A 57,671-nucleotide genomic window follows, 5' to 3' on the forward strand; every position below is an offset into this window, starting at 1 on the left:
ATCGGGGTGCCGGGGGTGAGGTCCATGTACTCGAGCGCCCGTTCGGCGCCTGCACGGGCGTTGGCGTCGGCGAAGTCGGCCGGCGAGGGCACGGTCGCCGACAGCGAGACGCCCTGACCGGGGTTCGTCCCCCACGTCACGAACGGCTCGAGCTCGTCGGCGTCGATGAACACCTCGGCGTCGAACACGGCGTCGTCGTCCGTCGCCAGCGTGTCCCAGTAGGCGACGGCGTCGTCCCAGTCCTGCCCGCTCGGGGCGTGCGCCCGTCCGCGGAGGTAGTCGTAGGTCGTCTGGTCGGGTGCGACCATCCCGGCGCGTGCACCGGCTTCGATCGACATGTTGCAGATCGTCATCCGGCCTTCCATCGAGAGCGCCCGGATCGCGCTGCCGCGGTACTCGAGGACGTAGCCCTGACCACCGCCGGTGCCGATCTGCGCGATCACGGCGAGGATGACGTCCTTCGCCGTGACACCGGGGCGCAGCGTCCCCTCGACGGTGATCGCCATGGTCTTGAAGGGCTTGAGCGGCAGCGTCTGGGTGGCGAGGACGTGCTCGACCTCGCTCGTGCCGATCCCGAACGCCATGGCCCCGAAGGCGCCGTGGGTCGAGGTGTGCGAGTCGCCGCACACGACGGTGATGCCGGGCATGGTGAGGCCGAGCTGCGGTCCGACGACGTGCACGATCCCCTGCTCGGCGTCCCCGAGCGGGTGCAGCCGGACACCGAACTCCGCGCAGTTGCGCCGCAGGGTCTCGATCTGCGTCCGGCTCGTCGGGTCGGCGATCGGACGGTCGATCGCGAGCGTCGGCGTGTTGTGGTCCTCGGTGGCGATGGTGAGGTCGGGGCGGCGGACGGGCCTCCCGGCTTGGCGGAGGCCGTCGAACGCCTGCGGACTCGTGACCTCGTGCACGAGGTGGAGGTCGATGTAGAGGAGGTCGGGGGTGCCGTCCTCGCCCTTGACCACGACGTGGTCGTCCCACACCTTCTCGGCGAGCGTCCTGCCCATGACCTCGTGCCTCCCATGCGTGTGGTCGCCTGTCCTGTCGGACGGCGACCGGGTCGTCCGCGCACCCCGAGCGAGGTGCGCGTCCCGCGTGTCGCGGGCCCGGCGGGCGCCGGGTCCAGCGAGTCTACGCTCGCGTCCGGGCCCTCCGAGGCCCGTGGATGCCCGCAACCACGGGCCTCGAACGTCCATTCCCGGTCCGATCCGCATGCTGGCGCGGAGTGGTATACCAGCAGGACGACACCTGTCGTTCTTCTCCGTCTCGCGCGTCGTCCGGCCGTCCTCCCCCAGCACGCCCGGTGGGATGATGGACAGGACATGACGACGACCGAACGACCGCCCCACTCCGCCCGCACGATCAACATCGAGGGAGCGGCACGGGCCGCCGTGGCCGGCGGGGTCCCGCTCGCCGTGCTCATCGGTTCCGGTCTGTCGGGCTACGCCGCCTTCGCGCTCTTCGCCGGGTTCGCCGCGATCCCGGGCGCGCGGGAGCCCTACGGACGACGCGTCGTCACCGTCACCACCGCGGGCCTGCTGCAGGCCGCGTGCATGCTCGCCGGCGTCGCGATGAGCATGACCGGGGCGCCGCTCTGGGCCGACGCGGTCGGACTCGCGGTCGTCCTCGTGGTGGCCGTCGGCACGCTCTCGGTCCTCCAGGCGATCCCCGCGCAGCCCATCTTCCCCGTGTTCGCGTTCGTCGTCTGCTCGCTCGTACCGGTGACCCCGGCCCAGCTGCCGGGCGTGGTCGGGATCGTCCTCGGCGCCGTGGCGTTCGCCTGGGTGGTGTCGATGGGCGGGTTCCTCGCCCGGGCCGTGTGGGGCGAGTCGATGCGCCACCTGTTCCGACCCTTCGTCGAGCCACGACGCCGGTCCTTCGCCGTGCTGCGGAATCCCGCCCTGTGGGAGACCGTCGGCCTCAACCTGGTCGGCGCGCTCGTCGCCGGCGCGGTCGGCGAGGCAACGGGGCTGGGACACCCGTACTGGGCGGTGGTGGCGGTCGTGTCGACGCTCCCCGCGCTCCGGCAGCGGCACACGATCCAGCGCGCTGTGCAGCGGGTGGTCGGCACCATCGGCGGCACCGTGGTCGCCGTCGGCGTCCTGCTCCTGCACCCGACGGACTGGTGGATCGTCCTCATCGCGGTGCTCGGCCAGTTCTGGGCCGAGATCTTCGTCGCGCGGAACTACGCGGTCTGCCTGCTGTTCCTCACGCCGCTCGCCCTCGCCGTCTCGTGGCTCAGCCTCCCCGAGGCACCCGAGCGTCTCGCGGTCGAGCGGATCGTGCAGACCGCGCTCGGGGCGGCCGTGAGCGTCCTCCTGCTCCTGGCCGGGCGCGCCGTCGAGCGTCGCCGTGGCCGGCCCCTCGGTGCGACGAGCGCGATCCGCACCGTCTGACGGCCGGGAGCCGTCCGACGGCTGGGAGGGCCGGGGAACGACAGCGCGGCACTCCCGGCACCGGGGCCGACGGTTCGACGGCCGGGAGGGACGGTCCGCTCCGTCCCTCCCGGCCGTCGGGCCTATCCCGGCTGGACGTTCCAGTGGTCGATCACCGGGCGGCCGTGTTCGTAGCCGAGCACGCTGACCGAGGCGGTCGAGAGCGCGAGGACTGCGCCGTCCTGCGGCGCGAGTCGGATCCAGGCCGCACCGATCGCGCGGAGCACGTGCCCGTGCGCGACGAAGATCGCGTCCTGCCCCTCGGCGAGCACCGGTCGCGCCCGGTCGAGCACCCGTTCGGCCCGGACCCGGACCTCGGCGGCGTTCTCACCAGGGGTGTCGCCGGCGGGGACGCCGTCGGTCCAGAGGTCCCAGGGCCCGTGCCGCTGCACCTTGATCTGCGGCGTGGTCAGTCCCTCGTACGCGCCGTAGTCCCACTCGAACAGGTCCTCGTCCGGCTCGGCGTCGACGCCGACGAGCCGCGCGGTCTCGCGCGCTCGCTCGAGCGGGCTCGACAGCGCGAGGGCGAAGTCGCGATCGGCGAGGAACCGCCCCGCGCGCTTCGCCTGTTCGATGCCGTTCTCCGTCAGGGGGATGTCCGTCCTACCGGTGTGCTGGCCGCTCTTCGACCACGCGGTCTCTCCGTGGCGGACGAGGACGAGTTCACCGGGGCGTTCCGAGGTCATGTGTTCCTTCCGAGGAGGAGGCCGAGCGCTGCGGCGCCGACCGAGACGACGAGCATGCCGATCCCGTTCAGCAGCGCGAGCCACGGATGACCGGCACGCACGAGCTGGACCGTCTCGACACTCGCCGTCGAGAACGTCGTGTACCCGCCCATCATGCCCGTCCCGAGCGTCGCGACGACCAGGCTCGGGAGCAGCCCGGCCGTTCCGAGTCCGGTGACGTACCCGAGGACGAGCGATCCGCTCACGTTGATGACGATCGTCCCGAGGGGAAGTGAGCGCGGCCAATGCGCTCTGACGGCGCCGTCGAGGACGAAGCGGAGCACGGCGCCGACGCCACCGCCGGCCGCGACGAGCACGAGTTCGACCGTGCTCACCGACGTGCTCCCCTGGCGTCGGGGCGCGTCACCGCCGCGACCACCAGACCCACGACGACCGCGACGAGCCCCGCGACGACCGAGAGGAGGCCGTACCCCACCGCGGTGCCCGCGTGGCCGGTCCGGAGCAGCGTGGCCGCGTCGACCGCGAGCGTGCTGTAGGTCGTGAAGCCCCCGAGCACGCCCGTCCCGAACAGGAGCCGTAGGGATCGGCGGCGCCCCTCGTCGGAACCGCGGCGCGTCAACGCCTCGAGCAGGAGCCCGAGGCAGAACGCGCCGAGGACGTTGATGCCGAGGACCGGCCACGAGGCGGGACCGGACGGCAGGGCCGAGGTGATCAGCGCTCGCGCAGCCGTCCCGACCGCTCCGCCGAGCGCCACGAGGCCGATGGACGGCCAGCGGAGATGCGGCGGACGGGTCGGCGCACCGCTCGCGGTGTCGTCGACCTCGACGTCAGGGTCGGACGGCAGGCTGCCACCGCTCGACGCGGGGGCGGCGCTCGGTCCGCCGGACGCGTTGGTCATGGTGCTCCCATCTGCTGGGCGCGTCGAGGACGCGCGATCGGAGACAGGGACCGTCGTCGCTCGACCGGCCGGTCGGCGAGGTTCGGGTCCGGCAGGCCCCACTGCCGGGTCGGAGACCCCTGGAGCGTACCAAGCCGGAACGACGGAATCCCCCGCCCGCGGGCGAGGGATTCCATGCGGCTGCCGTGCTGGTTCTGCAGTCACTGTGCGCGTGACCCCAGCGGGATTCGAACCCGCGTTACCGCCGTGAGAGGGCGGCGTACTAGGCCACTATACGATGGGGCCGTTCCGGCAACCAGAAGAGTATGACACAGGTCCGGGTCACGACGCAAAACGAGCGGCCGTCGGTGTGTCGGCCCGGCGCCGGGGCATACCGTGGGGCGATGCCCGACCCCGACGACCGCGCCGAGTCCATCGAGGGCGAAGGGCGCATCGGGGGCGCCGCCATCATCGGGGGCACCGACCGTCGCGCGCTCGCCCGGTCCGCCGGCGCCCCTCCGACGGGCGCCGTCGCCCGCGTCGGGCTCTCCGGGTGGCAGTACGACGGCTGGCGGGGCGACTTCTACCCGCAGCGCCTCGCCAAGCGCCGCTGGCTCGAGTACGTCGGCGATCGGTTCCCGACCGTGGAGCTCAACGGCTCGTTCTACTCGCTGCAGCGCCCCGAGCGGTACCAGGCGTGGCGGCACGCCGTCCCCGACGGCTTCGTCTTCGCCGTGAAGGGCGGGCGCTACCTCACCCACATGCTGCACCTGCGGAACGTGCACACGGCGCTCGCGAACTTCATGGCGTCGGGCGTCCTCGAGCTCGAGGACCGGCTCGGGCCCATCCTCTGGCAGCTCCCCGCGGCCTTCGCCCCCACCCCCGACGTCCTCGACGCATTCCTCGACCAGCTGCCCACGACCTTCGACGCCGCACGGGCGCTCGCCGACGACCACGACGCGAAGGTGCGCGCGTCGGACAGCGTGCTCGGTTCCGACGGCGACGGTGACGGTCGATCCGGGGACGGCACGCCGGGCGAGCGGGTCATCCGTCACGCGCTCGAGGTCCGCGCCCCCGCCGCCGTGACGCCGGACCACCTCGCGGTGCTCCGCCGGCACCGGGTGGCGTTGGTGGACAGCGACGCCGGTACGGCCTGGCCCCGCTTCGACGAGCCGACGACCGACTTCGCGTACCTGCGCCTGCACGGCAGTCCAGAGGTCTACCACAGCGGCTACGACGAGCACGCGACCGGGCAGTGGGCGCACCGGGTCGAGGAACACCTCCTCGCCGGGCGGGACACGTTCGTCTACTTCGACAACGACGCCGAGCGCCACGCACCCTGGGACGCGTTGGCGCTCGACGCGGCGCTCGCTGCGCGGGGTGCGGTCAGCCGGGAGGCACCGCACCGGCCCGGCGGCACCCTCGGGTCCTGACCGCGCGCGGTCGCGATCCGTCAGCCGCTCCCGCCGACGTCATGGGAGGCCTCCCGTCCGTCGTGCCCGCCGGTCCGGCGGACGAGCGCCGCGCGCCGATGCAGCAGAGCCGCGACGAGCGCGACGACGACGAGCAACGCGAGCGCCCATCCGAGCGCGGACCGCCCGGTGAGCTCGCATGTGATCGTCACGACGAGGAGGACCGCGCCGAAGAACCCACTGAACCCGATCAACGTGTCGGTCGTGTCCGTGGGCCGCGGCGGCCGCATGCGCGCCACGATCAGCCCTTGACGCCACCGGCCGTCAGACCGGCGACGATCCGACGCTGGAAGACGAGCACGAGGATCACGAGCGGGATCGTGACGATCGTGCCCGCGGCCATGACCGCCGTGTACGGCTCCTGGTGGGGCTGGCTGCCGGCGAAGCTCGCGATCGCCACCGTCACCGGCTGTGTCCGGTCGCTCGAGAGCTGACTCGAGATGAGGTACTCGTTCCACGACGAGATGAACGCCAGGATCGCCGTCGTGAAGACCGCGGGAGCGGCGAGCGGCAGGATGACCCGTCGGAACGCCTGGATCCGCGTGCAGCCGTCGATCCGCGCAGCCTCCTCGAGGTCCCACGGCATCTCGCGGAAGAACGAGGTGAGCGTGTAGACCGTCAGCGGCAGCACGAACGAGATGCTCGGCAGGATCAGGGCCTGGTAGGTGCCCATCCAACCGAGGTCCGTGAACAGCTGGAACAGGGGCGAGATGAGCGCCACGCCGGGGAACATGGACGCGGCCAGGATCGCGCCGGCGATCACCGACTTGCCGCGGAACTCGAGTCGGGCCAACGCGTAGCCGGCACTCGTCCCGACGAGCAACGCGATCACCGTCACGGTCCCACCGATGACGAGGCTGTTGCCGAGGGCGCGTCCCAGGTGGTTGCCGAGTCCGGTGGAGAACGCCGTCCGGTAGTTCTCCAGCGTCACGTGGGTGGGCCACGGCGTCGCGTCGAACGTGAAGCCGACGTCGCGGAACGACGTGACGACCATCCAGTAGAAGGGCAGGAGGCACCAGATGACGATCACGGCGGCGCTGATGCCCGTCCGGATCGCAGGACCTCGGTGCCGCTCGACCCGGATGGTCGAGGTGGTCGTGTCGCGATCGCGGACGGCGGCGCGGGCCCGTGGCGCTGCGATGGTCATCGGAGTTCACCCTTCTGCTGCGCGGCCTGCGTCTGCACGACGTTCGCACCGAGGAAGCGGACGAACAGGAACGCCACGGCGAAGATCACGAGGAACGTGATCGTCGACAGGGCCGACGCGGAGTTGAACCCCTGTCGGATCTGCTCGACGACGAGGATCGAGAGCGTCGTGGTGGCGTTCCCCGATCCCCCGCCGCCGCCCGTGAGGATCGCCGGGAGGTCGTACAGGCGCAGCGCGTCGAGCACCCGGAACAGCACGGCCACCATGAGGGCCGGGCGGACGAGGGGCAGCGTGATGTGGAGGAACCGCTGGACCGTCGTGGCACCGTCCACCTTGCCGGCCTCGTAGACCTCCTCGGGGATGAGCTGCAGGCCCGCGAGGATGAGCAGCGCCATGAACGGGGTCGTCTTCCACGTGTCGGCGATGACGATCGCGAACCGCGACGACCACTCCCCGCTCGTCCAAAGCACGTGGGTCCCGAGTACCTGGTTGAGAACGCCGTTGACGTCGAAGATGAAGTACCAGAGCTTGGCCGTCACGGCGGTCGGGATCGCCCACGGAACGAGCACCGCGGCCCGGACCAGCGCCCGCCCGGTGAACGGTCGGTTCATGATGATCGCCATCCACACCCCGATCACGGTCTCGAATACGACCGTCACCGCGGTGAAGAAGAACGTGTTGCCGAACGACGTCCAGAACGTCGCGCCGAGGCTGCCGGGCGGACACGCGACCGCGCTCCCACCGGTGCCGCACCGCTGTCCGAGCCAGTGCACGTAGTTGGCGACACCGGCGAAGCCGCCGCTGACGAACATCCCGGTCGCCTTGTCCAGGCCGGCGTCGTTCTGGAACGACTGCACGATCGCGCTCACCACCGGGTACCCGATGACGATCGCGAGCAGGAGCAGGGTCGGGCCGATGAGCCAGACGGCCCACCGGCCGTGCGCGGCGTTGAGACCGCTCCGTCCCCGACGTCGTGGTTCCATGCCCGACGGGGCCGGGATCGCGGCCGGGATCTCTGTTGCTGCTGACACGATGGCCTCCTCGCCTGGTGTCGCTTCGTACCGGTCTCCGGACGGAACGCACGGGAGGCGCGGCGCGGCTCCGTCACCGCGCCTCCCGTCCGTCGGTCGGGAGGACCTGGAGGGTCAGTTCGAGTTCGACGCCGACTTGACCGCGGCCTGCATGTCCTTGAGTGCCTGCTGCACCGACTTCGAGCCCTTGAGCGCGGCGTACGCGTTGTCCTGGATCGCCTTCGTGACCGCGGGGTAGTACGGCGTCACCGGACGGGGTTCGGCGCTCTTGATCGAGGTGAGCAGCGTGGGCAGGTACGGCAGCTTCGACGTCAGGGCCGGATCCGTGTAGAGGCTCCCGACGACGGGCGCGAGGGACCCCTGCGTCGCGAAGAACTTCTGGGTCTCGTTCGACTCGAGGAACTCGAGGAAGTCATGCGCGGTCGCCTTGTGCTTCGAGTACACGCTGATCGCGGCGTTGTGACCACCGAGCGTCGACGATCCGATGCCGTCCGCGCCCGGGATCGGCGCGATCCCGAACGTGTCCTTGACCGTCGACGAACCATCGGTCTTCGCGAGGTTGTACACGTACGGCCAGTTGCGCAGGAACAGCAGCTTGCCGGACTCGAACGCCTGGCGTCCCTGTTCCTCCTGGTACGTGATCGCCTCGGCGGGGATGTCGCCGTCCTTGAACGCGGTGACGAGGTTCTGCAGGCCTGCCCGGGCCTTCGCGGTGTCGAGCGTCGGTGTCGAACCGTCCTTCGCGAGCACCGATCCACCGGCACCGTTGATCGCCTCGGAGGTGTTCACCGTGAGACCCTCGTACTTGGCGAACTGACCCGCGTAGCACCCGATCCCGGCCCGCTCGGCGATCGAGCAGTCCTGCATCATGGCCGACCACGTCGTCGGCGGCGTCGTCACGAGGTCCTTGCGGTAGTACAGGAGCGCGCCGTCCGATGTCTGCGGTGCGGCGTACAGCGTGTTGTTGTACGTCGCCGTCTTCACCGTCGGTGCGAGCAGCTTCGAGGTGTCGATCCGCATCTTCCCCGTGAGCGGCGTCAGCCAGCCCTTCGCCGCGAACTCGGCCGTCCACACGACGTCGACGTCGACGACGTCGTACCCCGAGTCCTTCGCCTGGAAGTGCTGCACCAGGTCGTCGTGCTGCTGGTCGGCCTGGTCGGACTGCTCCTTGAACGTCACCTTCTCGTCCGGGTGCGCGGCATTCCACTTGGCGATGAGCGGGCGGACGACGTTCGAGTTGTCCTTGCCCTGCACGTACGTGATCGGCCCGCGGCTGGTCTGGCCCGAGGCCGCGTCGCCGCCACCCGAACTCGAGCCGGAACCGCCGCTCGAACACCCGGCCAACGTCAGTCCGATCACCGCGACGCCGGCCGCACAGACGATGCGCAGCTTCCCTCGTGTCCTGTCCACTGTCGTCTCCTCGTTGAGATCGCAGGCGACACGCCTGAGCAGGCCTCATTGCCCGCTGGTTCGGGACGGTACCCCCGGAAGGGGGAGGCGCGCACCCGCTCGGGGCGTCGCGACACCACATCGTTATCAACCCGCTGGACGCCGGCCCGACTCCGAGGACGAGGCTGGTGCGGGGTTGACTGAAGCGCTTCAGTCATCCACGCTCGGTCCACGGCGAAGAACACCGCCACCCACCCCACTCGACGAGGAGTGCCATGCGCAGGACCACCACCACCACCGGGACCCGCGGGACCGTCACCCCCAGGAGCACCAGGCGATGGTGCATCGGGGCCGCGGCCGCCATCACGCTTGCGGCCGTGCCGCTCGCACCGTCCGCTGCGGACGCGGCGACGGCAGGCCGTCCGGACCACGGACATCAGCAGCACCACGCCGTCAAGCACGGCCCGACCAGCGTCGCGTACGTCGAGGTCAACAACGACCAGCTCGCGAACGTCGGCCGCTACACGCTCGCCGACGGGGCGAACGCGTTCGACATCGGGATCATCTTCGCCGCGAACATCGACGACGACGGCACGAAGGCGCAGCTGTCGCTCAACGCCAACGTGCAGGCGACGCTCGACCAGGCCGCCACGCAGATCCGGCCCCTGCAGGCGAAGGGGATCAAGGTCGAGCTGTCCATCCTCGGCAACCACGAGGGCGCCGGCATCGCGAACTTCTCCACACCCGCCGCCGCCGCGGACTTCGCACGGCAGGTCCGCGACGTCGTCACGAAGTACCGGCTCGACGGCATCGACCTCGACGACGAGTACTCGGACTACGGCGTGAACGGCACGCCGCAGCCCAACGCGCAGTCGATCGGCTGGCTCATCTCGGCGCTCCGGGCGGACCTGCCGCACAAGCTGCTCTCGTTCTACGACATCGGCCCGGCATCGACCAGCCTCGACGCTTCGAGCCCGCGCATCGGCTCGAAGCTCGACTACGCCTGGAACCCCTACTACGGCACCTACAGCGCCCCGGCGACACCCGGCCTGCCGAAGTCGCGGCTCTCCCCCGCCGCCGTCGACATCCAGAGCACCCCGATCGCGACCGCGCAGGCGCTCGCACGACGGACCGAGGCTGAGCACTACGGCGTGTTCATGACGTACGACCTGCCCGACGGTGACGACAGCGCGTACGTGTCAGCACTCACGCAGAGCCTCTACGGACAGGGTGCGACGTACCGCTGACCGGAACGGCCGAGCGCGACGCCCGGCGCGGGAGGGACGGTGGCGGCACCGTCCCTCCCGCTCGCCCCAGGAGATCGTGCCGTCGACGGGCCGGCACGCCCGCCGGGCGCTCGCGACTGTTCCCCGGAAAAGCAGCAGGCCCCCGATCGCTCGGGGGCCTGCTCGCTGCTGGGGTACCTGGACTCGAACCAAGAACAACTGAACCAGAATCAGCCGTGTTGCCAATTACACCATACCCCACTGGTCACGAGGCAGCCTCGGACCCTGGTTCCGTGGTGTCCGGAACCGAGTGTCTACTGTACAGCATCCCGAGCAGGCCGAAGACCACGGACGAGGTCACGATGGACGGCAGCGGCCGTCACGGCGCCGGCGCCAGCCGCGACGATGAGCTGCTCGGGGCCGGGCGGGGTGACATCGCCCACGGCGTACAGTCCCGGGACACCCGTCCGGCCGTGCCGGTCGACCACGACGAACCCGTCCTCGTCGTGGTCCAGCCGCGTGTCGAGGAAGTCGAGGTCGACGTGCCACCGGGGTCGCACGAAGCCGGCGACGCGCGGGACCACGACGCCGTCGACGAGCCGGACGCCCGTCAGTCCATCACGTCCGCCCTCGAGGTCGGCGATCGCCCGGTCCTCCACACCCACCCCGGCGGCATGGAGGCGAGCGCGGTCGTCCTCCGACAGACGGCCCACGCCGTTCGTGAACACGACGAGGTCGTCCGTCCACGCCGCCAACACGAGCGCGCGCTCCGCCAGGTCGTCGGTCTCCCCGATCAACGCCAGCGGCTGCCCGGCCTTCTCGTACGCGTCGCACTCCACGCAGCTGTGCACGCTCGTCCCGTAGTACGCACGGAGGCTCGGGAGGCTCGGGAAGCTCTCGCGGAGTCCCGTCGCCACGACGACGGCCGCACCACGCGCCGCGAGGGGCGTTCCCCGCCAGGCGCCCGAGACCACCCAGCCGCCAGCGTCCGCGTGGACCTCATCCACCACCGCCTGCGTGACCGTCGCCTCGGGGTAGGCCTCGACCTCCTCGCGACCGAGCTTCCGGAGCTCGAGGGGCGACACACCGTCACGGGTGAGGAACCCGTGCGACCGCAGCGTCGCCGCGTTCCGCGGGCGGTTGGCGTCCACGAGCAGCACCCGCCTGCGCGCGCGCACGAGGTTGAGCGCGGCGCTGAGCCCGGCAGGGCCGGCCCCGATCACGACGACGTCGTAGTCGTCCGCGGGGGGCACGTCGTGGCCGTGCGGCGCCGCACGGGCGCTGCGCGGGGGCACCGCTCCCGCTCCGGACGAATCCGTCACCGGTCGCGGAGCCGGCGGAGCCGGGTGAGCGTCGACGGCTTTCCAAGGATCTCCATCGACTCGAACAGCGGCGGACTCACCCGTCGCCCGGAGACCGCGACCCGCAGCGGACCGAAGGCGACCCGGGGCTTCAGGCCGAGCCCGTCGATGAGCGCAGCGCGGAGCGCCGACTCGATGGGCTCCGCGCGGAAGTCCTCGGTCGCCTCGAGGGCGTCGATGGAGGCGTCGAGCACGGTCCGCGCGTCCTCCTTGAGGGTGGCGAGCGCGTCGTCCTCCATCGTGAGGTCGTCGTCCGCGACGAAGAGGAAACCGAGCATGCCCCGCGCATCGCTCAGGACGTTCATGCGCTCCTGCACGAGCGGCGCCGCGCGCTGCAGCACGGACCGCTCGTCCGCCGTCACCGGGTCGCTCAGCACGCCGTCGAGGTACGGGACCAGACGGTCCGTGAAGTCGTCGACGGCGAGGAGTCGGATGTGGTCGCCGTTGATCGACTCGGCCTTCTTGGGGTCGAACCGCGCCGGGTTCGGGTTGACGTCCACGACGTCGAACGCCGCCACCATCTCGTCGAGGGAGAACACGTCCTGGTCCGCCCGCAGCGACCAGCCGAGCAGCGCGAGGTAGTTCACCAGCCCCTCGGGGATGAACCCGTTCGCCCGGTGGTGGAACAGGTTCGACTCCGGGTCGCGCTTGGACAGCTTCTTGTTGCCCTCGCCCATCACGTAGGGCAGATGCCCGAACCGCGGCACGAACGAGGTCACGCCGATCTGCACCAGGGCCTCGTACAGCGCGATCTGCCGTGGCGTCGACGAGAGCAGGTCCTCGCCGCGGAGGACGTGCGTGATCCCCATGAGCGCGTCGTCGACCGGGTTCACGAAGGTGTACAACGGCTTGCCGTTCGGTCGGACGACCACGAAGTCCGAGAACGATCCGGCGGGGAACGTGATGTCGCCCCGGACGAGATCAGCGAACCCGAGATCGCGGTCCGGGACCCGGAGACGGAGCGCCGGCTGCCGACCCTCGGCCCGGTACCCCGCACGCTCGGCCTCGGTGAGGTCGCGCTCGAAGTTGTCGTACCCCTGCTTCGGATCACGGCCGTTCGCGAGGTTCCGGGCCTCCATCTCCTCCGGGGTCACGAACGACTCGTAGACGAGCCCCTCGGCCTTGAGGCGCTCGATGACGTCCACGTAGATGTCCGACCGCTCGGACTGCCGGTAGGGGCCGTGCGGACCGCCGACGTCGATGCCCTCGTCCCAGTCCAACCGCAGCCAGCGGAGCGCGTCGAGGATCTGCTCGTAGCTCTCCTCGCTGTCGCGAGCCGCGTCGGTGTCCTCGATCCGGAACACGAAGGTCCCGCCGGTGTGCCGCGCGTAGGCCCAGTTGAAAAGGGCCGTCCGGATCAGTCCGACGTGGGGCGTCCCGGTCGGGGACGGGCAGAAACGAACTCGGACGTCGGAGCCGGAGGCGGTGGTGAATGGCGCTGTCATGACGCCCCGATCCTACCGTGACGCCCGTCGACACCGACCGGATACGACGAAAAGCCCCTGATCAGCACGCTCCTCGAGCGAGTGATCAGGGGCTTCCCTGACGTTGAGTCCGGCGGTGTCCTACTCTCCCACAAGGTCCCCCTTGCAGTACCATCGGCGCTGAGAGGCTTAGCTTCCGGGTTCGGAATGTGACCGGGCGTTTCCCTCTCGCTATGACCACCGGAACACCATCGATATTCACGATCATGTTCCGCAGTTGCTGCGGATGATCCCCGATCGCATATCGGGAACCACAAAGTGGACGCGAGCCCCACCCGAACGGGTGGGAAGTGTAATCAAGTCATCGGCTTATTAGTACCGGTCAGCTCCACGGGTCGTTAGTCCCCGCTTCCACATCCGGCCTATCAACCCAGTCGTCTACTGGGAGCCTCTCACCCACAAGGGGCATGGAAATCTCATCTCGAAGACGGCTTCCCGCTTAGATGCTTTCAGCGGTTATCCGGTCCGAACGTAGCTAATCAGCGGTGCCCTTGGCAGAACAACTGACACACCAGAGGTTCGTCCATCCCGGTCCTCTCGTACTAGGGATAGATCTTCTCAAATTTCCTACGCGCGCAGCGGATAGGGACCGAACTGTCTCACGACGTTCTAAACCCAGCTCGCGTACCGCTTTAATGGGCGAACAGCCCAACCCTTGGGACCTACTCCAGCCCCAGGATGCGACGAGCCGACATCGAGGTGCCAAACCATGCCGTCGATATGGACTCTTGGGCAAGATCAGCCTGTTATCCCCGAGGTACCTTTTATCCGTTGAGCGACAGCGCTTCCACAAGCCACTGCCGGATCACTAGTCCCGACTTTCGTCCCTGCTCGACTTGTCAGTCTCACAGTCAAGCTCCCTTGTGCACTTACACTCGACACCTGATTGCCAACCAGGTTGAGGGAACCTTTGGGCGCCTCCGTTACTTTTTGGGAGGCAACCGCCCCAGTTAAACTACCCACCAGGCACTGTCCATGAACCCGATCAGGGTCCTACGTTAGACATCCAGAGTGACCAGAGTGGTATTTCAACAACGACTCCACGAACACTGGCGTGCCCGCTTCACAGTCTCCCACCTATCCTACACAAGCCACACCGAACACCAATACCAAGCTGTAGTAAAGGTCACGGGGTCTTTCCGTCCTGCTGCGCGTAACGAGCATCTTTACTCGTAGTGCAATTTCGCCGAGTTCGCGGTTGAGACAGCTGGGAAGTCGTTACGCCATTCGTGCAGGTCGGAACTTACCCGACAAGGAATTTCGCTACCTTAGGATGGTTATAGTTACCACCGCCGTTTACTGGGGCTTAAATTCTGAGCTTCGCCGTGAGGCTAACCCTTCCTCTTAACCTTCCAGCACCGGGCAGGCGTCAGTCCGTATACATCGTCTTGCGACTTCGCACGGACCTGTGTTTTTAGTAAACAGTCGCTTCCCACTGGTCTCTGCGGCCTTCCCCGCTCCCGGAGCAAGTCCGTTCACGGTTCCGGCCCCCCTTCTCCCGAAGTTACGGGGGCATTTTGCCGAGTTCCTTAACCACGATTCTCTCGATCTCCTTGGTATTCTCTACCTGACCACCTGAGTCGGTTTCGGGTACGGGCAGCTGCAACCTCGCGTCGATGCTTTTCTCGGCAGCATAGGATCACTGAATTCCCCATGACGGGTATGCATCGGATCTCAGGCATACAGACGACGGATTTGCCTATCGTCAGCCCTACATCCTTACACCAGGTTCACCTTACGGATACCATCGCCTGGCTCAGCTACCTTCCTGCGTCACACCTGTTAATACGCTAGCCGCACCAGCATGGGGTCGAGCGTTAGACCGGACGTCCATCACCCCGAAGGGATCAGGATCGAGCCGGGTTAGGACTCTTAGCACCACTGGATTGACTGGGACGGTTGTTCGCCGGTACGGGAATATCAACCCGTTGTCCATCGACTACGCCTGTCGGCCTCGCCTTAGGTCCCGACTTACCCAGGGCGGATTAGCCTGGCCCTGGAACCCTTGGTCTTTCGGAGGACGGGTTTCTCACCCGTCTTTCGCTACTCATGCCTGCATTCTCACTCGTGTGGCGTCCACGGCTGGATCACTCCGCCGCTTCACTCGCCACACGACGCTCTCCTACCACTCCGTACGACTGAACCACGAAGGCTTGTCTGGGTACGAAATCTACAACTTCGGCGGTGTGCTTGAGCCCCGTTACATTGTCGGCGCGGAATCACTTGACCAGTGAGCTATTACGCACTCTTTCAAGGGTGGCTGCTTCTAAGCCAACCTCCTGGTTGTCTGTGCAACTCCACATCCTTTCCCACTTAGCACACGCTTAGGGGCCTTAGTTGGTAGTCTGGGTTGTTTCCCTCTCGACGATGAAGCTTATCCCCCACCGTCTCACTGCTGCGCTCTCACTTACCGGCATTCGGAGTTTGGCTGACGTCAGTAACCTTGTAGGGCCCATCGGCCATCCAGTAGCTCTACCTCCGGCAAGAAACACGCAACGCTGCACCTAAATGCATTTCGGAGAGAACCAGCTATCACGAAGTTTGATTGGCCTTTCACCCCTATCCACAGCTCATCCCCTCCATTTTCAACTGAAGTGGGTTCGGGCCTCCACGACGTCTTACCGTCGCTTCACCCTGGCCATGGATAGATCACTTCGCTTCGGGTCTAGGACATGCGACTGAATCGCCCTATTCAGACTCGCTTTCGCTACGGCTACCCCACACGGGTTAACCTCGCCACATATCGCTAACTCGCAGGCTCATTCTTCAAAAGGCACGCTGTCACCCCAACAAGGAGGCTCCAACGGTTTGTAAGCAAACGGTTTCAGGTACTATTTCACTCCCCTCCCGGGGTACTTTTCACCTTTCCCTCACGGTACTTGTCCGCTATCGGTCATCTGGGAGTATTTAGGCTTATCAGGTGGTCCTGACAGATTCACACGGGATTTCTCGGGCCCCGTGCTACTTGGGATACACATCCGGCCATAACACCATTTCGTCTACGGGGCTGGCACCCACTACGGCCCGGCTTTCAAACCGGTTCGACTATGATGCGCTGTAACCGCCCCAGTCCGGCAGAACTGAGCGACGTGTCCCACAACCCCGACCATGCAACGCCCGCCGGCTATCACACATGATCGGTTTAGCCTCATCCGCTTTCGCTCGCCACTACTCACGGAATCACATGTTGTTTTCTCTTCCTGTGGGTACTGAGATGTTTCACTTCCCCACGTTCCCTCTACCCGCCCTATACATTCAGGCGGGAGTCACCAGGTCGCAAAACGCCTGGCGGGGTTTCCCCATTCGGAAATCCTCGGCTCACAGCTCGATTATCAGCTCCCCGAGGCTTATCGCAGATTTCTACGTCCTTCTTCGGCTCCAGATGCCAAGGCATCCACCGTTTGCTCTTAGAAACTTGACCACAAAGATTGCCGCGCACCGAAAACGATGCACGGCCTCAGTGTTGACTCGTCCCAACGCCAAACGACGTCAGGAGCGAATCGCACTCTTGTGACACCAGCCGACCCACCACCAACCACGAAAGCCGGCGACGAATCAGCAAGCGTCTAAGATGCTCGCGTCCACTGTGTAGTTCTCAACATACGATCGGCACCAGCCCGCCCCGACCAACCGGTCGACTTGGCACTGGCCCAACGAGGGGGCATCAAGCCCCAACCCCCACCACCACACAGGCAGCAGGGAAGCCTGGTCCCTCAGGACCCAACAACGTGCACGGCCCGAACCTCACCCACAGACCCGTTCCAACCGGCCGAAACCGACGTACTAGCATCCACGAGATCCATCCGGACCCACTGTCAATGTTCCACCCATGAGCTACCGGCGAGAACATTCGTCTCGATCCGGCGCCTGGACACCACCCCCAACCCGAACGGGCCAGGCCAGCAGTGCCAGATGCTCCTTAGAAAGGAGGTGATCCAGCCGCACCTTCCGGTACGGCTACCTTGTTACGACTTAGTCCTAATCACCGATCCCACCTTCGACGGCTCCTTCCACAAGGGTTAGGCCACCGGCTTCGGGTGTTACCGACTTTCATGACTTGACGGGCGGTGTGTACAAGGCCCGGGAACGTATTCACCGCAGCGTTGCTGATCTGCGATTACTAGCGACTCCGACTTCATGAGGTCGAGTTGCAGACCTCAATCCGAACTGAGACCGGCTTTTTGGGATTCGCTCCACCTTACGGTATCGCAGCCCTTTGTACCGGCCATTGTAGCATGCGTGAAGCCCAAGACATAAGGGGCATGATGATTTGACGTCATCCCCACCTTCCTCCGAGTTGACCCCGGCAGTCTCCTATGAGTCCCCGGCCGAACCGCTGGCAACATAGAACGAGGGTTGCGCTCGTTGCGGGACTTAACCCAACATCTCACGACACGAGCTGACGACAACCATGCACCACCTGTACACCGACCACAAGGGGGCGACCATCTCTGGCCGTTTCCGGTGTATGTCAAGCCTTGGTAAGGTTCTTCGCGTTGCATCGAATTAATCCGCATGCTCCGCCGCTTGTGCGGGCCCCCGTCAATTCCTTTGAGTTTTAGCCTTGCGGCCGTACTCCCCAGGCGGGGCGCTTAATGCGTTAGCTACGACACAGAAACCGTGGAAAGGTCCCTACATCTAGCGCCCAACGTTTACGGCGTGGACTACCAGGGTATCTAATCCTGTTCGCTCCCCACGCTTTCGCTCCTCAGCGTCAGTTACGGCCCAGAGATCTGCCTTCGCCATCGGTGTTCTTCCTGATATCTGCGCATTCCACCGCTACACCAGGAGTTCCAATCTCCCCTACCGCACTCTAGTCTGCCCGTACCCACTGCAAGCCCGAGGTTGAGCCTCGGGATTTCACAGCAGACGCGACAAACCGCCTACGAGCTCTTTACGCCCAATAATTCCGGACAACGCTTGCACCCTACGTATTACCGCGGCTGCTGGCACGTAGTTAGCCGGTGCTTTTTCTGCAGGTACCGTCACTTTCGCTTCTTCCCTACTAAAAGAGGTTTACAACCCGAAGGCCGTCATCCCTCACGCGGCGTTGCTGCATCAGGCTTTCGCCCATTGTGCAATATTCCCCACTGCTGCCTCCCGTAGGAGTCTGGGCCGTGTCTCAGTCCCAGTGTGGCCGGTCACCCTCTCAGGCCGGCTACCCGTCGTCGGCTTGGTGAGCCATTACCTCACCAACTACCTGATAGGCCGCGAGTCCATCCCCAACCAAAATTCTTTCCACGACCAGACCATGCGATCGGCCGTCATATCCAGTATTAGACGTCGTTTCCAACGCTTATCCCAGAGTCAGGGGCAGGTTACTCACGTGTTACTCACCCGTTCGCCACTAATCCGCCCAGCAAGCTGGGCATCATCGTTCGACTTGCATGTGTTAAGCACGCCGCCAGCGTTCGTCCTGAGCCAGGATCAAACTCTCCGTAAAAAACGTTCCCAACCACTCCGAAGAGCAGAAGGCGAATTTGATGCTGACTGAAAAGACTGTCTACTGACAATCATTCAATCCAAAGGAATTGTCCACGAACGCGCCAACCCGAAGGCCGACACGCACGGGGTCAATAAATTGGCATTGACAATGTGCACGCTGTTGAGTTCTCAAGGACCAGACGCATCCGCTCATCCACCCGGGAACCCCCGGACATCAGCAACGAAGCTGTGTTCTTGGTTGTGCAACCGATGTGCATCCCCCTACACGAGGTGGATGGCTCATCCCGAAGGAGAGGACCAGTTGCAGGTTTCACATCCTAAGCGTCGAAGCGATCAGGCGCAAGTCCCGATCAGAACCTCGGTGGAGGACGGTCCCGCTTGAGGCCGGCTCGCTCCGGGACACTGTCCCGGCCGCTCCGCCGCACCTTTGGGGTGACGAGTGATTACTTTACGCACCACCCCACCACCCAGCAAACCACCCCACATCCCGGGCGTGTCGCGAAGTTGTCCCATGCAACCGCCGGGCTGTCCGCTCCTGGTTCCGCGCCCCGATCGTGGTCTGCGGAGCCGCGAACGCCGCGACCCCGGCACCGTGGCGGTGTCGGGGTCGAGGGCCGGGTCGGCCGGCGTCGGGGCTCGGTTCGGCGGCGTCGGAGCTCGGTTCGGCGACGTCGGGGCTCGGTTCGGCGGCGTCGGTGCTCGGTTCGGCGGCGTCGGGTCAGCGTCGCGCGACGACCGGGTTGGTCAGCGAGCCGATGCCGGACACCGTGACCTCGACGATCTCGCCGTCGTTGATCGGGCCCACGCCCGCCGGGGTCCCGGTGAGGATGAGGTCCCCGGGCAGCAGGGTCCAGATCGAGGACACGAACTCGATGAGACTCGGGATGTCGTGGATCATCTCCGAGGTGGACGCCGCCTGCCGGATGTCGCCGTCCACGCGGGTCTCCAACCGGACGTCGGACGGATCGAGGTCCGTCTCGATGACCGGGCCGATCGGGCAGAACGTGTCGAAGCCCTTCGCCCGGGTCCACTGTCCGTCGCGGGCTTGGAGATCACGGGCGGTCACGTCGTTGGCCACGGTGTACCCGAGCACGACGTCCGCGAAGTCCTCGCGACGGACGTTCTTCGCCAGGGACCCGATCACGACGGCGAGTTCGCCCTCGTGGTCGACCCGCCCCACGTCCTGCGGCAAGCGGATCTGGTCGTTCGGACCGATGATGGCCGTGTTCGGCTTGAGGAACACGATCGGGTCCTCCCCCGCGCGCTCATCCATCTCGGACACGTGCTCGGCGTAGTTGAGCCCGACCCCGATGACCTTCGACCTCGGGATCACCGGAGCGAGGAGCGTCGCGGTCCGCAGGTCCACCCGCTCCCCCGTCGTCTCGAACCCCTGGTACAGCGGGTCGCCCGCCAGGACCACGAGCGCTCGCTCGTCGAGGATGCCGTAACGGGGGTCCTCCCCCGGAGTGCTGAACCGTGCGATCTTCACGTGTCGACCCTACTGAGCCGCTGCCTCGTCGGTCCCGGACTCCGCGGAGCGGAGGGCATCGTCGCCCGCGTCGCCGACGGACGCCGCGCCCGGTTCGGTGAGCTGCACCATCCACCCGTGCGGGTCGGGGCGTCGCCCGTACTGGATGTCGGTGAGCTCCTGTCGCAGGGACATCGTGAGCTCGCCGGCACCCTGGGTCGGGGACCCGATCGTGATGTCCTCGCCCCGCAACTCGGCGATCGGGGTCACGACGGCAGCCGTTCCGCACGCGAAGGCCTCGGTGATCGTGCCGTCGGCGACCCCGTCGCGCCACTCGTCGAGGGCGACGCGACGGCGCTCGACGCGCAGGCCGCGGTCCTCCGCGAGGTGCAGGATCGAGTCCCGCGTGATGCCCTCGAGGATGCTGTCGGAGTCCGGGGTGACGAGCGTGCCGTCGGACCGGACGAGCACGACGTTCATCCCGCCGAGTTCCTCGAGGTACCGCCCCTCGACCGAGTCCAGGAACATCACCTGCTGACAGCCGTGCGCGTAGGCCTCTTGCTGCGGCAGGAGCGACGACGCGTAGTTCCCACCGGTCTTCGCCGCTCCCGTGCCGCCCTTGCCCGCGCGGCCGTACTGCGTCGACAGCCAGATCGAGACCGGCTTGGGACCCGAGGTGAAGTACGCCCCGGCCGGCGAGGCGATCACGTGGAATTCCACCTGCTGCGCGGCGCGCACCCCGAGGAAGGCCTCGGTCGCGATCATGAACGGCCGGAGGTACAGGCTCGTCTCGTCCGCCGACGGCACCCACTCGACGTCCGTCGCGACGAGGTGCCGGATGGCCGACACGAAGTCCTCGACCGGGAGTTCCGGCAGCGCCAGGCGTTCGGCGGACCGCTGGAACCGACGAGCGTTCGCCTCGGGTCGGAACCCCCAGACGGAACCGTCGGCGTGCCGGTACGCCTTGAGGCCCTCGAAGATCTCTTGCGCGTAGTGGAGCACGCTCGCGCTCGGGTCGAGCACGAGGGGCCCGTACGGATGGACGCTCGCGTCGTGCCAGCCGGACTCCACCGACCAGTGGATGGTCGCCATGTGGTCCGTGAAGAACTTGCCGAACCCCGGGTCGGCGAGGATGGCCTCCCGTTCGGCCGCCGCGCGGCGGTCGGCGGAGGGGACCGTCCGGAACGCCGTCGTGAACGCCGTGTCGGTGCTGGTGGGTGTCGTGCTGGTCATGGTGTCTCCTGGGGACGGAGCGGTCGGTTCGGCGGACGCCGGGGTCAGGCCGCGGTGGTACGCGCGACGGCCGCGGCGATCGCGTCGCCGATCTCGGCCGTGGAGCGCGACGTGGCGCCGCGGCCCGCGATGTCCGCCTCGACCGCCCGCGTGATGGTCTCGGCCTCGGCCGTCCGACCGTGGTGGTCGAGCAGCAACGCGACGGACAGGATCGCGGCCGTGGGGTCGGCCCGCTGCTGACCCGCGATGTCGGGCGCGGACCCGTGGACCGGTTCGAACATGCTGGGGAAGGTGCCGTCCGGGTTGATGTTGCCCGAGGCCGCCAGACCGATGCCGCCGCTGATCGCGCCGGCGAGGTCGGTGATGATGTCGCCGAAGAGGTTGTCCGTGACGATGACGTCGAACACACCGGGCCGCTGGACCATGTGGATGGTCACGGCGTCGACGTGCTGGTAGTCCACGGTGACCTCGGGGTACTCGGCTCCGACGGAGGCCACGGTCCGCTGCCAGAGGTCGCCCGCGTGCACGAGGACGTTGCTCTTGTGCACGAGCGTCAGGTGGTGGCGAGGGCGACGACGGGCGAGGTCGAACGCATACCGCACGACGCGCTCCACGCCGAACGCGGTGTTGAGGCTCACCTCGGTCGCGATCTCGGCCGGGGTGCCCTTGCGGATCACCCCGCCGTTGCCGACGTACGGCCCCTCGGTGCCCTCGCGGACCACGACGAAGTCGACCTCGCCGGGATCGGCGAGGGGGGAGGCGACGTCCGGGTAGACGCGCGTCGGTCGGAGGTTCACGTAGTGGTCGAAGGCGAACCGGAGGCGCAGGAGGAGACCGCGCTCGATGATCCCGCCCGCGAGCCGCGGATCGCGGGGGTCACCCCCGACCGCGCCGAGCAGGATCGCGTCGTGCCGGGCGATCGCGGCGAGGTCGTCGTCGGTCAGGACCTCCCCCGTCTCGAGGTAGTGCCCGGCCCCGAGGGTGTACTCGGTCCGTCGGATCGCGTCGGGCCCGACCACGGCGTCGAGGACCTTGAGGGCCTCCTCGACGACCTCGGGGCCGATGCCGTCGCCACGGATCACGGCGAGGTCGATGGTGTCCGTCATGCGGGGCCTCCTGGTCGTGCGACCGCGGTCACAGGGTGATGTCGATCTCGCGCAGCGACTCGGCGTCGATCGCGGCGCGGACGCGCTCGAGGATCGGGCTCGGCACGGGCGAGTCCACGGTGAGGACGCTCAGCGCCTGGCCGCCAGCGGCACGCCGGGCGATCTGCATCGCAGCGATGTTGATGCCCGCGTCCCCGAACTCCTTGCCGTACACCGCGACGATCCCCGGACGGTCCGTGTAGACCATGACGACGTGGTGCTGCGCGAGCGGGACCTCGATGTCGTAGCCGTTGACCTCGACGAGCTTGGCCACTTGCTTCGGACCCGTCAGGGTCCCCGAGACGCTGATCGTCGGACCGTCGGACTGGGCGCCGCGGATGGTCAGCACGTTGCGGTACTCGGCGGTGGCGGGGTCCGTGATGAGCCGCACCGTGATCCCGCGCTGCTCGGCGAGGAGCGGCGCGTTCACGTAGCTCACCTGCTCGCTGACGATGTTCGTGAAGATGCCCTTGAGCGCCGCGAGCCGGAGGACGCTCACGTCGAACCCGGCGAGCTCGCCGTGCACCTCGACGTCGACACTCGTGATCGAGGTGTCGGCGAGGCTCGCGAACACCTGCCCGAGCTGCTCCACGAGTGGGATGCCGGGTCGCACGTAGGGGTCGATGACACCGCCGGCGACGTTGACCGCGTCCGGCACCAGCTCGCCGCCGAGTGCGAGTCGGACGCTCTTCGCCACCGAGACGCCCGCCTTCTCCTGGGCCTCGTCCGTCGAGGCCCCGAGGTGCGGTGTGACGACGACGTTCGGCAGCGCGGTCAGGGCGTCGTCGGTCGGCGGCTCGGTGACGAAGACGTCGAGGCCAGCGCCGGCGATGGTGTTCGCGGTGAGCGCGCGCCGCAGGGCGGCCTCGTCGATCAGGCCGCCGCGGGCGACGTTGACGACGAACGCGGTCGGCTTCATGAGGGCGAGCTGGTCGTCCGAGATCATCCCGACGGTCTCGGGGGTCTTCGGCATGTGGATCGTGACGAAGTCGCTCCGGCGGAGGAGGTCCTCGAGCGACACGAGCTCGACGCCGAGCTGCTGCGCGCGGGCCGGGGTGACGTACGGGTCGTACGCGATCACGGAGACGCCGAAGGCCTGCAGCCGTGCGGTGATGAGGGCGCCGATGCGACCGAGGCCGATGATGCCGACGGTCTTCTCGTAGAGCTCGACACCCGTGTAGGCGGAACGCTTCCACGCCCCCTGCGACAGCGATGCGTGGGCCGCTGGGATGTGCCGGGCGAGGCTGAGGATGTGACCGACCGTGAGCTCGGCCGCCGAGATGATGTTCGACGTCGGCGCGTTCACCACCATGACCCCGGCAGCCGTGGCGGCCTTGATGTCGACGTTGTCGAGGCCCACCCCGGCGCGGGCGACGACCTGCAGGTGCGGCGCAGCAGCGATCGCCTCGGCGTCGACCTTGGTGGCGGATCGGACGAGGATCGCGTTCGCGTCGGCCAGCGCGGCGAGGAGCGCGGGGCGGTCGGTGCCGTCCACGTTCCGGACGTCGAAGTCGGGCCCGAGAGCCTCGACGGTCGCTGGTGAGAGTTCTTCGGCGATCAGGACGACCGGCTTTGCCACAGGTGGGTTCCTTCGGGGAGGGGGCGGTGGGGTCGCGACGCGGGACGACGCGCATCCCATGCTATCGACGGGCCGAACGCGTTACGACGGGTGTCAGCCGCCCACGCGCAGCGTCGCGGAGACGTACTGGAGGACGTCGAACCAGAGCGCCGCGACCGCGCAGAACGCCGCGAGGAACACGACGACCGTCCGGACGAGGTCCGTGCGCCGAGCGACGAACCACGCCACCGCGTACAGGACGGGTGCGATGGCGACGTCGATGACGAGGGCCACCCAGGGCACGCTCGTCTGCAGTGCATCGCCCCCGTTGCGCCGGAGGAACGCGTTGTTCGCCGAGAGGGTGGTCGTCACGCCGACGAAGTTGCCGATCGCCTGCCACAGCACGTACGCGAACAGGACGGCGGCGACGACCCACACCACGACCTTGCCGAGCGTCACGCCCGTGGTGTCGGGAACGGCCGACGACGACGTGTCGTCCGAGGGCACCGCGCTCACCCGAAGCTCCTCGTCAGGACGAACGGCCACGGGAACAGCACGAGCGCCCCCGCGACGAGCCAGAGGACCCGCGTCCGCGGGCGCCGGCCCTGCCCGAGCCACAGGGTGGCCGCGAACCACAGGGCCGGGGCCATGATCGCGAGGACCCGGAGGCCCGCGGAGAAGACGGCCGCCGCGGACGTGCCGGGATCGACCGGCAACGCGCCCGCGCTGACGAGCCACGCCACCGTGTACAGCAGGTACACCCCACCGAGGACGCCCAGACCGACGAGCGATCCGGACGCGAGGGGCTCGTCACCGGTGCGGGCCCGCGGCGCCCTCGGTGCGCGGAGTTCGTTGGCCGGTGCGTCGACGTAGGTGGCGTCCTGCTCCGCACCCCAGCTCAGGGCCTCGGCGTCGTCGTGGTCCGCACCGCCGTCCGGCGGGGACCCGACGTCCTTCGGGGTGGTCATGACTCCAGTGTAGAAGCGACCACCGAACGGACCGCCGGGAACAGGGGGTGGCTCTCCATGAGTCCCGTGAGGATCTCGGTGAGGGCGTGGGCGGTCGCCCCGGACCGCAGCAGCGCGTGCAGCTCGAACGACTCCGGGTCGTCGGGGTCGTCGAACTCGAGGGCGACCCGGACGGCGCCGAGCAGGTGGTCGACCGGCATGCCGCGTTCCGCGAGCTGCGCGGCGGGACCGATGAAGCGCTCACGACGACCGAGTTTGCGGAGCGGGTTCCGTCCGACCCGCGCCGTCGTGTCCGGGAGGAGCGGGTTGGCGATGCGGACGAGGTTCGCCTGGACGTACCGGCGGTGCTCCTCCGGGTCGAAACCGTGCTTCGCGACGAGCAACGCGGTGGTCTCGTCGAGGACGCCGTCGACCTCGGCCCGGACCAGGTCGTCCTCGAGGGCCTCGCGGATGAGCCGGATCCCCCGGACGAAGCCGTGGTAGGCCGCGGTCGCGTGGGCGGTGTTCACCGTGTAGAGCTTGCGCTCCACGAACGGCTGCAGGTCGTCCACCCACGTGACGCCCTGGATCGCCGGGGGCTCGGCGTCGACGCCGGAGAACGGCGTCCGCTCGATGACCCACTCGTAGAAGGGCTCGAGGACGACGTCGAGGCCGCCGGACTGTCCGAGCACGCCGGTCTGCTCCGGCACGATGCGGTCGATCGCGCAGTTCGCGAACACCGCGTCGATGTCGTGGTCCTCGAGGGCGGGCGATCGCCGGACGCTCGCGTGCAACGAGTCGGTGGCGTTGATGGCGTTCTCGCATGCCACGACGGTGACCACGCCCGCTCCGGCCGGCCGCGCGGCCAGTCCCTCGGCGATGAACGGCGCCACGAGGGGCAGTGTCCGCGCGCCGACCGCGGTCGTGACGACGTCCGCGCCGGCGATCGCCTCGACCACGCGGTCGCGCTCGCGCTTGCTGTTGAGGGCGGCGAAGCCCTCGACCACGCGGTCGATGGGGTCGTCACCGACCTCGTGGACGACGAAGCGGCCGGACTCGTTCAGGGCGCGGACGACGCGGTCGTCGACGTCGACGAAGGTGAGGTCGTACCCGCTGGCTGCGAGGAACTGGCCCACGAAACCGCGCCCGATCTTGCCGGCGCCGATGTGGACCGCACGTCTCGTCACCGCCATTCGAGCATCTTCCCATGCCGGGAGGCCGCGACCGACCACGACGGACGACCCAGCAGGTGCGATCGGTGCGCCGAGGACGCCGGCCGGAGGGCGGCGTGCGCGGGGGTGCTGGAGGAGAGGAGCTGCATGTCGTTCGGGTCACGTCGCGAGGCGACGGTGCGCTTGGTGCGCACCGTCGCCTCCTCGTCGAGTGCTGGCAGGAGCCTAGCGGGCGGCCGAGCCGTCGACGTAGTCGCTGTCGGTCTGCTTCCACGCGAAGAGCTTGCGCAGCTCGCGACCGGTCGCCTCGATCGGGTGCCCCTCGCCCTTCTCGCGCAGCGCCGTGAACTCCGGCGCACCGGCGTCCTGGTCCTCGATGAAGCGCTTGGCGAAGGTGCCGTCCTGGATGTCGGCGAGGACCGCCTTCATGTTCTCCTTGACGTGCGGGTCGATCACGCGCGGGCCCGAGACGTAGTCCCCGAACTCGGCCGTGTCCGAGATGGACCAGCGCTGCTTGGTGAGCCCGCCCTCCCAGATGAGGTCGACGATGAGCTTGAGTTCGTGCAGGACCTCGAAGTAGGCGATCTGGGGCTGGTAGCCCGCCTCGACGAGGGTCTCGAACCCGTACTGGATGAGCTGCGACGTGCCACCGCAGAGGACGGCCTGTTCGCCGAACAGGTCGGTCTCGGTCTCCTCCGTGAACGTCGTCTTGATGCCGCCGGACCGCAGACCGCCGATGGCCTTGCTGTAGCTCCAGGCGAGGTCCCACGCCTGGCCCGAGGCGTCGACCTCGACCGCGACGATCACGGGCACGCCCCGGCCGGCCTCGTACTCACGGCGCACCGTGTGGCCCGGGCCCTTCGGCGCGACGAGCACGACGTCGACGCCCTCGGGCGCCTGGATGTAGCCGAAGCGGATGTTGAAGCCGTGCCCGAACACGAGCGCCTTGCCGTCGGTCAGGTTCGGCTGGATCTCGTCCGCGTACACGTGCCGCTGCACCTGGTCCGGCGTCAGGATGACGATGACGTCGCCCCAGGCGGTCGCCTCGGCCGGGGTGTGCACGGTGAACCCGGCCTCCTCGGCCTTGCTGCGGCTCTTGGAGCCCTCCTGCAGGCCGATGACGACCTCGACGCCCGAGTCGCGGAGGTTGAGCGCGTGCGCGTGGCCCTGCGAGCCGTAGCCGATGACCGCGACCTTCTTGCCCTGGATGAGCGAGAGGTCGGCGTCGGCGTCGTAGACGATGTCAGTCACGGTGGTGGTTCTCCTTGTCGGTTCGGTGTGTCCGGTCCGGGGGTCCGCGGTGTGCCGCCCCGGGGTCATGTCGACTACGCGCGGGGGACGCGGTCGGTGATGCTCTTCGGGCCTCGGCCCATGCCGAGGAGGCCCGCCCGCGCGAGCTCCTTGATGCCGTACGGCTCCAGCACGCGCAGGATCGCCTGGATCTTGCCGGGGTCACCCGTGACCTCGATCACCAGGGAATCGGTCGCGACGTCGACGACGCGCGCCCGGAACAGGTTGACGGCCTCGAGTACCTGGGAGCGCGTCTGGTTGTCCACCCGGACCTTGACGAGCATGTGCTCCCGCTGCACGGACTGCGAGAACTCGAGCTCGACGATCTTGATGACGTTGACGAGCTTGTTCAACTGCTTCGTCACCTGTTCGAGCGGCAGGTCCTCGACGTCGACCACGACGGTGATGCGGGACAACCCCTCGACCTCGGTAGATCCCACCGCGAGGGACTCGATGTTGAACCCGCGCCGCGCGAACAGGCCGGCGACGCGCGTGAGCAGACCCGGCTTGTCCTCGACGAGGAGGGACAGGACGTGGCTCATGCGGGCCTCCCGGTCATGTCGGCGTCCTCGTCGTCCCAGCTCGGGGCGAGGTCGCGTGCGTGCTGGATCGCGGAGTTGCTGACCCCCTGCGGCACCATAGGCCACACCATGGAGTCGCGGCTGACGACGAAGTCGATGACCACGGGCCGGTCGTTCGTGGCGAGGGCGAGCCGGATCGCGTCGTCGATCTCGTCCTCGCGCTCGACGCGGATGCCGAGCGCACCGTAGGCGTCGGCGAGCTTGACGAAGTCCGGTACCCGTCGGGACGCGTGCCCCGTCTCGAGGTCGGTGAAGGAGTGCCGGCCGTCGTAGAACAGCGTCTGCCACTGTCGCACCATGCCGAGCGACGAGTTGTTGATGATCGCGACCTTGATCGGGATGTCGTTGATGACGCAGGTCGCGAGTTCCTGGTTCGTCATCTGGAAACAGCCGTCGCCGTCGATCGCCCACACGACGCGGTCGGGCTGCGAGACCTTCGCGCCCATGGCGGCGGGGACCGAGTAGCCCATCGTCCCCGCGCCGCCCGAGTTGAGCCAGGCGTGGGGGCGCTCGTACTGGATGAACTGCGCCGACCACATCTGGTGCTGACCGACCCCGGCCACGTACACGCCTTCCGGCCCGGTGAGCTCGCCGATGCGGCGGATGACGGCCTGTGGCGCGAGGAGGCCGTCCTGCGGGGCGGCGTACCCGAGCGGGAACTGCTCACGGAGCCGTCCGAGGCGCTCCCACCAGGCGTCGAGGGACGCGCGGTCGGCGACGGGGACGTCCTGCCACGCCGCCAGGAGGTCGGTGAGGACCTCTTTCGCGTCGCCCACGATCGGGACGTCGGCGAACCGGATCTTCGAGATCTCGGCGGGGTCGATGTCGACGTGCACCACCTTGGCGTCCGGCGCGAACTCGTCGATCTTGCCGGTCACCCGGTCGTCGAACCGGGCGCCCAGCGCGACGATGAGGTCGCTCTCCTGCAGTCCGAGCACGGCCGGCACGGTGCCGTGCATGCCCGGCATCCCGAGGTGCTGCGGGTGGGAATCGGGGAACGCCCCGCGAGCCATGAGGGTCGTGACCACCGGGACGTGCGTGGCCTCGGCGAGTCGCAGCAACTCCGCCGACGCACCGGACCGGATGACGCCGCCGCCCACGTAGAACACGGGCTTGCTCGACTCGGCGATGAGCTGCGCCGCGGCCGCGATCTGCTTGCCGTGCGCCTTGGTCACCGGGCGGTACCCCGGCAGGTCGACCCGCGGGGGCCAGACGAACGGCGCCGAGTTCTGCTGGGCGTCCTTCGTGATGTCGACGAGCACCGGACCGGGACGTCCCGTCGTCGCGATCTGGTACGCCGCCGCCAGCGTGCTCGGGATGTCCTCGGGCTTCGTGACGAGGAACGAGTGCTTCGTGATCGGCATCGTGATGCCGACGATGTCGGCCTCCTGGAAGGCGTCCGTCCCCATGAGCGTCGAGAACACCTGACCGGTGATCGCGATGAACGGAACGGAGTCCATGTAGGCGTCCGCGATGGCGGTGACGAGGTTCGTCGCGCCCGGACCCGACGTCGCGATCGCGACCCCGACCCTCCCGGACGCCGCCGCGTAGCCCTCGGCCGCGTGGCCGGCGCCCTGCTCGTGGCGGACGAGGACGTGGCGGATGGCCGTCGAGGCCATGAGCTCGTCGTAGAACGGGATGATCGCGCCGCCCGGCAGCCCGAAGACGTCGGTGATGCCGAGGTGTTCGAGGGACCGCAGGACCGCGCCGGAGCCGGTCAGGACCTCGGGTGCGCGCCGCGTCCCCGCGGCGGAGAGCGGAGTGGCTTCCGTGGGCATGGCACTTCCTCTGGTGTGGAGCGGCGCGGTCCGCGGGGACGGCGCCGCCGTCGTGGTGCGAGGGTGGAGGTCGGCGCTCAGCCCGTGACCGCGCCCTGGGCGGCGGACCGGACGAGCTTCGCGTACTTCGCGAGGACACCGCGGGTGTACCGCGGGGGAAGCGGTGCCCAGCCGTCGTGGCGGGCCTCCAGCTCGGCAGGGTCGACCAGTAGGTCGAGCGTGCGAGCGGCGATGTCGACGCGGATCTGGTCGCCATCGCGCACGAAGGCGATGGGACCTGCGTCCACTGCCTCCGGTGCAATGTGGCCGATGCACAGGCCGGTTGTGCCGCCCGAGAATCGTCCGTCGGTCAAGAGTAGTACATCCTTGCCGAGGCCCGCGCCCTTGATGGCGGCGGTGATCGCGAGCATCTCGCGCATGCCCGGGCCGCCCTTCGGGCCCTCGTAGCGGATGACGACGACGTCGCCCTTGCCGATCCGGCCCTCGGTCAGGGCGTCCATGGCGGCCCGCTCTCGGTCGAACACGCGGGCGGGGCCCTGGAAGACCTCGGCGTCGAAGCCGGCCGTCTTGACGACCGCGCCCTCGGGCGCGAACGAGCCCTGGAGGATCGTCAGGCCACCCGTGGCGTGGATCGGGTCGTCGAGCTTGCGCATGACCTTGCCGTCGAGCTCCGGCGGATCGATCTCGGCGAGGTTCTCGGCGAGGGTCTTCCCCGTGACCGTCAGGCAGTCCCCGTGCAGCAGACCCGCGTCGAGGAGCGCCTTCATCACGACGGGGATGCCGCCGTTGCGGTCGACGTCCACCATGACGTACTGGCCGAAGGGCTTCATGTCGGCGATGTGCGGGACATTCGCGCCGATGCGGTTGAAGTCGTCGAGGGTCAGCTCGACCTCGGCCTCGTGCGCGATCGCGAGCAGGTGCAGGACGGCGTTCGTCGAGCCGCCGAGCGCCATGAGCACGGTGATCGCGTTCTCGAAGGCCTCACGGGTGAGGATCTGCCGTGCGGTGATGCCGAGGCGGAGCATCTCGACCACGGCCTCGCCGGAGCGGTGCGCGTAGTAGTCCCGACGACGGTCGGCCGACGGCGGCGCAGCCGACCCGGGGAGGCTCATGCCGAGGGCCTCGGCGAGGGACGCCATCGTGTTGGCGGTGTACATCCCGCCACAGGCGCCCTCGCCCGGGACGATCGCACACTCGATCTTCTTCAGCTCTTCCTCGGTCATGGTGCCCGCCTTGCAGGCCCCCACACCCTCGAAGGAGTCGATGATCGTGACCTGCTTCTCCGAGCCGTCGGCCTGCTTGACGTAGCCGGGCATGACGGAACCGGCGTAGAGGAACACGCTCGCCAGGTCGAGCCGGGCCGCCGCCATGAGCATGCCGGGGAGCGACTTGTCGCAGCCGGCGAGGAGGACCGTGCCGTCGAGGCGCTCCGCGTTCACCACGGTCTCGACGCTGTCGGCGATGACCTCGCGCGAGACGAGCGAGAAGTGCATGCCCTCGTGGCCCATCGAGATGCCGTCGGACACCGAGATCGTGCCGAACTGCAGCGGGTACCCGCCGCCGCCGTGCACGCCCTCCTTCGCCCCCTGCGCCAGACGGTCGAGGGAGAGGTTGCAGGGGGTGATCTCGTTCCAGGACGAGGCGATGCCGATCTGGGGCTTGTCCCAGTCCGCGTCGCCCATGCCGACCGCCCGGAGCATGCCACGCGAGGTGGTGGCTTCGATCCCGTCGGTGACAGCACGGCTGCGGGGCTTGACGTCGATATCAGGCATGGAGCGAGTCTAGATGCAGTTGGTACACCAACCGGACGCGGGGCCGTGCGCGAGCGGACGGGAGCGTCAGCGGAAGGCGCGGGCGCGCGCCAGCGCCTGCAGCACGGGCGTCAGGGCAGCAGGGTCGGCGACGCGGTGCGCCGCGCGGGTCTCCCCCGGACCGACCTTGATGCCGACGTCACCGGCGTCCTGGTCGAGCGCCCGGAAGCCGTCCTCGTCGGTGACGTCGTCGCCCGCGAACAGGACGCGGTCGGCGTCGAGGAGCGCACGCAGCCGCTCGACGGCGTCGCCCTTCGTGACGTCGCGCACCGCGAACTCGAGGATGTCCTTACCGTCGCGCACGTGGACGTCGGGGAACGCCGCGAGCACCGTCGCCCGGGCGTCCTCCACGGCCGCTCGGGCCTCGGCCGGACCGACGCGACGCGTGTGCACCCCGAGGCCCGCGGGCTTGTGCTCGATGTGGACACCGGGATGGCGTTCGGCGACCGCATCGAGGAGCGCGCCGATCCGATCCACGGCCGCGAGTTCGTCGGGCGACAGCGCGGCCTCGTCGTGGCCGTCCACCCGCCACTCGACGCCGTGCGACCCGACGAGGGACATGCCGTCGGGAGCGTGCGTCACCCGCGCCAACCCCGCGAGCGGGCGGCCCGAGACGAGGACGACGTGGGTGTCGCGTGCGCGGTCGAGGGTGAGCGCCGCGGCCCAGGAGCCTGGCAGCGCCGCCACCGCTGCCGGATCGTCCGCGAAGGGCGCGAGGGTGCCGTCGAAGTCGAGGGCGACGAGCAGTGACCGCGCCCCACCCAGCCGCTCGATCGCGCTGTCGAGCGAGGGGGCCTCAGGCATCACGCGCCTCCACCGGCGTGGTCTGCGCGAGTTCGTCGACGTGCTCGTCACCGGGGTCGGTCGCCTCGGGGTCGATGCCACCGCCCGGCGCGTGCCGGTCGAGTGCCTCGATGAAGGACCGCGACCACCGCGCGACGTCATTGTCCCGCACGCGCTTGCGCAGGGCGCGCATGCGGGTCGCGCGCTCGCGCTGTGGCATCTGCATCGCGCGCACGATGGCGTCCTTGAGCGCGCCGATGTCGTGCGGGTTGACGAGCAGGGCCTGGCGGAGCTCGTCGGCGGCACCGGCGAACTCGGACAGGATGAGCACGCCCTGGTTGTCGAACCGGCTCGCCACGTACTCCTTGGCGACCAGGTTCATGCCGTCGCGGAGCGCCGTGACGAGCATGACGTCGGCGGCGAGGTAGAGCGCCACCATCTCCTCGCGCGGGTAGCCGTGGTGGAGGTAGCTGATCGGCTGGTGGCTGATCGTGCCGAGGTCGCCGTTGATGCGCCCGACCGTGAGCTCGATCTCGTCGCGGAGTGCCTTGTAGGTGTCGACGCGCTCGCGGCTCGGGCTCGCGACCTGCACGAGGGTGGCGTCCTCGACGTCGATGCGGCCGTCCTCGAGGAGTTCGCCGAAGGCCTTGATGCGGTGTCCGATGCCCTTGGTGTAGTCGAGTCGGTCGACCCCGAGCAGGACCGTCTTCGGGTTGCCGAGTCCTTCGCGGATCTCGCGGGCACGGGCCTGGACCTCGGGCCGTCGGGCGATGTCCTCGTAGCTCTCGGCGTCGATCGAGATCGGGAAGTGCCGTGCCTCGACGTGCCGGACGGTGATGCCCCGTCGCGAGCGCGGGGCGTCCGGGTCGTCCACCGGGACGTCGACGATCGCACCCTTGGTCGTGTGGCCCTTGATGTGGCGCACGGCGCGGAGGAAGTTCGAGGCGTCGTCGTACCGCTGGAACCCGATGACGTCGGCGCCGAGCAGGCCGTCGATGATCTGCGACCGCCAGGGCAGCTGCGCGTAGATCCCGACCGGCGGGAACGGGATGTGGTTGAAGAAGCCGATCGTGACGTCGGGACGGAGTTCGCGGATGAGCTGCGGGACGAGCTGCAGCTGGTAGTCCTGCACCCACACGACGGCGTCCTGGTCGGCGACCGCCGCCGCGGCCTCGGCGAACCGCTGGTTCACCCGCCGGTACGCGTTCCACCAGTCGCGGTGGTACGTCGGCTGCTCGATGACGTCGTGGTACAGCGGCCAGAGGGTGTCGTTGCTGAAGCCCTCGTAGTACTCCTCGATCTCGGCGTCGGACAGCGGCACCGGCACGATGTGGATGCCGTCGTTCTCGAAGGGGTCGAGGTCGACGTCGGGCTGGCCCGCCCAACCGACCCACGCGCCGTCGTTCGCGCGCATCACCGGTTCGAGCGCGGTGACGAGCCCGCCCGGCGAGTGCCGCCACCCCTCGGTCCCGTCCTCGTCGACCACGCGGTCCACGGGGAGGCGGTTCGACACCACGACGAAGCCGAACCGGTCCGTCGAGGCCGTCCGGTCGGGGGTCGGCGTCGTGTCGGTGGGCTCGGCTTCCGGGGGGACTGCGGACATTGGTGCGGGCTCTCCGTTCTGGTCCCGCCGACCGGCGACGGGAGGCGCCGGACGTCGCACGGGCGCGGGAGGCGCTCGGCACCCGTCGCGGCGGCGGGCCGGTCCAGGCTAGCAGCGGGCATCCAGGCTGCCCGGGGCGGACGTCGGGCCGATGGAGCCGGGGCGGCGGCGGGGTGGACGAGGGGCGAGGGAGGTCACCGCAGCAGCGCGGCCGTCCGCCGCGCGGCGTCGACGAGCGCGTGCCCGTACGACCGCCCGTAGCCGGCCGCGTGCACCGCGAGCGGGTGCAGCTGGTGCAGCGGGATCCGCTCCCGCCAGCCGGGACGGAGGGGCCGGTGCTCCTGGTACCCCGCCACGACCTCGTCGAGGTACGGGCAGCCGAAGAGGTCGAGCATCGCGAGGTCGGTCTCGCGGTGACCGCCGTGCGCCGCGGGGTCGATGAGCACGACACCGCCCGGCGTGAAGACGATGTTGCCGTTCCAGAGGTCGCCGTGCAGTCGCGCGGGCACGTCGTCGTCGTCGAGCGCCCCGTCCGCGACGGCCTCGAGCACCCTGCCGACGGCGGCGTGCTCGTCATCCGTGACACTGCCCGCCGCGCGTGCCAGGTCGAGGAACGGTGCAACGCGCTGCTCCGCGTAGAAACGCCCCCACGACGACGACGGCCGGCAGGACTGCGGCCGCTTGCCGATGAAGGTCGGGCCGTCCCACCCCTCGGGCGGCGCACCGAACGCAGCGGCGCCGGCGTCGTGCGTGCGGGCGAGGTCGTGGCCGAACCGGCGAGCAGCACCGGGCGTGGGCCGGACGTCGGACAGCTCCTCGAGGTCGATGTGGCGCCGTCCGACGTCGAGCACGGCCGCGACCGCGACGCCGCCAGCGGCACCGAGCCACGTCAGTCCCGCCGCCTCCGCCGCGAAGAAGCCGTCGGGAGCGTCGGACCGCCGTTTCGTGAACACCGCCATGCGCCCAGTCTGGCCCGTCCCGGCGACCGACGCGGGCCTCCCGGTCGACACGGGTCTCGCCGTGGGCCCGGACGCGCCAGGCACCGGGCCGCACGTGGGCCTCAGTACGATGACCGGCATGGTGCGGACGCGGATGTGGCGGAACGGGACGGTCGCGGCCGAGGACTTCCCGGTGGAGGACGTGTCCGACCACCTCGAGCGTCCTGACGAGGTCGTGTGGGTCGACTTCACGGACCCGACGGCCGACGAGCTGGCGCGCATCGAGGACGAACTCGGCATCCACGCGCTCGCGAGTGAGGACGCACTCGAGCCGGGGCAACGGCCGAAGCTCGACCGGTACCACGGCGCCCTGTTCCTGGTGGCGTACGACGTGACGTGCTCGCGCGGCGGCACCGACCTGGTGACGCACGAGGTCAAGGCGTTCGTCACCGAACGCGCAGTCGTCACCATGCACGCGCCGGGCTTCGACGCGCAGGAGTTCGTGCGCCGCTGGGACGCCAACGACGACCTGGCCGGCCACGGTGCCGCGTTCCTCGTGTGGGGCGTCCTCGACGTGCTCGCGGACCACGCCACCGCGACGGTCGAACAGCTCGAGGACCTCATCGACCACCTGGAGGACGACCTGTTCGAGGTGTCCGCGCAGACGTCCCACATCCAGCGGCGGTCGTTCGCGCTGCGGAAGGCGCTCGGGACCCTGCGGCGGCTCGTCGGGCCGCAGCGCGAGGTGATCCAGACCCTCGTCCGTGATGACGCGACGCAGGTCAGCGACGGACTGCGACCGTACTACCGCGACGTGGCAGACCACATCACGTCGGCCACGGAGCAGGTCGACCAGCTCCGTGAGTCGGTGTCGAGCGTGCTCGAGACGAACCTCAACCTCGCGTCGAACCGCATGAACCTGGTCATGAAGAAGGTGACGAGTTGGGCGGCGATCATCGCGATCCCGACCGCCATCACCGGGTGGTTCGGGCAGAACATCAAGTTCCCCGGCGAGGGCGCCTGGTCCGGGCTCGTCGCGTCCGCCGTGCTCATCGTCGTGTCCTCGGTCGCGCTGTACACCGTGTTCCGTCGGCGCGACTGGCTCTGACGCCGACGACGGCACGACCGGCCCACGCCGGGGGTGCCACCGGTGCTCAGCGGGCGACGAGGACCGCCGCGACGCCCGCCACGACGGTGAGCGGGGCGACGACGCACCCGAGCGCCGCGTAGCGACCCCACGACAGCGCGATGCCCTCGGCGCGGAGCCGTGCGTGCCAGAGCAGCGTGGCGAGCGACGCCCACGGCGTCACGAGGCACCCGGCGTTCACCCCGACGAGGAGCGCCGCGTACCGTACGGCCGCGTTGCCTGCCGCCGGCTCGAGCACGAGGTACGCGGGGAGGTTGTCGATCCCGTTCGCCGCGAGCGCGCCCGCGCCCGCGAGCCCCAGCAGGGACCCGAAGCCGTCACCGCCGTGCAGCGCCCGGACGAGCGGATCGGTGGAGCCGACTGCATGCAGGGTCTCGACGGCGACGAACAACCCCGCTGCGAGGACGAGCGGCTGCCACGGAACACGAGCGGGGCGGAGCACGTCGGGTCGGCGCACGGCGGCGACCACGACGAGGACCGCGGCCGCGGCGAGCGCCGCGACCCACACGGTGACGCCGGCGGTCAGCGCCACGACGAGGGCCGCGAGGACCGCGGAGGCCGCGACGAAGAACACGCGGTCCTCCGGTCGACGCACGGGCGGGGGCGCGTACCCGCCGCGCAGCCGGTGACGGAACACGACGAGCAGCACGACGCACGGCACGAGGACCCCCGCGAGCGCCGGCAGCGCCATGAGCCCCGCGAACGCCGGCGGCCCCGCCAGTCCGATGCGCGAGACGGCGAGCAGGTTCGTGAGGTTCGACACCGGTAGGAGCAACGACGCGGTGTTCGCCAGCCACACGGTCGTGAGCGCGAAGGGCATCGGCGGCAGCTGGACCCGCCGAGCGAGGGCGATGACGATGGGCGTCAGGAGCACCGCGGTCGTGTCGATCGAGAGGAACACCGTGCACACGACCGCGAGCACGACGACGGCTGCCCAGAGCCCGAGGGTCCGGCCACGCCCGACCCGGGCCGCGAGGTCGGCCAGCCGGTCGAACACACCCGCGTCCGCGGCGAGTTCGGCGACGATCGTGAGGCCCAGCACGAACGCCAGGACCGGGACCACCCGGTCGGCCAGCGCGAGGAGCGTGGGGACGGGCAGGACACCGACCACGACGCACACCGCTCCGGCGACGAGGAGCAGCGCCCCGACCGCGGCCTGACGCACGGGGCCTCCTGGTTCGTCCTGATCACCGTCCGCTGCGGACGGCGCTCCACCATACCCACGGGTAGCGTGGCCTGGAACGACACCAGGAGGCACACGTGCGGAAGTTCTTGTTCAACGGATCGGTGCTCAGCGCGCTCTTCAGCGGGTGGAGCGTCCTGCAGACGACGCGGAAGGGACCGCGCGACTGGCGCCTCGCTCTGACGTGGATCGCGTGGCTCGCCACGACGATCGTCGCGGTCGGCACCGTCATCGAGGACGACCGGATGATCAAGGGCCGGCAGCAGGTCCGCTAGCGTCCCGCGGGTCGTGGGGCGCCCGGCGGGTGCGCTGCCACGCGGCGTCGGCGGGCGGGATCTGGTCCGGCCGGATGCCGGAGGTCTGGATCGGTCCCGTGAAGAGCGCGGCGCGGTCGCTGCCCTCGTCGCCCCCGAACAGCGCCGAGCTCGTGGCGGTGGACGGCTCGCGCCGCGAGCGCGGTCGGTCCGGTGTCGGGTCGACCATCATGACCCGTTGCAGCGGCAGCGCATCGGGGTGCGTGCGCTGGATCCAGGCGATCATCTCCTCGCGGACGTAGCAGCGGAGGTCGAACAGGCCGGGTGCGTCGTGCGCCGTCACGAGGATCCGCACGTGCACGAGCCCGTTCACGGCGTCGGTGACCTGCAGGACCTTGGTGCGCCCGTCCCAGAGGTCCGTCGTCACCAGGATCCGGTCGAGCTCGGTCCGCATCTGGCCGGGGCTCACCCGCCAGTCGAGGTCGAAGTCGACGCTCCCGAGGAGCTCGCTGCTCGTCCTGGTCCAGTTCTCGAACGGCGTCGTCGTGAAGTACGTCGAGGGCAGCATGAAGCGCCGGTCGTCCCACAGGTGCACGACGACGTAGGTGAGCGTGATCTCCTCGATCCGGCCCCACTGCTGCTCGACCACCACGACGTCGTCGACCCGGACCGCGCCCGAGAACGCGAGCTGCATGCCCGCGAACACGTTGCCGAGGGTGGACTGCGCCGCGATGCCGGCGATGACGCTGATGAGGCCCGCGCTCGCGAGCACGCTCGCGCCGGCCGCCTCGATCCCCCGGAACGTCAGGAGGATGGAGCCGACGGCGATGACGACGACCACGACGACGGTGAGCCGCCGGATGATGAGCACCTGCGTGCGGATCCGCCGCGCGACGCGGTTGTCGGGGACGTCCACGCGGTAGCGGTGCAGACCGAGGTCCTCGAGGAAGATCGCGAGCTCGCACGCCAGCCAGGCACCCGCCGCGATGGTCACGATGAGGAACCCGTGGGTGACGTCGTCCCGCCACGGGTAGAGCCGGGCGTCCGGCCGGATGGAGGACGCGAACGCGGTCCAGAGGAACGCGACGAGCAGCACCGTCCGGGTCGGGTGCTTCGTGCGGCGCGACAGCACGGCCGCCCATCGGCCTCGGCGTGCGAGGGCTCGGAACACCAGGTGGAGGACGAGCGCCGTCGCCGCGGTCAGGAGCAGCGCGAACCCGACGGCGACGAGGAGACGGATGAGCGGTGCCATCCGTCCATGGAACCACGCTGACACGTGGTGACGGCTGGACGACGACCGTCGCGCAACCGTCGCTCCTCCCACCGGGTCCGGGAGCACGTCCGGCAGCTCCTCGGTACGGTGGCGGGATGACCGCGCAGGACCACAGCGACACCGGACGGCCACCAGCGAACGACACCGGACGGGCGTCCGGCAACGACTTCGCCCACGAGCAGGAGGGGTTCCAGCACGGCCTGAAGCCCCGGCAGCTCCAGATGATCGCCATCGGCGGAGCGATCGGCACGGGTCTGTTCCTCGGCGCCGGCGGTCGGCTGCACTCCGCCGGACCCGCGCTGGCGGTCGTCTACCTGATCGCGGGGATCTTCGCGTTCTTCATCCTCCGCGCGCTCGGCGAGCTCGTGCTGCACCGTCCGTCGTCCGGCTCGTTCATCTCGTACGCGCGCGAGTTCTACGGCGAGAAGTTCGCGTACGCGGCCGGGTGGATGTACTTCCTCAACTGGGCCATGACGTCGATCGTCGACACCACCGCCGTCGCCCTGTACCTGCACTACTGGGCGGGCACGCGCGCGATCCCGCAGTGGGCGCTCGCCCTGGTGGCCCTGCTCGTCGTGCTCGCCGCGAACCTCGTGGCGGTCAAGGTGTTCGGCGAACTCGAGTTCTGGTTCGCGCTCATCAAGGTCGCTGCGCTCGTGGCGTTCCTCGTGATCGCACTCATCTGGCTGTTCTTCGCGTTCCCGGTGCAGACCGGCGGCGCGAGCGTCCACACCGGCTTCTCGATCTGGGGCGACCACGGCGGCCTGTTCCCGACCGGGCTCCTGCCCGCGGTGCTCGTCGTGCAGGGCGTCGTGTTCGCCTACGCTGCGATCGAGCTCGTCGGGACGGCGTCCGGCGAGACGCAGGACACCGAGAAGGTGATCCCCCGGGCGATCAACTCGGTCGTGCTCCGGATCGCGCTGTTCTACGTCGGCTCGATCATCCTGCTGTCGCTGCTCCTGCCGTACACGTCCTACAAGGAGGGCGTCAGCCCCTTCGTCACGTTCTTCTCGTCCATCGGCAACCCGCAGGTCGGGCACGTCGTCGGATCCGTCATGAACTTCGTCGTGCTCACCGCAGCGCTGTCGTCTCTGAACGCCGGGCTGTACTCCACGGGCCGGGCGCTGCACTCGATGGGCATGAACGGCTCCGCGCCGAAGTGGACGACGAAGATGTCGAAGGGCGGGGTGCCGTTCGCGGGCATCCTGCTCACGGCCTGCTTCACGCTCGCCGGTGTCGTGCTCAACCTGTTCGTGCCGAGTCAGGCGTTCGAGATCGTCCTCAACGTGTCGGCGCTCGGGATCGTCACCGCGTGGGGCACGATCATGCTCTGCCAGATGCGACTCCGGGTCTGGGCGAAGCAGGGCCTGGCGAAGGAGCCGACCTTCCGGCTCCCCGGCGCCCCGGTGACGTCCTGGCTGACGCTCGCGTTCCTGGTGTCCGTGCTCGTGCTCATGGCGATCGACTGGCCGATCGGCACGCTCACGATCGCGTCGCTCGTGGTGATCATCCCGTTGCTCGTGGTCGGGTGGTTCCTCCAGCGCGACCGGATCCTCCGCATCGCGTCGCTCCGGGAGGGCGTTACCGGTCCGTACCCGGTCACGGGACGCGACCCGCGCGCACAGGTCCGCCGCCGCGAGGACCGCTCCTAGTCGGCAGCAGCCGCGGCGAGCCGCTCGAGGACGGGACCGGCCTGCGCGAGCCGGTCCCGGTCCTCCCGGCCGACTCGGTCACGCCCGTGTCGACGACGTCGATCGGCCCGATGACGGCGGACCCGGGCCGCCCGAACGCCGGCCTCGCGGCGTCAGCCGTCCGCCGACCAGTCCCGGACGAGACCGGCGAGGGCGCGGTCCACGACGGTCGCGGGATCGCCGCCGTCCTGTCGGGCCCAGAAGGTCATCGCGGCGAACACCGCGGCGGCCATCGCGCTGGTGCGGACCTCGAGGAGCAGCGGCGACGCGTCCGGTCCGAGCCGCCGGCGCAGCTCCCCGACGACGAGGTCACGGCCCGCGCCGAGCCGGGTCACGGCACCGGCCGACAATCGCTCGTGGTCCGCGATGAGACGCAGTCGGGCCCGCGTCACGGGGATGAGCGACGACGGGAAGGTGAGCGCGGCCACGTGGGCCGTCCGCATCGCCTCGTAGGGGTCGGCCCTGTCCGGCAGCGCGGCGAGCTCGGCGGCGATCCGGTCGGCCGCCTCGGCGGTCCCGCCCCAGACGAGGTCGTCCTTGGTCCGGAACACCCGGAAGAGAGTGCGGCGACTGACGCCAGCCGCCACCGCGACGTCGTCCATGGTCACCGCATCGAAGCCGCGCTCGGCGAACAACCGGAGCGCGACCTCGGCGACGTGGTCGGGGTCCACCTCGACGGGGCGGCCCGTCCTCGCTGCTGCCACCAGGCCTCCTTTTGGCACTGAGTGCTATAACTGCTTCCGGGCCGGCCCGCGGCCCCGTTCGACGAGGAGCAATCATGACGCAGACCATCACCCCGAAGCGATTCGACGGGAGGACCGTCATCGTGACCGGCGCCGGTTCCGGCATCGGCCGGGCCACCGCCACCCGGCTGGTGCAGGAGGGCGCCCGCGTCGTCGCCGCCGACGTGGTCGCCGACCGACTCGACGCCCTGCGCGGCGAGCTGGTCGGGCACGACGTCGTCACCGTGGTCGGCGACGTGGCGCAGGCCGCGACGATCGACGCCGTCATCGCGGCCGCCGACGGGACCGTGGACGGCCTGGCGAACGTCGCCGGGATCATGGACGCGTTCCTGCCGCCGGCCGAGGTCGACGACGCGACGTGGGACCGCGTCATGGGCGTCAACGTGACGGGGCCCATGCGTCTGACGCGCGCGGTGCTCGGGCTCATGATCCCCGCCGGCGCGGGCTCGATCGTCAACGTGGCATCGGAGGCGGCGTTCCGCGGTTCGGCCGCCGGCGTCGCCTACACGACGTCGAAGCACGCCGTCGTCGGCCTCACGAAGAGCGTCGCGTTCTTCTACGGCCCGAGCGGCGTCCGCGCGAACGCCGTCGCGCCCGGAGCGGTCGTGACGAACATCGAGGCCCCGATGCGATCGGACTTCGCCGCCGGCCGCATCGGTCCGATCATGCAGGTCGCCGTGCCCCAGCCCGCCGAGGCGGAGCGGCTCGCGGCTGCGATCACCTGGCTGCTGAGCGACGACGCCGCGAACGTGAACGGCGCGGTCCTGCCGAGCGACGGCGGCTGGTCGGTCGTCTGACCCGAGGCGGCCGCCGGCGCGGTCAGGAGGACGTGCCGGCGTCACCGGCGTCGGCACCCGTTCCAGTTCCGGTGCCCGTGCCCGTGCCCGTGCCGGTTCCGGTTCCGGTGCCGGTGCCGCTACCCGACCCGGTCCCGCCCGGGAGCTCCCCCGTCCCACCGCCCGGCGAGCCGTACCCGCCGGTCCCGCCGCTCGGGAACTGCTGCGTCGTCGTGCCGGACGACCGATGCCCGATGACGTACCCGCCGACGCCACCGACGAACAGGGCCACGACCGCGACCGCAGCGACGACGGCCGGCCAGAACCAGCGCCGCGACGACCTGACCGAGGTCGGCGGCAACATCACGGGCGGCACGCGCACCGACGGCACCTCGCTCCATCCCGGGACGCCGCCACGCCGCTCCCCGCCGGACACCCGGGACATCGCATCGGGCGCCGGGCGCTGGTCCACCCCGGGAGCGGGCGTGTGCTCCCAGTCGGGGCGTCGGTCCGTGTCGTTCGTGCTCGTCATGGCTGGTCTTCCTGATCGTGGTGCTCCCGGACCTCCGGGCGTGTGCAGCGCCGCGAAGCGCTCGGATCGATGACACCGCTCCCGCCTGTGGCACCCGTATGACGGCTCGGTGCGTCCGCTCCGAGAGCACGACCTGCCGGAACGGGCGCCGCTCGGTTCCTTGGCGGTTCCTTGGTCCGGGACGAACAGGATCGTTCCCGTCGCCCCTCCTTCAGCGGAAGCGACGCCCGCGCGGTGCTCGCGCCCGGTACCCCCTTAGACGGCGTGGGCACCGCGCCGGGTCTGCAGCTGTCGGTCGAGCCCCCACGTCGCGGTCGTGCCGTCGGGCCGCACCGCGAGGACCACGCACCCGTGCTCGGACGCGGCGAGCGCGGCGGCGGTCGCACCACCGGCCATCACGGCCGTGGCGAGGACGTCCGCGGTCACGATGTCGGCCGCGACCACGCTCGCCTGGACGAACGGCTCGCTCGTCGGCTGGTCGTCGAGCGGAGACCAGATGTGCGCGCCACGCTCCGCGGTCCCCGAGGTCGCGACGGCGCGGTGCCGGGCGAGGAGCCGCACGCGACGGATGAGCGACGATCGGTCGGCGGGGTCGACGATCCCCGCGGTCCAGGGGCGCCCGGTCATGGTCGTGCCGGCGACGAGGACGTCACCACCGATGTTGCACACCCACCCCACGGCGTCGAGGTCGTCGAGCACGGCGCCGACCCGCTCGATCGCGAGCGCCTTCACGATGCCCGCGAGGTCCACGGTGCCGTCGGGTCGATGGGGATCGAACGCGCCTCCCGAGCGGTTCCGCCAGTCGATCGCGAGCGCGTACACGGCTCGGTGCTCCGCGCTCGTGTCGCCGAGGCGGAGTCGGCCGTGGGCGACGGCGCTCGCCGGGGAGCGTGGGTCCCAGCGACTGAACTCGCGGTCGAGCCGGTCGACGACGGCGGTGATCCGGCCCTCCAAGCCGCGGGTGTCGCCGCGGGGTCCGTCCACCCGGATCGACGCCATCGTGCCCATCGTCGGCACGACGAGTCGCACGCCGTCGGGCGCGTCGATGCGTCTGACGCCGGCGCGGTCCCCTGTCGGTGTCACCGACCCGATCGACGTCATCGCGCCTGGTCGAGCGCCGCCTGCAGTGACTGCAGGTACGCGTCGCTCGTGTAGGTCGCGCCGCTGATGGTGTCGACGTCGGCGGACTGGGCACTGAGGACCTCGTCCTCGAGGAGCGGTGCCGCCTGCTCACTGATCATGACGGAGCGCTGCTCGGCGTCGGTGAGGTGGAGGGGTGTCACGGCCGTGATCTTGCCGCCCGACACCGTGACCTGCACCTGGACGTCGCCGTACTGGGTCGACACCGTGGAGCCGGTGAAGGTCCCGTCGGTGAACGTCGCCGTGCTCGTCGAGCCGGACGACGTCGAGCCGAACAACGACGAACCGGACGACGACGAACCGGACGACGACGAACCGGACGACGACGAGCCGGAGGACGAACCACCGTCGTCGCCACTGGCCGCCGGGGTGGTCGTGGTGGTCGTCGTGTGTGGCTGCCCGACCTCCCAGGACCCCAGGACCACGGCGACCGACGCGAGGACCCCGCCGATGAGTGCCCGTTTCCTCATGACCACCCTCTCCTCACCAGTCGAATCGTTCGCGGTGCAGCCGGTCCGCGGGCAGACCCGCGCGTCGGGCGTCCGCCTCGACGAGGTCCGACCAGCCGTCCGGTCCGCAGATGTACAGGTCACTGTCCGCGATGCCCGGCCAGACGGTGCCCGCACTGACCCCGCGCGCCGTGTCAGCGGCGGCGAGCCACCCGTTCGGACCCGGACCACGCGGTCCGATGCTCGTGTACACGCGGGCGCCGTGGTCGGTCGCCCACTGGAATACCTCGTCCCACAGGTAGGTCTCGCGCTCGCTCCGGGCGCGGAGGAGGATCGTCACGGCGCCCCGGGGCACGTCGAGGTGGTCGAGGAACGCGCGGATCGGGGTGACGCCGATGCCGGAGGCAGCGACGGCGATCCGGTCGCCTGCCCGGACGCGGTCGGTGAAGACACCGTACGGTCCGGCGAACGACACGCGCGTTCCGGGCGGGAGCGTCGCGAGTCGACCGCTCCCGGCACCGAGGGACCGGACGGTGATCCGCAGCCGCGTGCTCGACGGAGCCGCCGACAGCGACAGCGGATGGGCGTGCCACCAGGTCTCGCCGGACCAGAACCGCCAGATGAGGAACTGTCCGCCACGCGCCCCGAGTCGGTCGAGCCGACGTCCGCGGATCCAGAGCGACACGACGTCGGGCGCGATGCGCTCGACGTGCTCGACCACCATGCGGTGCCGGACGCTCCGGATCGCGGGCACGGTGAACCGGAACCAGCCGATCGCGCCGATCGCCGTCGCGTACAGGAGGATCCAGTACGTGCGCTGCCACGAGCCGTGCGCGAGCATGCCGCCGAGCGACAGCTGGTGTGGCAGAGCGATGAGCACCGCGACGTAGCTGAGGAGGTGGACAGCGTGCCAGCCCTCGTACGGCAGGTACCGCCGGACCGCGACGACGCTCGTCACGACCACCGCGATCATCGCCAGGATCGCGAGCAGCGAGAGGAAGACGTCGTACGTGGTGACGAGCGCCCACCCCTCGGCGAGGACATCGACGTGCGCCGCGAGCGCGTACCCGACGACGAGCAGCACCGCGTGGGCCAGCAACAGGTACAGGGACGGCTTGCCGAGGGACCGGTGCACGGCCATCGCGCTGTCGTGTCCCACCACGCGGTCGATCCACGGGATGCGGGCCGCGAGCACGATCATCACGAGCACGAGGTCGGTCCCGACGAGGCCAGCCGCGATCCCGAGGTCGGTGACGACGACACCGATGCCGTCCCACCGCACCGGGACCGCCGTGAGCCAGAGCGCGAGCGCCATGGCGGCCGACACCCACACCGCGACGACGAGCAGGTCGACGGCGACCTGGCGCGTCCGGTGCCGCCGGCGGAGCTGCCGCTCGGTGGGGCGCCGTGTGGGCGCTGCCCGCCCAACCGTCCCGATCGCCATGGGGTCTCCGATCCGCTGCGACGCCAGCACCCTGCCGGTGGTCGTGGGATGATCGAACGGCCTCAGGCTGTGTCGATCCCATGAGCGGGCCGGGGGCGGGTTGTGAGAACACGCGGGTTCGCCTCAGTGGCCGTACCCGCGCACGGCGGCTCCGAGAATCGACCGAGAAATGCCCGGTCACACCGCGGATGTGCTGGGAGACTGCAGGTGATGACGACTCCCCCCGCACCCGCTGCCGCCGGACCCCAGCCGCGGCCAGCCCGAGCCCAGCACGTGTTCGTGGTCGACCGGACCGAGCGCCTCGGCCCGCACCTGGTCCGCGTGCACCTCGGCGGCCCCGCGTTCGACGACTTCGTCGCCGGGGCGTCGCCCGACCGGCTCGGCGCCGCCGACAAGTACGTCAAGCTCCTGTTCGCGCGTCCGGACCTCGGCCTCACCCCGCCGTACGACCTCGACGCGCTCCGCGGCCGACTCGCGCCCGAGGACATGCCGGTGCGCCGGACCTACACCGTCCGCGCCGTCGACCCGGTCGCTCGCACCATCACGATCGACTTCGTCGTGCACGGCGACGCGGGCGTCGCCGGCGTCTGGGCCGCGTCCGCACGGCCGGGCGACACCCTCGCGCTCTCCGGGCCCGGAGGCGGCTACTCCCCCACCGCCGACCCGGCGACCTGGCACCTCCTCGTGGCCGACGACTCCGCCTTGCCCGCCGTGGCCGCCGTCCTGGAGGCCCTGCCCGCCGCCGCCTCGGGACGCGCGTTCGTCGAGGTGGACGGCCCCGAGGACGAACTCCCGCTCGCGGCCCCGGACGGGGTCGTGGTGCGGTGGCTCCACCGCCGTGGGCCCGACGGAGCCGTCGCCGGAGCCGGGGCGCTGCTCACGGACGCCGTTCGCGGACTGTCGCGGCCCTCCCGGCCGGTCGCGGTGTTCGCGCACGGTGAGCGCGGCGCCATGCAGGCGATCCGAGCGATCCTGCAGGACGGCTGGGGAATCGAGCGCCGCGCGATGTCCCTGTCGGCATACTGGGCGCTGGGTCGCGCCGAGGACCGCTTCCAGGCCGAGAAGCGCGAGCCCGTCGGGCAGATCTTCGCCGACTGACCCCGCACCGCCCGCCCTCCGGGCCGGGTGCGCACCGCCCATCCTCGATCCGAGAGCGACCCGTGACCGAACCGACCACCCGGCAGCCGTCCGCCGACGCCGTGCCCCGCCGCGCCTGGCAGGCGATGATCGTGCTCCTCGCGGGCATGTTCATCGCACTGCTCGACACCACCATCGTGAACGTCGCCCTGCCGACGATCCGCCAGTCGCTCGACGCGTCCGAGGCGACGCTGTCGTGGATCATCTCGGGGTACGCGCTCGCGTTCGGGCTGACGCTGATCCCGGCCGGACGGGTCGGCGACCGCATCGGGCACAAGTGGGTGTTCTTCTCGGGGCTCGCGCTGTTCACCGCCGCGAGCTTCGCGTGCGGCATCGCCTCGGACGCCGTCTGGCTCGTCGTGTTCCGCGTGGTCCAGGGGCTCGCGGGCGGCATCTTCGTGCCCGCGGTCACCGCCCTCATCCAGCTGCTGTTCCCGCCGCGGACGCGCGGACGTGCGTTCGCGATCATGGGTGCCGTCATCGGGGTGTCCACGGCGCTCGGGCCGATCCTCGGTGGTCTGCTCATCCAGGCGTTCGGGGACACCGACGGATGGCGCACCGTGTTCTACGTCAACGTGCCGATCGGGATCGCGACCCTCATCGCGGCCGTCGCGCTCCTGCCGGCCCGACGCGACCTCGACGTCCGCGAGGGCGCGAAGGGCGTCGACCTCGTCGGACTCCTGCTCGTCTCCGCGGGCCTCGTCGCGCTGCTCGTCCCGCTCATCCAGGGCCAGGACGAGGGGTGGCCGCTGTGGACCTACCTGACGCTCGCGGCCGGTGTCGTGCTCATCGCCCTGTTCGCGCTGTGGGAGCTCCGGATCAGCCGCCGGGGCGCGGCACCGCTCGTCCCACCGCACCTGTTCAGCCACGGGGCGTTCACGGGCGGCGTCATCCTCGCCCTGGTGTACTTCGCCGCGTTCACGAGCATCTTCTTCACGATCTCGCTCCTCTGGCAGAGCGGCCTCGGCCACACCGCGCTCGAGTCCGGGCTCGTCGCGACCCCGTTCGCCGTGGGCTCGATCGCCGGCTCGTCGCAGAGCGCCCGGCTCGTGGGCCGGCTCGGACGCAACGTCCTCGTGCTCGGCACGGCGCTCGTCACGATCGGTCTCGTGTGGTCCTGGCTCGTCCTGCAGCTCACGGACGCGTCCGACCTGACGAACTGGGAGTTCCTGGCGCCGCTGTTCATCGCCGGCGTCGGCAACGGGTTCTTCATCGCCCCGAACGTGCAGATCATCGTCGCGACCGTCGACCCCGCCGAGGCCGGCGCCGCGAGCGCGGTCGTCAACGCGATCCAGCGGGTCGGCGCAGCCATCGGCATCGCGGTGATCGGGTCGGTGCTGTTCGGGACGCTGACGGTGTCCGGCCGCTCGAAGGCCGCGCTCGCCACCGGGTTCGGCGACGCCGCGGCCCACGCCATGCTCGTCAGCGCGGCGTTCGCGCTGCTCGCGTTCCTGCTCGTGTTCGTGCTCCCGCGGGGGCAGCAGCCCGGACGGGGACAGCAGCCCGGCCAGGGGCAGCAGCCCGGACGGGGGCAGCAGCCCGGACGGGGGCAGCAGCCCGGGCAGGACGCGCAGACCGAGCCCACGCCGCACGACGAGCACACGGCCGCCGCCGACCACACGGCCCCCGCCCAGCCCACGCAGCATCACGACCACACACCGGCCCACCTCGCATCGGGGGCCCCGACGGACGCCGGTGGCACACGGGTCCCGGCGGAGCACCACGCCCGCCACGTCGCGCCGCCGGACACCGGAGCCTGATCGTCCCCATGGCCGCACCCTCCGGATCCCGCCGCGCCGTCGTGACGCGCCGGTCACTCGTCGTCGGGGCGGTCGGCGTCGCCGCGGTCGGTGCCCTCGGTGCCGCCGTCGACGTCCGGGCGCTCCCCGGGCGGTCCACCCTGTACCGGGTGCTCGGCCTGGACGGCCACGCCGGGCGCATCCCGGACGTCCGTCCCGTCCCGACGCGCTCGGGCTCGTTCACCTCGCGCGCACGACGCGGTCGACGGGTGGGCTGGACGGTCGCGGCGCCGACGTCGGACCACGCGCTCCCCGTCGTCGTCGCGCTCCACGGATACGGGGACGACCACGCGGACCTGTTCGGGCACCGGCTCGGCCTCGACCGGTTCCTCGCCGAGCACGTCGACCACGGTGGTGCGCCCTTCGCGATCGCCGCGGTCGACGGGGGCGACCGCTACTGGCACCGGCGGGCCGACGGTGACGACCCCGCGTCGATGGTGCTCGACGAGTTCCTCCCCCTGCTCGCGCGGCAGGGACTCGACACGGGCCGCCTCGGGTTCACCGGGTACTCGATGGGCGGGTACGGCGCACTGCACTTCGCGGGAGTGCTCGGGCGCCACCGCGTCCGTGTCGTCTCCGCGCTGTCCCCCGCGCTGTGGACCACCGCCGGCGCCACCGCCCGCGGTGCGTTCGACGACCCGACCGACTTCGCCGCGAACACGGTGACGGGCCGGCAGCGCGCGCTCGACGGCATCCCGGTGCGGATCGACTGCGGCACCGGCGACGGATTCGAACCGGCGGTCCGGACGTACGTCGACGGATTCACCCGTCGTCCGGCCGGTGGGTTCGAGGCCGGCGGCCACGACATGGCGTTCTGGAGGCGCCTGGCACCCGACCACGTCGCCTTCCTCGGGCGGCACCTCACCTCGGCGACCTGACGGCCCGGCGGACGGCGGCGCCCGCCGGCCCGGCGGACGGCGGCGCCCGCCGGCCCGGCTAGCATCGGTGGAGTCACCGATCGGGCCTCGATTTGGGTCCGGGGTGCTCCGTCGAGCACCGGTCCGCCGCCCACGCCGTCCGGGAGCCCGCCATGACCGTGCCCACATCCGTGCCCGTCCCCACCGCCGTCCCGATCCCGGACCGGCACGCCCCCGGTTCCCCGGCGCTCGACCGGGCCCTCGATCGCGCCGAGTCGGACGAGCCCATCGACGTGGACGACGCCACCGCCCTGCTCGGAGCCCGCGGTCGCGACCTCGACCGCCTGCTCGCCGTGGCCTCCCGGATCCGGGACGCCGGACTCGAGCGTGCCGGACGCGCCGGCGTCATCACCTACTCGAAGAAGGTGTTCCTGCCGATCACGCAGCTGTGCCGCGATCGCTGCCACTACTGCGTCTTCGTCGACACCCCCGGGGGCCTCGCCACGCGCGGCATCCCGACGTACATGGAGCCGGAGGCGATCCTCGCGATCGCCCGTGCGGGTGCGGCGATGGGCTGCAAGGAGGCCCTGTTCACGCTCGGCGACCGCCCGGAGGACCGCTGGCGTGCGGCGCGCACGTGGCTCGCGGACCACGGGTACGACTCGACGCTCGACTACGTGCACGCCATGGCGCGGCTCGTCCGCGAGGAGACCGGGCTGGTCCCGCACCTCAACCCGGGCGTGATGTCCTGGGCCGAGATGCAGCGCCTCCGCCCGGTCGCGGGCTCCATGGGGATGATGCTCGAGACGACCGCGACGCGGCTGTGGTCCGAACCCGGCGGCGTGCACCACGGGTCCCCCGACAAGGACCCTGCGCTGCGGCTCCGGGTCATCGAGGACGCCGGACGCTCCCGCATCCCGTTCACCACGGGCGTCCTGCTCGGGATCGGCGAGGACCACCACGACCGCGCCGAGGCCCTGTTCGCCATCCGCGGGCTGCACGAGCGGTACGGGCACGTGCAGGAGACCATCGTCCAGAACTTCCGCGCGAAGCCCCGGACGGCGATGCAGAACGAACCGGACCTCGGCCTCGTCGAGTACGTCGCCGCCGTGGCCGTCGCGCGCGTCGTGATGGGGCCGGACACCACCGTGCAGGCGCCGCCGAACCTCACCGACGCGGCCGAGCTCGACCTGCTCGTCCGCGCGGGCGTCGACGACTGGGGCGGCGTCAGTCCGCTCACCGCCGACCACGTCAACCCGGAGCGGCCGTGGCCGGAACTCGACACGCTCGCGGACCTCACCGCCCGGTCCGGGTACACGCTCCGCGAACGGCTCACCGCCCACCCGCGGTACCTGGCCGACGCCGACCGCTGGCTCGACGACGCCGTCCGACCCGCTCTGGAGGCCCTGCAGGACCCCGTCACCCGGCTCGCGGACGAGCAGGCACCCGTCCGCGGTCGGTCCGCCACCCGCGACGACGGCGCGCCGGTGCGACTCGGGCGCGACGCGGCGGCACCGCCCGTCGGCGATCCCCGGGTCGACGCCGCACTCGCCGCGGCGACCGTCGCCGTCGGGACCGACCCGTCCGCGATCACGGACGAGGACGCCGCCGTGCTGCTCACCGTCCGTGGCGCGCAGCTCGACGCGCTCGCCGAGCTCGCCGACCGCGTGCGGGCCGCGGCGGGACTCGACGCCGTGACCCACGTCGTGAACCGCAACATCGACACCGCGCGGCTCGTCGGGGACGACCACGAGGCCGGGAAGGGGGACGGTCTGACCGTCGAGGACGTCGCCGCCCTGGCCGCGGAGGCGGCGGCGCTCGGCGCCACGGAGGTGTGCCTGCAGGGACGACCCGATCCGAGCCTCCCGGCCGCCGTGTACACCGACGTCGTCCGCGCGGTCCGTCGCGCGGCCCCCGCCCTGTCGGTGCACGCCTTCCGGCCACCCGAGCTCGTCGACGGCGCGGCCCGTGCGGGGGTCGACCTGCCCGGGTTCCTCCGGATGCTCCGGGACGCCGGCGTGACGAGCGTGCCCGGCACGGCCGCCCGTGTCCTCGACGACGACGTGCGCGCCGTGCTCAGCGAGGGGCAGGACCCACCGGCGACGACCTGGTCCGAGACGATCAGCGCCGCGCACGCGGCCGGTCTGCCCTCGACCGCGACCCTGGTCTACGGGCACGTCGAGACGCCAGAACAGGTCGTCGCGCACCTCCGGACGATCGCGCGCGTGCAGGACCGCACCGGCGGGTTCACCGAGTTCATCCCGATGCCCTTCGTCCCGGCGGACGCACCCGCCGCGGTCGCGGCGGTCGCCGGGCCCGGTCCGACACCGTCGGAGTCCCGCGCGGTCATCGCAGTCGCACGGCTGCTGCTCGCGGGGCGGATCGACCACGTGCAGGCGGCGTGGACGAAGCTCGGGCTCGCGACGGCGGCCGACGTGCTCCGAGGTGGCGCGGACGACGTCGGCGGCGTCCTGCTCGACGGCGCGCTCCGACCGTCAGCCGGCCCGGAGGCGGGCCTCGTGCTCGAACGGCGGGACCTCGAGGCCCTCGCGGCAGCCGCGGGACGTCCCCTGCGGGAGCGACGGACGGACTACGGGGCCGTGGCGCGCGAGGGCGAGGGCTCCCCCGCGTGACCGGGCCGGTCGCACCGTCGCCCTCGCACACCCTGCCCGCCGTGGTCGACACGGTCGTGGTCGGGGCCGGCATCGGCGGGATCGCGGTGGCGTCGGGCCTGTTGCGGGCGGGACACCGGGACCTCGTCGTCCTCGAGCGCGCGGACGACGTCGGCGGGACGTGGCGTGACAACGTCTACCCCGGCGTGGCATGCGACATCCCCGCCCGTCTCTACGCGTTCTCGTTCCGCCCGAACCCCGACTGGAGCCGCCGGTTCGCGCCCGGCGCGGAGATCCAGGCATACCTGCAGGGCGTGGCCCGCGCCGAGGGCGTGACGCCCCACGTGCGCTTCGGCACCGAACTGCTCGACGCGCGGTGGCACGAGGGACCCGAGGACGCGGCCGGCTGGGTCCTCACCACGAGCCGCGGGGTGGTCCGGTGCCGCTCGCTGGTCCTCGCGGCCGGCCGGCTGTCGGAACCCCGGCTGCCGGCCGTGCCGGGGCTCGATCGGTTCCCCGGCACCGTCGTCCACAGCAGCGCGTGGGACCCGACGACGTCGGTGGCGGGCGCGCGGGTCGCGGTGATCGGTACCGGTGCATCGGCGGTGCAGCTCGTGCCGCACGTGGCGGTCGAGGCGGCACGGACGGTCGTGTTCCAACGCTCGGCGCCCTACGTCGTCCCGCGGAACGACGAGGCGGTGCCGACGACGGAGCGCGAGCACGCCGCGGCCGACCCGGCGTTCCTCGCGCGCGAGCGCGCCACGCTGTTCGACCAGGCCGAGGCTGGGCACGTCGCCCGCCGCGCTCCCGGCGCCGCCCGCGACGCCCTGCGTCGGCTCGCGCTCGACCACCTCGCCGCGCAGGTGCCCGACCCGGCGATGCGACGCGCGCTCACCCCGGACCACGAGATCGGGTGCAAGCGGGTCCTGCTCTCGGACGACTACTACCCGGCGCTGGCGTCCGGTCGCGCCGTGCTCGAGTCGTCGGCGCTCGTCGCGGTGGACGACACGGAGGCCGTCGCCGACTCGGGGCGCCGGCACCCGGTCGACGTGATCGTGCTCGCGACGGGCTTCGCCGCCACCGACCCGCCCGTCGCCCGACGCGTGCGGGGCCGCGACGGCCTGTTGCTCGCCGACCACTGGGGCGGCGGGATGACGGCCTGGGCGACGACCCTGGTGGCCGGGTTCCCCGACCTGTTCGTCGTCGACGGGCCCAACGCGGCGCTCGGCCACAACAGCGCCGTCGACATGATCGAGACGCAGGCACGGTTCGTCGTCGCGGTCCTGCGACGCGCGCGGGCCGACGGTGCGCGCACGGTCGAGGTGGACGCCGACGCCGAGCGCCGATGGACCGCGGACCTCGACGCGATGGCCGCGGGCACGGTCTGGCTGACCGGCGGGTGCCGCAGCTGGTACGTCGACGAGCGGAGCGGCCGGCTCACCCTGCTCTGGCCGGGGACGGCGCGCGCGTTCCGGCGGACCCTCGAGCGGTTGGCCACCCAGCCGCTCCCCCGACGACCGGCCTGAGATGCATCGCGCGCTCACCACGCGATCCGTTCGAACTCTGCTCGCAATGCCGCTCCGCGCGCCGGGTGCACCTGCTCCACCCAGCCGACCCGTCCCTCCAGATGGGCGCGGAAGTCGGCGTGGTCGCCGCGGTCCTGCGACGCCGGTCCGTACCGCACGCAGTTGTGCAGGACCGCTCGGAGGCGGTCGAGCTCGCGTCGGCCGACGCCGGGCACCGCGTTCACGACCACGCCCGTGACCGACTGGCGGACCCCCTGCCGCCGCACGCGCGTCTTCCGGGGGTTCAGCGCGTGCCCCTCGTCGGCGACGATCCGGTCGACGCCGCGCAGGAACGCGTCGGGTCGCGCGGCGATCGCGCCGTCGCCGCTGAACGCCAGGTCGTCCGCGTACCGCGTGTAGACGGCGTCCGCGGCCTGCGCCCACCCGGCGAGCCGGGCGTCGAGTCGGCGGAGCGACAGGTTCGCCAGCGCCGGCGATGACGGCGCCCCCTGCGGCAGGTGTGGCGTGGCGAGGGCCTGGCGGAGCGCCCACCGCTCGTCGAGGTCCCCGCCCGGCGGCATCGCGCGGAGCACCGCGTCCGGCACGACGTGCGTGCACAGTCCGGTGAGCACGTGCGCCACCGGTTCGGCGTACCCGACCCGGCGGAAGATCCCGTACACGCGGGAGGCCGGGACGGCCGCGAAGAAGGACACGAGGTCGGCACTCACGACGACGTCGTGCCCGACGTGGACCTCGGCACCGGACAGCGCGCTGCGACCGCGCACGAAGCCGTGCACCGCGTCGGACAGCGGGAGGGGCGCCAACACCTGGTCGAGCACCACCCGCTGCATCGTCCGGAGCTGGTGGAGCGGCGCCTCGAGCAACCGCGGGTTCCGTCCCGGGCGCTGGACCCACCGGTGCTCGTAGTGGTGGAGCGGACTCCCGGCCGGGACCCGACGGTTCCACCCGCGGGTGTCGGCGAACCAGAGCAGCCGCTCGGTGGTGACACCGAGCAGCGCCGCGAGATCGGGCAACGCGTCGACGACGGGAACGTGCGCCGCGACCGGAGCCGCGACCACGGGTGCGACCGTGCGCACCCGGAGCCGCACGGGCCGGCGGGCCGTGAGGCGTGCGAACGCCGCGGTGAACGAGCGGTCGGACGCGAGGACCCCGGCCAGCCGACGCGGCGCGTCCCGTGGGGCGCGCGGGTACACGGCGAGGACGGCCGCGACCGCGGGCTCGACCAGACCCGGACGGCGTCCGACCGTCGTGGTGCCGGCGGCCGAGAGCTCCGCGGGTCGCCACGCCGACGCGGCCAGGAAGGCGTCCGCGAGCGCGATCGCCGTCTCGACGAGACCGGCCGACCGCTCCGGGGCGACGAGCCGCGAGGTCGGTGGCGGCCCAGCGTGCTGGTGGTCCCCGGACGACTCGTCGTGCCGTTCGGGAGCGTCAGCGCGCGGAGCGCGCCCGAGCTCCTGAGGCGTGTGTTCCTGGTCGATCCGCGTGCCCCGGGGTAGCCCCGGAGAGGATGCAGCAGCGCGTGCTCCATCCGCCTCGCCCGGGGACCACCGCACGGGCTCACCCTAGTGCGCAGCGGATCGTCGTGGTGGTGCGGGATCAGGACCGGGCGAACGCCGCCAGCGTCCGCGGCCCCAGGCCGGACCCGAGGCCGGCCAGGTGCGCGCGGGTGTCGACGTCACGTCGGAGGCCGGTGAGGCCCGGCAGGTCGAGCTCCGTGTAGCCCTGGGCCCGATGGGCGCGGGCGGAGCCGCGTCCGAACTGCGGGCGGTGGTCGTGGCCGTGGAGTGCCGTGAGCAGGACGGTGCCGGTCCCGTCGGCGTCCGGCAGCACCGCGCGCGGGTACGCCGCCGCCGCCGCGAGCGCGGCACGGAGCTGCGCCGCGTCGAGTGCGGGCAGGTCGCCCTGGAGGACTGCGGTCGGGCCGTGTGCGCACGTCGCGACGCCCGCGAGCACCGCGGCGTCGAGGCCGCGGCCCGGGTCCTCGACCACGGTGACGGCGAGGGCGTGGAAGGCCGGCGCGGACGACGGGTGGGTCACGACCACGACCGGCGCGACCGTGGCGGCGACGGCGACCGTGTCGAGCGCGATGGCGAGGGCCTGCTCGGGCGTGGCCGCGAGTCGCGTCTTGGCCCCCGCCGTGCCCTTGACCGGGACGACGATGGTCCAGTCCGGGGTCACGGCACCTCGGTGGGCGGCAGGATCCGGTGGGTGCGGGTCTGCTGGGCCTGCTCGGCCGCGGCCGCGGCCGCGGCCAGACCGGCCTCGTAGCCGTCGCGGTGCGCCTCGGCGGAACCACGCCGGAACCAGTCGCGCTCGGCCGGGTACTGGAGCACCCGCGCGCCGGGCGCGTCGGCGTCGAGCAGGTGCCCGAGTCCGCGGACCACCGCGACCGGGAGACCCGTCGCCTTGCCCTTGGCCAGGTCTGCCGCGGCGGCGATCTCGTCGCCGACCGCCGGAGCGGTCACCCCGAGTGGCCGTCCGCTCGCGTCGAGGGTCCCGGCGAGGTCGACGAGCAGCCGGACGCCACTCGCGCCGATCGCGACGTCGGTCTGCCCGGTGCGCCACGCCCGCCCGAGCGTGTCGGTGACGACCACGCCGAGGCGGAGGCCGAAGCGGGCCTCCAGGGCCGTGCGGATGCGGCGGGCGGAGGCGTCCGGGTCCTCCGGCAGACGGAGGACGGTGCCGTCGGCGGTGTTCGAGGCGTCGACCCCGGCGGCGGCACCGACGATGCCGAGCCGGTTCTCCACGATCCGGGTGACCCGCCCGTCGGGGGTGGGACGTTCGGCGACGACGCGGACGGTCTCCTCGGCGATCACGCGGTCACGATCGGCGGCGGGGGCCGTCCGCCCCTCGGCCTTCGACACGACCTTGCTCGTCACCGCGAGGACGTCGCCGTCGGCGAGCGCCTGCTCGGGGTCCGCGGCGATGGCGTCACCGATGAGCGCGGCGAGGTCGGCACCCGGAACGACCTCGGGCACGCCGTGGATGGCGAAGACGGTGAACCGGGTCACCTGGTCAGCTTCGGCAGGACCGCGTCGGAGAACACATCGATCCATTCTCGCTGGTTCCGCCCGACGTTGTGCAGGTAGATCCGGTCGAAGCCGAGGTCCGCGTACCGCTGCAACGCCCGGAGGTGCACGTCCGGGTCGCTCGAGATGACCATGCGGCCGTCGAAGTCCTCGGGGCGGACGAGCTTGGCCATCTGCTCGAACTCGAACGGCGAGCGGATGTCGGCCTTCGGGAACTTCATGCCACCGTTCGGCCACTCGACCATCGCGTTCCGGAGCGCCTCCTCGTCGGTCGGCGCCCAGGACAGGTGCACCTGGAGGACGCGGGGCATGGTCGACGGGTCCTTGCCGGCCTCGCGCGCGCCCTCGTCGAACTTGGCGAACAGGCCCGCGATCTTCTCGAGCGGTGCCCCCACCGTGATGAGGCCGTCGACCGTCCGCCCGGCGCGCTTGGCGGTCACGGGACCGGCGGTGGCGACGAGGATCTCCGGCGGCACCTCGGGCATGGTCCACAGCCGGGTCGACTCGAGCTTGAAGAAGGTGCCGGAGTGCTTGACGTCCTTGCCCGCGGCCGAGGCCCGGAACAGCTTCTGCATGACGTCGATGGCCTCGAACATGCGGTTGATGCGTTCCGGCGTCTCGGGCCAGTACTGCCCGACGACGTGCTCGTTGAGCGCCTCGCCGGATCCGAGTCCGAGCCAGTGCCGGCCCGGGTACATGGCGGCGAGGGTCGCGGACGCCTGGGCCACCATCGCCGGGTGCCAGCGGAACGTCGGAGCCGTGACGCCGGGCCCCATGTCCCCCCGGGTCCGTTCGCCGATGGCGGTGAGCACGTTCCACACGAACGAACTCTGACCCTGCGCGGGGACCCACGGCTGGAAGTGGTCGGCGGCCATCACCCCCGAGAACCCGTGCTGCTCGGCGTACTCGCTCAGCGCGACGGCCTCGGTCGGGTGGAACTGCTCGAGCATGGCGGCGTAGCCGATGGTCGGTCCGGTCACGGGATGCGTCCTCCTGTCGTGGGGGCCCGTGCGCCTGATGCATCCGCGGTCCGGGCTCCGGCTCGATCGTACGGGCGGTCAGGTCATGACGCTGGCTGCGGATCCGCGACGACCATCCGCTCCGCTCACGCTCCCCGGGCCTCCAGCCCGAGCGCCAGCGCGGCCCGCGCCATGTCGGCCGTGGCGTCGTCGTCGGTCATCCAGAGCGGGACGGCCCGGGTCGGGAGCCCGTCGCGCTGCAG

At 70.6% G+C, this 57,671-nt stretch carries 48 protein-coding genes, 2 tRNA genes and 3 rRNA genes (2 of these 53 cut by a window edge); 12 read left to right on the plus strand and 41 right to left on the minus strand.

Annotated features, from left to right (window positions below):
* On the minus strand, positions 1–1,004 hold the 5' portion of the coding sequence (gene leuC, locus DEI93_RS09965) for a 3-isopropylmalate dehydratase large subunit (protein ID WP_111013705.1). 511 nt of this gene lie to the left of the window's left edge; 1,004 of the gene's 1,515 nt are visible here — the first part of the coding sequence; its start codon is at positions 1,002–1,004; its stop codon lies off the left edge, out of view.
* Positions 1,005–1,319: 315 nt separating this feature from the next.
* Here leuC and DEI93_RS09970 point away from each other — a divergent pair, with 315 nt between their 5' ends.
* The gene (locus DEI93_RS09970) at positions 1,320–2,393 is read left to right on the plus strand and encodes an FUSC family protein (protein ID WP_111120180.1); all 1,074 of its coding nucleotides are present in this window, start codon (positions 1,320–1,322) and stop codon (positions 2,391–2,393) included.
* Between the two features lie 122 nt (positions 2,394–2,515).
* On the opposite strand, the gene DEI93_RS09975 is transcribed toward DEI93_RS09970, so the two are convergent.
* The 4 genes from DEI93_RS09975 to DEI93_RS09990 all read right to left on the minus strand — a co-directional run bounded on the left by DEI93_RS09975 (position 2,516) and on the right by DEI93_RS09990 (position 4,301).
* Entirely contained in the window at positions 2,516–3,118 is a 603-nt protein-coding gene (locus DEI93_RS09975; RefSeq protein WP_111009314.1) for a histidine phosphatase family protein, read from the minus strand.
* Entirely contained in the window at positions 3,115–3,492 is a 378-nt protein-coding gene (locus DEI93_RS09980; protein WP_111009315.1) for a fluoride efflux transporter FluC, read from the minus strand. The genes DEI93_RS09975 and DEI93_RS09980 overlap by 4 nt, the downstream gene beginning before the upstream one ends.
* Positions 3,489–4,016, minus strand: coding sequence for a fluoride efflux transporter FluC (locus DEI93_RS09985; protein WP_111120181.1), 528 nt, complete (start codon positions 4,014–4,016; stop codon positions 3,489–3,491). Before DEI93_RS09985 ends, DEI93_RS09980 begins: the two co-directional genes overlap by 4 nt.
* A gap of 212 nt (positions 4,017–4,228) precedes the next feature.
* Positions 4,229–4,301 (minus strand) — tRNA-Glu (locus DEI93_RS09990).
* Positions 4,302–4,399: 98 nt separating this feature from the next.
* Here DEI93_RS09990 and DEI93_RS09995 point away from each other — a divergent pair.
* Positions 4,400–5,428, plus strand: coding sequence for a DUF72 domain-containing protein (locus DEI93_RS09995; protein ID WP_111120182.1), 1,029 nt, complete (start codon positions 4,400–4,402; stop codon positions 5,426–5,428).
* A 20-nt stretch (positions 5,429–5,448) separates the two neighbouring features.
* Here the strand turns inward: DEI93_RS09995 and DEI93_RS10000 are convergent, their stop codons facing one another.
* The 4 genes from DEI93_RS10000 to DEI93_RS10015 form a co-directional block, all read right to left on the minus strand.
* The gene (locus DEI93_RS10000; RefSeq protein ID WP_111009318.1) at positions 5,449–5,697 is read right to left on the minus strand and encodes a hypothetical protein; all 249 of its coding nucleotides are present in this window, start codon (positions 5,695–5,697) and stop codon (positions 5,449–5,451) included.
* Positions 5,698–5,708: 11 nt separating this feature from the next.
* Positions 5,709–6,614: a carbohydrate ABC transporter permease gene (locus DEI93_RS10005; RefSeq protein ID WP_111009319.1), complete on the minus strand. Its 906-nt coding sequence runs from the start codon at positions 6,612–6,614 to the stop codon at positions 5,709–5,711.
* Positions 6,611–7,597 carry a carbohydrate ABC transporter permease gene (locus tag DEI93_RS10010; protein WP_111013701.1) on the minus strand — a complete coding sequence of 329 codons (987 nt, stop codon included), beginning with the start codon at positions 7,595–7,597 and terminating at the stop codon, positions 6,611–6,613. The genes DEI93_RS10005 and DEI93_RS10010 overlap by 4 nt, the downstream gene beginning before the upstream one ends.
* Before the next feature lie 162 nt (positions 7,598–7,759).
* Complete coding sequence (locus DEI93_RS10015) at positions 7,760–9,055, minus strand: ABC transporter substrate-binding protein (protein WP_258372288.1); 1,296 nt, start codon at positions 9,053–9,055, stop codon at positions 7,760–7,762.
* A 254-nt stretch (positions 9,056–9,309) separates the two neighbouring features.
* Here DEI93_RS10015 and DEI93_RS10020 point away from each other — a divergent pair, with 254 nt between their 5' ends.
* The gene (locus tag DEI93_RS10020) at positions 9,310–10,281 is read left to right on the plus strand and encodes an endo-beta-N-acetylglucosaminidase H (RefSeq protein WP_111120183.1); all 972 of its coding nucleotides are present in this window, start codon (positions 9,310–9,312) and stop codon (positions 10,279–10,281) included.
* A 168-nt stretch (positions 10,282–10,449) separates the two neighbouring features.
* Here the strand turns inward: DEI93_RS10020 and DEI93_RS10025 are convergent.
* From DEI93_RS10025 to DEI93_RS10120, 20 genes are all read right to left on the minus strand, one after another.
* Positions 10,450–10,521 (minus strand) — tRNA-Gln (locus DEI93_RS10025).
* A 53-nt stretch (positions 10,522–10,574) separates the two neighbouring features.
* Positions 10,575–11,513 (minus strand): NAD(P)/FAD-dependent oxidoreductase, encoded by a 939-nt coding sequence (locus DEI93_RS10030; RefSeq protein WP_111120189.1) that lies wholly within the window; start codon positions 11,511–11,513, stop codon positions 10,575–10,577.
* Between the two features lie 65 nt (positions 11,514–11,578).
* Positions 11,579–13,066 (minus strand): glutamate--tRNA ligase, encoded by a 1,488-nt coding sequence (gene gltX / locus DEI93_RS10035; protein ID WP_111120184.1) that lies wholly within the window; start codon positions 13,064–13,066, stop codon positions 11,579–11,581.
* Between the two features lie 107 nt (positions 13,067–13,173).
* A 5S ribosomal RNA gene (gene rrf, locus DEI93_RS10040) occupies positions 13,174–13,290 on the minus strand.
* A gap of 107 nt (positions 13,291–13,397) precedes the next feature.
* Positions 13,398–16,526, minus strand: a 23S ribosomal RNA gene (locus DEI93_RS10045).
* 502 nt (positions 16,527–17,028) lie between these two features.
* Positions 17,029–18,548, minus strand: a 16S ribosomal RNA gene (locus tag DEI93_RS10050).
* Together the 16S, 23S and 5S rRNA genes form the textbook arrangement of a ribosomal RNA operon.
* Positions 18,549–19,268: 720 nt before the next feature.
* Positions 19,269–20,039 (minus strand): fumarylacetoacetate hydrolase family protein, encoded by a 771-nt coding sequence (locus DEI93_RS10055; protein ID WP_111009601.1) that lies wholly within the window; start codon positions 20,037–20,039, stop codon positions 19,269–19,271.
* A gap of 9 nt (positions 20,040–20,048) precedes the next feature.
* A complete protein-coding gene (locus tag DEI93_RS10060; RefSeq protein WP_111119309.1) occupies positions 20,049–21,251 on the minus strand; it encodes a branched-chain amino acid aminotransferase in 1,203 nt (400 codons plus the stop codon).
* A gap of 44 nt (positions 21,252–21,295) precedes the next feature.
* Positions 21,296–22,357, minus strand: a complete 1,062-nt coding sequence (locus DEI93_RS10065) for a 3-isopropylmalate dehydrogenase (RefSeq protein ID WP_111119308.1) — start codon at positions 22,355–22,357, stop codon at positions 21,296–21,298.
* Between the two features lie 28 nt (positions 22,358–22,385).
* The gene (serA, locus tag DEI93_RS10070) at positions 22,386–23,975 is read right to left on the minus strand and encodes a phosphoglycerate dehydrogenase (RefSeq protein WP_111119307.1); all 1,590 of its coding nucleotides are present in this window, start codon (positions 23,973–23,975) and stop codon (positions 22,386–22,388) included.
* A 93-nt stretch (positions 23,976–24,068) separates the two neighbouring features.
* The gene (locus tag DEI93_RS10075; protein WP_111009597.1) at positions 24,069–24,470 is read right to left on the minus strand and encodes a hypothetical protein; all 402 of its coding nucleotides are present in this window, start codon (positions 24,468–24,470) and stop codon (positions 24,069–24,071) included.
* Positions 24,467–24,922, minus strand: coding sequence for a hypothetical protein (locus DEI93_RS10080; protein WP_111119306.1), 456 nt, complete (start codon positions 24,920–24,922; stop codon positions 24,467–24,469). Before DEI93_RS10080 ends, DEI93_RS10075 begins: the two co-directional genes overlap by 4 nt.
* Complete coding sequence (locus tag DEI93_RS10085) at positions 24,919–26,094, minus strand: mannitol-1-phosphate 5-dehydrogenase (protein WP_111009595.1); 1,176 nt, start codon at positions 26,092–26,094, stop codon at positions 24,919–24,921. Before DEI93_RS10085 ends, DEI93_RS10080 begins: the two co-directional genes overlap by 4 nt.
* A gap of 204 nt (positions 26,095–26,298) precedes the next feature.
* The gene (ilvC, locus tag DEI93_RS10090) at positions 26,299–27,324 is read right to left on the minus strand and encodes a ketol-acid reductoisomerase (RefSeq protein WP_111009593.1); all 1,026 of its coding nucleotides are present in this window, start codon (positions 27,322–27,324) and stop codon (positions 26,299–26,301) included.
* Between the two features lie 74 nt (positions 27,325–27,398).
* Positions 27,399–27,905 (minus strand): acetolactate synthase small subunit, encoded by a 507-nt coding sequence (gene ilvN / locus DEI93_RS10095; RefSeq protein WP_111009592.1) that lies wholly within the window; start codon positions 27,903–27,905, stop codon positions 27,399–27,401.
* On the minus strand, positions 27,902–29,722 hold the full coding sequence (locus DEI93_RS10100; RefSeq protein WP_111009591.1) for an acetolactate synthase large subunit: 1,821 nt from the start codon (positions 29,720–29,722) through the stop codon (positions 27,902–27,904). The genes ilvN and DEI93_RS10100 overlap by 4 nt, the downstream gene beginning before the upstream one ends.
* Before the next feature lie 77 nt (positions 29,723–29,799).
* Positions 29,800–31,494, minus strand: coding sequence for a dihydroxy-acid dehydratase (gene ilvD / locus DEI93_RS10105; RefSeq protein WP_111009590.1), 1,695 nt, complete (start codon positions 31,492–31,494; stop codon positions 29,800–29,802).
* A 66-nt stretch (positions 31,495–31,560) separates the two neighbouring features.
* Positions 31,561–32,337: a trehalose-phosphatase gene (otsB, locus tag DEI93_RS10110; RefSeq protein WP_111071401.1), complete on the minus strand. Its 777-nt coding sequence runs from the start codon at positions 32,335–32,337 to the stop codon at positions 31,561–31,563.
* Positions 32,330–33,919, minus strand: coding sequence for an alpha,alpha-trehalose-phosphate synthase (UDP-forming) (gene otsA, locus DEI93_RS10115; protein WP_111009588.1), 1,590 nt, complete (start codon positions 33,917–33,919; stop codon positions 32,330–32,332). Before otsA ends, otsB begins: the two co-directional genes overlap by 8 nt.
* Positions 33,920–34,113: 194 nt before the next feature.
* A complete protein-coding gene (locus DEI93_RS10120; protein ID WP_111119304.1) occupies positions 34,114–34,878 on the minus strand; it encodes a fructosamine kinase family protein in 765 nt (254 codons plus the stop codon).
* A 118-nt stretch (positions 34,879–34,996) separates the two neighbouring features.
* Between DEI93_RS10120 and DEI93_RS10125 the strand changes: the two genes are divergently transcribed.
* Complete coding sequence (locus DEI93_RS10125; protein WP_220037490.1) at positions 34,997–35,965, plus strand: magnesium transporter CorA family protein; 969 nt, start codon at positions 34,997–34,999, stop codon at positions 35,963–35,965.
* 46 nt (positions 35,966–36,011) lie between these two features.
* On the opposite strand, the gene DEI93_RS10130 is transcribed toward DEI93_RS10125, so the two are convergent.
* Positions 36,012–37,169: an SLC13 family permease gene (locus DEI93_RS10130; protein ID WP_111119303.1), complete on the minus strand. Its 1,158-nt coding sequence runs from the start codon at positions 37,167–37,169 to the stop codon at positions 36,012–36,014.
* Between the two features lie 95 nt (positions 37,170–37,264).
* Between DEI93_RS10130 and DEI93_RS10135 the strand changes: the two genes are divergently transcribed.
* Positions 37,265–37,462, plus strand: coding sequence for a hypothetical protein (locus tag DEI93_RS10135; RefSeq protein ID WP_111026157.1), 198 nt, complete (start codon positions 37,265–37,267; stop codon positions 37,460–37,462).
* Here DEI93_RS10135 and DEI93_RS10140 read toward each other — a convergent pair.
* Positions 37,437–38,693, minus strand: coding sequence for a mechanosensitive ion channel family protein (locus DEI93_RS10140; protein ID WP_111036569.1), 1,257 nt, complete (start codon positions 38,691–38,693; stop codon positions 37,437–37,439). The two genes, DEI93_RS10135 and DEI93_RS10140, sit on opposite strands and share 26 nt — an antisense overlap.
* Positions 38,694–38,809: 116 nt before the next feature.
* Here DEI93_RS10140 and DEI93_RS10145 point away from each other — a divergent pair, with 116 nt between their 5' ends.
* Entirely contained in the window at positions 38,810–40,366 is a 1,557-nt protein-coding gene (locus DEI93_RS10145) for an amino acid permease (protein ID WP_111119302.1), read from the plus strand.
* A gap of 152 nt (positions 40,367–40,518) precedes the next feature.
* Here DEI93_RS10145 and DEI93_RS10150 read toward each other — a convergent pair whose 3' ends face one another.
* Positions 40,519–41,109: a TetR family transcriptional regulator gene (locus tag DEI93_RS10150; RefSeq protein WP_220037852.1), complete on the minus strand. Its 591-nt coding sequence runs from the start codon at positions 41,107–41,109 to the stop codon at positions 40,519–40,521.
* A gap of 74 nt (positions 41,110–41,183) precedes the next feature.
* Here DEI93_RS10150 and DEI93_RS10155 point away from each other — a divergent pair, with 74 nt between their 5' ends.
* Positions 41,184–41,945, plus strand: a complete 762-nt coding sequence (locus DEI93_RS10155; protein WP_111119300.1) for an SDR family NAD(P)-dependent oxidoreductase — start codon at positions 41,184–41,186, stop codon at positions 41,943–41,945.
* Between the two features lie 22 nt (positions 41,946–41,967).
* Here the strand turns inward: DEI93_RS10155 and DEI93_RS10160 are convergent, their stop codons facing one another.
* From DEI93_RS10160 to DEI93_RS10175, 4 genes are all read right to left on the minus strand, one after another.
* Complete coding sequence (locus DEI93_RS10160; protein WP_111119299.1) at positions 41,968–42,456, minus strand: hypothetical protein; 489 nt, start codon at positions 42,454–42,456, stop codon at positions 41,968–41,970.
* A gap of 255 nt (positions 42,457–42,711) precedes the next feature.
* A complete protein-coding gene (locus DEI93_RS10165; protein ID WP_111119298.1) occupies positions 42,712–43,557 on the minus strand; it encodes an FAD:protein FMN transferase in 846 nt (281 codons plus the stop codon).
* Entirely contained in the window at positions 43,554–44,066 is a 513-nt protein-coding gene (locus DEI93_RS10170) for an FMN-binding protein (protein WP_111119297.1), read from the minus strand. The genes DEI93_RS10165 and DEI93_RS10170 overlap by 4 nt, the downstream gene beginning before the upstream one ends.
* A 13-nt stretch (positions 44,067–44,079) precedes the next feature.
* The gene (locus DEI93_RS10175) at positions 44,080–45,489 is read right to left on the minus strand and encodes a ferredoxin reductase family protein (protein ID WP_181435982.1); all 1,410 of its coding nucleotides are present in this window, start codon (positions 45,487–45,489) and stop codon (positions 44,080–44,082) included.
* Positions 45,490–45,699: 210 nt separating this feature from the next.
* On the opposite strand from DEI93_RS10175, the gene DEI93_RS10180 reads away from it, so the two are divergent.
* The 5 genes from DEI93_RS10180 to DEI93_RS10200 all read left to right on the plus strand — a co-directional run bounded on the left by DEI93_RS10180 (position 45,700) and on the right by DEI93_RS10200 (position 53,420).
* A complete protein-coding gene (locus tag DEI93_RS10180; protein WP_111119296.1) occupies positions 45,700–46,587 on the plus strand; it encodes a siderophore-interacting protein in 888 nt (295 codons plus the stop codon).
* Positions 46,588–46,649: 62 nt separating this feature from the next.
* Entirely contained in the window at positions 46,650–48,386 is a 1,737-nt protein-coding gene (locus DEI93_RS10185; RefSeq protein ID WP_258372182.1) for a DHA2 family efflux MFS transporter permease subunit, read from the plus strand.
* Between the two features lie 8 nt (positions 48,387–48,394).
* Entirely contained in the window at positions 48,395–49,303 is a 909-nt protein-coding gene (locus tag DEI93_RS10190; protein ID WP_111119295.1) for an alpha/beta hydrolase, read from the plus strand.
* Between the two features lie 152 nt (positions 49,304–49,455).
* Positions 49,456–51,915, plus strand: coding sequence for a 7,8-didemethyl-8-hydroxy-5-deazariboflavin synthase CofG (gene cofG, locus DEI93_RS10195; protein ID WP_111119323.1), 2,460 nt, complete (start codon positions 49,456–49,458; stop codon positions 51,913–51,915).
* Entirely contained in the window at positions 51,912–53,420 is a 1,509-nt protein-coding gene (locus DEI93_RS10200; RefSeq protein ID WP_220037851.1) for a flavin-containing monooxygenase, read from the plus strand. The genes cofG and DEI93_RS10200 overlap by 4 nt, the downstream gene beginning before the upstream one ends.
* A 14-nt stretch (positions 53,421–53,434) precedes the next feature.
* On the opposite strand, the gene DEI93_RS10205 is transcribed toward DEI93_RS10200, so the two are convergent.
* The 5 genes from DEI93_RS10205 to cofD all read right to left on the minus strand — a co-directional run.
* The gene (locus DEI93_RS10205; RefSeq protein ID WP_111119294.1) at positions 53,435–54,973 is read right to left on the minus strand and encodes a reverse transcriptase family protein; all 1,539 of its coding nucleotides are present in this window, start codon (positions 54,971–54,973) and stop codon (positions 53,435–53,437) included.
* 43 nt (positions 54,974–55,016) lie between these two features.
* Positions 55,017–55,598: a 2-phospho-L-lactate guanylyltransferase gene (gene cofC, locus DEI93_RS10210; protein WP_111119293.1), complete on the minus strand. Its 582-nt coding sequence runs from the start codon at positions 55,596–55,598 to the stop codon at positions 55,017–55,019.
* Entirely contained in the window at positions 55,595–56,431 is an 837-nt protein-coding gene (gene cofE / locus DEI93_RS10215) for a coenzyme F420-0:L-glutamate ligase (protein ID WP_258372181.1), read from the minus strand. Before cofE ends, cofC begins: the two co-directional genes overlap by 4 nt.
* Positions 56,428–57,399 (minus strand): TIGR03557 family F420-dependent LLM class oxidoreductase, encoded by a 972-nt coding sequence (locus tag DEI93_RS10220; RefSeq protein ID WP_111119321.1) that lies wholly within the window; start codon positions 57,397–57,399, stop codon positions 56,428–56,430. The genes cofE and DEI93_RS10220 overlap by 4 nt, the downstream gene beginning before the upstream one ends.
* Positions 57,400–57,554: 155 nt before the next feature.
* Positions 57,555–57,671, minus strand: the final stretch of a protein-coding gene (gene cofD, locus DEI93_RS10225; RefSeq protein WP_111009571.1) for a 2-phospho-L-lactate transferase. 900 nt of this gene lie beyond the right edge of the window; the window shows 117 of its 1,017 coding nt (coding positions 901–1,017); the start codon falls outside the window, past its right edge — the gene reads right to left on this strand; it ends in the stop codon at positions 57,555–57,557.

Source organism: Curtobacterium sp. MCBD17_035 (genome assembly GCF_003234815.2).
Lineage (GTDB): Bacteria > Actinomycetota > Actinomycetes > Actinomycetales > Microbacteriaceae > Curtobacterium.

Bases quoted from the DNA above. Each gene is read 5' to 3' on its own strand.
- DEI93_RS09970 (WP_111120180.1), top strand. From the start codon at position 1,320: ATGACGACGACCGAACGACCGCCCCACTCCGCCCGCACGATCAACATC.
- DEI93_RS09975 (WP_111009314.1), bottom strand. From the start codon at position 3,118: ATGACCTCGGAACGCCCCGGTGAACTCGTCCTCGTCCGCCACGGAGAG.
- DEI93_RS09985 (WP_111120181.1), bottom strand. From the start codon at position 4,016: ATGACCAACGCGTCCGGCGGACCGAGCGCCGCCCCCGCGTCGAGCGGT.
- DEI93_RS09995 (WP_111120182.1), top strand. From the start codon at position 4,400: ATGCCCGACCCCGACGACCGCGCCGAGTCCATCGAGGGCGAAGGGCGC.
- DEI93_RS10000 (WP_111009318.1), bottom strand. From the start codon at position 5,697: ATGCGGCCGCCGCGGCCCACGGACACGACCGACACGTTGATCGGGTTC.
- DEI93_RS10005 (WP_111009319.1), bottom strand. From the start codon at position 6,614: ATGACCATCGCAGCGCCACGGGCCCGCGCCGCCGTCCGCGATCGCGAC.
- DEI93_RS10010 (WP_111013701.1), bottom strand. From the start codon at position 7,597: ATGGAACCACGACGTCGGGGACGGAGCGGTCTCAACGCCGCGCACGGC.
- DEI93_RS10020 (WP_111120183.1), top strand. From the start codon at position 9,310: ATGCGCAGGACCACCACCACCACCGGGACCCGCGGGACCGTCACCCCC.
- gltX (WP_111120184.1), bottom strand. From the start codon at position 13,066: ATGACAGCGCCATTCACCACCGCCTCCGGCTCCGACGTCCGAGTTCGT.
- DEI93_RS10060 (WP_111119309.1), bottom strand. From the start codon at position 21,251: ATGACCAGCACGACACCCACCAGCACCGACACGGCGTTCACGACGGCG.
- DEI93_RS10065 (WP_111119308.1), bottom strand. From the start codon at position 22,357: ATGACGGACACCATCGACCTCGCCGTGATCCGTGGCGACGGCATCGGC.
- DEI93_RS10080 (WP_111119306.1), bottom strand. From the start codon at position 24,922: ATGACCACCCCGAAGGACGTCGGGTCCCCGCCGGACGGCGGTGCGGAC.
- DEI93_RS10085 (WP_111009595.1), bottom strand. From the start codon at position 26,094: ATGGCGGTGACGAGACGTGCGGTCCACATCGGCGCCGGCAAGATCGGG.
- ilvN (WP_111009592.1), bottom strand. From the start codon at position 27,905: ATGAGCCACGTCCTGTCCCTCCTCGTCGAGGACAAGCCGGGTCTGCTC.
- DEI93_RS10100 (WP_111009591.1), bottom strand. From the start codon at position 29,722: ATGCCCACGGAAGCCACTCCGCTCTCCGCCGCGGGGACGCGGCGCGCA.
- ilvD (WP_111009590.1), bottom strand. From the start codon at position 31,494: ATGCCTGATATCGACGTCAAGCCCCGCAGCCGTGCTGTCACCGACGGG.
- otsB (WP_111071401.1), bottom strand. From the start codon at position 32,337: ATGCCTGAGGCCCCCTCGCTCGACAGCGCGATCGAGCGGCTGGGTGGG.
- otsA (WP_111009588.1), bottom strand. From the start codon at position 33,919: ATGTCCGCAGTCCCCCCGGAAGCCGAGCCCACCGACACGACGCCGACC.
- DEI93_RS10120 (WP_111119304.1), bottom strand. From the start codon at position 34,878: ATGGCGGTGTTCACGAAACGGCGGTCCGACGCTCCCGACGGCTTCTTC.
- DEI93_RS10125 (WP_220037490.1), top strand. From the start codon at position 34,997: ATGGTGCGGACGCGGATGTGGCGGAACGGGACGGTCGCGGCCGAGGAC.
- DEI93_RS10140 (WP_111036569.1), bottom strand. From the start codon at position 38,693: ATGGCACCGCTCATCCGTCTCCTCGTCGCCGTCGGGTTCGCGCTGCTC.
- DEI93_RS10145 (WP_111119302.1), top strand. From the start codon at position 38,810: ATGACCGCGCAGGACCACAGCGACACCGGACGGCCACCAGCGAACGAC.
- DEI93_RS10155 (WP_111119300.1), top strand. From the start codon at position 41,184: ATGACGCAGACCATCACCCCGAAGCGATTCGACGGGAGGACCGTCATC.
- DEI93_RS10160 (WP_111119299.1), bottom strand. From the start codon at position 42,456: ATGACGAGCACGAACGACACGGACCGACGCCCCGACTGGGAGCACACG.
- DEI93_RS10165 (WP_111119298.1), bottom strand. From the start codon at position 43,557: ATGACGTCGATCGGGTCGGTGACACCGACAGGGGACCGCGCCGGCGTC.
- DEI93_RS10170 (WP_111119297.1), bottom strand. From the start codon at position 44,066: ATGAGGAAACGGGCACTCATCGGCGGGGTCCTCGCGTCGGTCGCCGTG.
- DEI93_RS10175 (WP_181435982.1), bottom strand. From the start codon at position 45,489: ATGGCGATCGGGACGGTTGGGCGGGCAGCGCCCACACGGCGCCCCACC.
- DEI93_RS10180 (WP_111119296.1), top strand. From the start codon at position 45,700: ATGACGACTCCCCCCGCACCCGCTGCCGCCGGACCCCAGCCGCGGCCA.
- DEI93_RS10190 (WP_111119295.1), top strand. From the start codon at position 48,395: ATGGCCGCACCCTCCGGATCCCGCCGCGCCGTCGTGACGCGCCGGTCA.
- cofG (WP_111119323.1), top strand. From the start codon at position 49,456: ATGACCGTGCCCACATCCGTGCCCGTCCCCACCGCCGTCCCGATCCCG.
- DEI93_RS10220 (WP_111119321.1), bottom strand. From the start codon at position 57,399: ATGCTCGAGCAGTTCCACCCGACCGAGGCCGTCGCGCTGAGCGAGTAC.